The following is a 57,671-nucleotide window of genomic DNA, read 5'->3' on the forward strand; positions in this document are numbered from 1 at the left end:
GTAGTTATGACCATATTCTTAGGAATACTGTTTTTTTTACTATCAGTAAATATCGCCTAACACATCATAAACACCAGTTAGGAACCGTTATCATGGCGAGTAATTATGGTGAAGCAGATCTAGTGTCTTTATCTGGGTTCGATAAACTATGCAAATAACTCAAGACACATTTGATTATCTTTTTTTAGTAATGATATTCACGGTCATGGTAGGACTTCTATGGACGCCTACGCTCTGGTCTTTGTTGACCTTCTTTACCCCTAAAAAACTGATGGACAGCTATTTTAAAGAACCGTACTTCACGCAAACCGAACTCATTTTTATGAGTCGGTTTCCGGTTTCCCTGTTTAGAACCCTTGTATTTGGTTGGATTGTGGTACTGCCTTTTGTGGATAGGGTTCGGAAAATACGACGTTGCCATGAAGTCATGCCCTTTTGGTATAAATTGGCATTACAAGTTTTTATTATAAGCTCCATGCTGATGTTTATAATGATCTTAGGAATAATGTTTTTTTTACTTTCTGTTGAAAAAATATAACTTTTAAATAATCCATTAGTAGAAGTAGAAGCTCAAGCCACAGTGGCACGAAGACGTGCCACTGGGCGCTCATCAATCAAGATATGAATTAATGCTGTGATCAAAGCAATAATACAGGCTGCCCACCAAACAACATCATAAGACCCCGTTTTGTCGTATAGATAACCGCCCAACCACACACCGCTGAACGAGCCAAGTTGATGGCCTAAAAAGACGATGCCGTAAAGCAAGCCCATGTAACGTAGACCAAACATTTGCGCGACTAATCCCGATGTCGGTGGCACCGTCGCCAGCCAAAGCAAACCAGTGACTATAGAAAACACATAGACCGACATATCGGTCATCGGTAATGTCATAAACAAGGCAATCGCCAAGGCTCTTAGCGCATAAATAATGGTGAGTAATTTTTTCTTCGAGTACTTTCCTGCCCAACTGCCAGACAATAAACAGCCAAAAATATTAAACAGCCCAATCAGAGCCAAACTTGCTACAGCAATATCTGGGGAAAAACCTTGGTCAGATAAAAACGCAGGCATGTGAACTGTGATAAAGGCTAATTGAAAACCACACACAAAAAAGCCAACCACCAACAACCAGTAATGCGAATAAGCACTGGCTTCGCGCAATGCTTCTTTCATGGTTTGTGTCACTTCTTTAGTCGTAGAGCTTGTGGCCTCGCTCTCTTTTACTTGGCGAAATGGGCTCGATAATAACACCATCATCAGAGCACACACGGCCATCAACATCAAAGCATTACTCCAGCCATAGGAAGCAATAAAATCTTGCGCGATAGGTACAACCAATAACTGACCGGCAGAGCCTGCAGCGCTACCTAATCCCAAAGCAAAGGAACGTTTTTCAGGCGATACCATGCGCGCCATCGCTGGCAAGACCACCCCAAAGCCTGTCGCTGCGATACCCATGCCCATCAGTACGCCAGCGCCCATATTGAGCCCTAGCACGCCATCGGCACCCGCCGTCACATACAAACCCAATGCATATAACGCGGCACCAATGAACAAGGTTTTCAAGGTACCGTAACGATCGGCAAAGGCACCAGCAATAGGCTGAAATAATCCCCAACATAAGTTTTGTAGCGCCAGAGCAAAGGCAAACACTTCTCGCCCATAGCCAAACTCTTGGGAAATGGGCGCCATAAAAAAGCCCATTGATGAACGCAAACCAAAGTTCAACGCCAGCAAGAGGCAGATAAGACCAATAGAAACGCTGAGTAACTTCACGGGACGCGACATGAATGTTTTCCTAACTAGGTAAGATCACGATGATAGATTTATTTCATAGTATTCATGACTTATTCATAAGTCGAGCAACAAGCCACTTTTCAACTTACCTTTAATGTTAAAAAATACCCAGCAATCTCATTGCCGGGCATTTTAAAGTGTTGTTAGATTAATTATTGAGTCACTAATCTATAGGGCGATAAAAACCCGTCACCCTATCGCTGAATGTTAAAGTATCAACAAGATTTTTTAGTTTGTCTAATGTTAAACCAGAAGCCAATTCATCCATCTCATCAAGATAACGAGCATCACCATACAGGGTTTCGCTCAATTCAAGTCGGTGCACTAACGTGCCATCAAAATCCTTTTCTAAGCGATTTTGCTCCACATCGACAAACGCCTTATGAATTTCATCCACCCACTCTTCGGTGATCATCTTTGGTAATTCCGTAAGCGTTTTTTGGGTCATGTCGGCCAAATCATCTAACCGTTCCGGAGAGCTTGAATATTGGATTTTTAGCTCGGCACGATTAGTCTCTTTATTAAGATCCAAGCCGACTCTAACACTATAAACACCTTGAACCTCACTGCGTAGGCGCTGCTTTAACTGCGCTTCTAACCGCTCGCCTAAGTAAGTAAGCTGTACCGCCGCAATTGGCGACCAAGGCACAGATTGATACGCATAAAGACGATATTCGGCTTTCGGTTCTGGGTTCAATGCAACATCGACTATCGCCTGACCCGCTTGCTGTACAACAGGCGCCGTTTCATAACTCGATTGATCGTAAGAAGCAGTATCACGAGGAATATTCGCTAAATACGCAGCAGCTAAGTTTGTCACTTGTTTTTCTGGCAAGCGAGACACCATAAAATAATGAACAGGCAACACCGCTTGCTTGTAACGCGTTTGCTGTATTACTTCTAACGACAAAGGCGCTAAATTAGATAAGCTAACCGTTAACTCTCTTTTACCGAAGCGTGCCTGCGCTAGACGACGGGAAAACACCTCGATAGGACGCTCTACCTTAATGCTGGCACTTCTTTTCAAATTTCTTATTATGCTGTCGTAAACATCAGCATCAATTTGGGGGTTAACTTGGTTAATATGATAAAGCCCCAATAGCTTATCTAACTTTTCATCATCAATCGCTCCGCGATACGCAAGACTTTGTTCCTTTTGCTTAGATGACAAAAACACACTATTCTCTTTTCGCCATTGCTGGAACTCTTCATCACTCCAACCATATATCCCAGTCGCATCAGACATTTGCGCAGCGATTTGTTCTGCCCAAACAGAGCCTTTTTTTACGTTATAACCCGCAGCAGAGAGGGCCGTAAAATAAGTTTTATTATCTTCCTCGGACTTATCTATTTGATAATGCTCGGCCAACACACTGGGATCGAGCAGTGTGAGTTTATCGCCGTTTGATAAAGACCAATACGATATACCTAATTCTGGGTTTCTCGAGGAAAGCGTCATTGAACCGCTTTTAGTAACCGCAGGTAATATTTTTACCGCTACTACTTTTTCTATTTCTAAGGCTCCAAGCTGTCGAGACTTCATTTCTTTAAAAATAGCTTCAACGGATTCCGCTGTACCGATATCAACACTTTTCCCACCCACAGCTTGCGTATAAAGAATACGATCTGGCGAAGACAACCACTGCGTCAGACGAGCATTTACGTCTTCCAAAGATATCGTTTTCACAAGACTCAGAATTCGATCATTACTCAGCTGAGGATCTTGCAGAACTTTATCAGAAGTGACAGCATCCATCATTTTAACTACCCAAATAGTACCTCGACTCTTCGCTGCGTTTTTATTACGCTCTGCTGTATCAATGACTTTTTGATAAACCTGATCAAAATCTTCTTGCATAAAACCATGTTTTTCAATTCGTTCTAATTCTTGAATTAATGTATCTAATCCTAAAACATGGTAACCATCATCGACATTCACAGAAAAACCTAAGATTGCCACATTAGGTGACACGTTACCTTTGGTAGTAGATAAGGCACGAACATGCTCTGGTAACACTTCTTTTTGCCGACGAACCTGCTGGGTCAATAGGTTACGTGTCATATAGTTAATCACGCCATTACGTATTCCTTCGTCCGTATCGTCAGTCTTACTTTCAAAGCGATATAAAAATGCCACTTGATTCCATTTATTACCTGGATCTTGAAGCTGACCAATTTTAAGCTTTTCATCTAAAACAGGATCTTTGGGATGGCGTTTTGGCAACTCTCGCCTAGGTTCAGCGCTAAACATTCGCTTAACTTGATCTTCCAATTCCGCGGTATCGACTGGTGCATAAATAACCAATGCCATATTATTCGGCGCATACCAATCTTGGTAAAACGTCTGAAGTTGTTCCGCGGGCGTGTTTTTAATCGTCGCTTGTGTGCCTATTACTGGGCGTTCTGGATACAAGGATCCAACCCGTAATAAGGCTTTTTTCTCATTATTCACTCGGGAGCGGTGGCTTAACTTACCACGCCATTCCTCTTGAATAATTAAACGTTCTTTGTCCAACGACGAAGCTTTGATTTCAGCATGAAATGCCATTTGTTGATAAATATCCAACACCTTAGTCAATCGCTCAGGCGTGGTGTTTTTCAAGTTCACCATATAGCGGGTATTTTCGCTGTTGGTCATGGCATTAAAGTCACGGCCTTGCTTGAATCCCATATCAGTCAAGGCTTTACGCACACCGTTTGGAAACGTCTTACTTTCATGGAACACCATGTGTTCAACCATGTGCGCCACACCTAACTGATTGTCTTTCTCATCAATAGCACCAGAAAGCACGACCAAATTCGCTAACGTCAGCCCTTTTGGCGCATCTTTTTCTTGTCGAGAATCGAATAAATAATAGCGAAAACCATTATCCAAGGTACCGTGTACAACTCGCTTATCCCATGGTAAAGCTTTGTCATCAGCATGCACTTGGGCCGTCAGAGCAAACAAACAAATCACCCCAGCAATACTCAGAAATTTCTGTAAAAAAAGCATAAAACAGCTCACAAAGAAGTTATTTAAAAACAGCCATAAACAAATGCTGGAGAGAGCATTTGTTTACAAGAAAAGAAAGGAGATAAAAGGAACATCTGCTTAAAAGCGCATACCAACCTCTATACTGGTCGAGCGGCCTAAAGTATAAGAATAGCTTCCTGAGCTAGTAGATTTATCAATATAATCATCAAACACATTGTTTATAGAAAGTTTAAAATAACCTTCTACTTCTTTGAAGATAACAGGCTTCCATTCAAATGACGTATCTAAAGTAATTAAACTATTAAATTCGAGATCATCATAAATATCATAATTGCCGGATAGATCTGTATAATTATCTCCTGTATCCTGAGCTATTTTACCGCCAGATTCGACATTAATTCGATTAGCCCAAACTAGATTCCAATCTGGAATAGCCGTTGAAGTAGAAAATGCTATGCTAAACGGAATATTAAAGTCAGACTTAGGTAATTGTGAGTTATAAATAACATTGCCTTTATAATAAATTTGATTCGAGTTAATTTCATCCTCATAAGATACATCTGACAACGCATTTGTTTCACTTTCTTGGTAACTAATAGAAAATTCACCATCAGTCTTTGTTCCACCGAACTCAAAAGGTTTTCGAGTTGTTAACTTTAAAGAAATAGTATCGGTAGAGCTACGACCAAAATTTGAATAGTAATTCAATCCTGATGCAGTCTTAGAACGAGTTACCATGTCACGAGTTTCACGGTTCACATACTTTACAGTAACATCAACATTACCTACTTGCTGAATTACACCAAATACCAACTCATCAGAGTAAGGCGTATCAAGATCATAATCATAAAAAGAGTTATCAGAATAAGAGGTAAACCGGTTAAGTGTACCATCAGTATTATATCGATAAGTCGTACGCCAAGAGCGCAACTGGCTATTAACCTCATATTGGAAAAAATCTCGTCCGTAATAACGGTTTGCTCCAGTGATTAAACGGGTTTTATTATCACTAAATACATCCCATTGAACATTGACTCGCGGCGAGAAATTTAAATTTTCTAAAGTAGACTCATAATCCGCACGTAATCCTAAGTAATAAGTCCAATCTCCATTTTCAATAGTATCAGATAAGTAAACACCTTCTGAATGAGATGATTTTTCCAGCTTATTTGCATCAACAATGTTAAGGATACGAAGATATTCATCATCATAGTCAATAACACCATCACTATTTGTATCACCGCAGCCACTAATTATACACTGATAGTTTTCACTGACAATTTGATCTTCTACTTGATAAAACTGTTTTTTTCGGTTCAATTCAGCACCGACTTTAAAGGTGTGTTTAAAAGAGCCCACATCAAATGCTTTATGTAGCCAGTCGAATTTAAGAGTAGTCGTATTCTGTTGCTGATTTATATTTCCATAACCACCAGTATAAGGCCACCGTCCATTATAAAAATCGGTATAGTGATATATATATTCTGAATCATCGGAAGACAAAGTGTCTCTTGCCTCATCGTAAGACAATGTCGTCGTCAATGTTCCTGAGTCTGCTTTATATATCACTTCAGAGCTAATACCTGATGCTTTATGTGATTTTATAAATGCAGAGTCATATGAGGCATTAGTAACTCCATCATGGTAACGATTTGCATAAAGGATAGACACACCAATATCTAAATTTTGATTAGCTTTATAGTCAAATCTAGCCATTAAGTTATCAATAGTATCATCGTAAGAAATGCCTTGTTTTCCATAAACAGTTCTACCAATATTTCTTACATAGCTTTGATCAAAATTAGAGTTTGCACGAGAAGCAGTAAATGTCATACCAAGCTTGTCTGTAATTCCTTGCGCACCGGTTAATGTATAGGTCTGCTTTAAGTACTCTGGCGTATACTCTCCTTCTAATGAATCACCATCAGCCATATCTTCCTCTAAAGATTCATCAGCGTGCATTTCATCCCACTCATCCCTAGAGATAGCATATTTTACTGACAAATAATCTTCGCCATCATATCGCTTTAATTTTGCGGAAATAACACCACCCAGAAAGCCGCCAAATTCGACTGGAATATTAGAGTCATAAACAGTAACTGACTCCACAGCATCAGGATCAATATAATAACTTTGAGATGAACTGCCGGACAGCATGCTCAAATTACTCGGATTAATCGGATTGGAATAAGTATCTTCGGAGTTTCCAGGATTTAAATCATTATTAGCAGACATCCCGTCGATAACAAACGAGTTTTGATAATGTGACTGACCATGAATAGACACTTCATCAGGGCGCATGCTTGCGCTACTTGCTGAAGTGCTCGAAGAACGACTATAACGAACCGCACCATTCCCACGAAGTAAGTCAGTAAGATTTCCAGTCTCTCCTGCCATACTCTCGATTTCACTCGCACTTAATAGGCTCGTACCTAAGGTGGTTACAACTTTATCTTCACGAACCAACAATGGCGCCATGGTTATGCCGTCGGCACTTTTGGAGATAGAGCTAGAATCCACTAAAACAATGCTTTTATCGTCACCAATATCATAAGAAAGACCTGTGCCTGCGAGCAACAAATCCAATGCCTGTCCTGGCGTGTATTCACCGTCAAAACCGAGTGTTTTCTTGTTTTTAAGAAGCGCCCCATTACCACCTAAATACATACCCGATACAGCGGCGAAAGTATTAACGGCTTGTGATAAAGGTCCTGCAGGAATGTTGTAGTAACGCTTTTCAACAGCAGCTGATTCGGCATAAGCAAGGGATGTCATCGTCAACGCTACGCCACTGGCGAGAAGCGTATTTATAGCAAGCAGAGAAGCGGTTGTACGCTGCTTGAATCTCTGTCTTGGTAATCGGAAAAAGGCCATAGAAACTCCGTAATAATAATACTTCTTATTACTATTACCGAATGTAAGCGAAGAAAGGGACATGAAAAAAAATGTTTTTTTAAAATACTTTGAAAATAAATTCCAGTGAACGTTAAGCTGCGGAAATACTAATCCACCAAGGCAATGGATGCTTTGCACGTATAGGAAAAGATTTAGATAACATAGAAAGCACAAGATCCATATCGTGAGTAGGAAAAGTTCCCACAACACGTAAGTCCGCTACACTAGGATCAAGATTAATATGCCCATAGTGATAACGCCCTATTTCCGCCATAAAATTTGCTAGTGGCATATCTTCAACAATTAATAATCCATTACGCCAAGACTCATAAAGCAGAGAAGCTGGCTGAGTCTCGTCCATAGCGTTAGCGGTAAAAGCCACGGCTTGACCAGCGAAAAACGTCTTAGATAGCGTTGAATTCAAAGGCGTAAGAGAAACGGCCCCTTCGTAAACGGCTAAAATAGCCTGTTTATTTGATAGCTGACGCACGCAAAAGCGGGCTAAATCACGACCGGAATTAACAATGCCATGATCACAGGAAACAGACAAAACTCGGCTGTCAGAAGATGCTTGAGTTTGCACCAACATCTCGCCCGTCACGAGAGACAGACCTAGATAATTACGGCCATAGGATCGGTTCATCGCACTATTCGTATTCAGCCAGACCTTAGCGCCATCCTCTAAATCGTAAGCCTCCACTTGCCCGACTTGCGTATGGAAATCAGCCATCCATGCAGACGCCATTCTAGGCAATGGTGTTTCATTCCAACCAATCCAACCTAATGCCGCAACACCAGTAACTCCTAACACGCCTTTCATCAACTGACGACGACTCATTGAGCTACCACTTTCTAACACATAACTCGCCGACTGCTGTGCGTTACTGTCTTGAATAGAAGAGAACATTACGCCAATCGATTCCACTTGTTGCCATGCTTTACGGTGCGCTTCGTTTTCGTTTAACCACTGCTGCCAAGCACGTCGATCGGCTTCTGAAATCGGCTTATCAGATAACACAGCAAACCATTCTGAAGCGGCTTCCAGATGAACATAGTTAGATGGTTTAGAAGATGACATAAGATTAAAGAGACTGATTGGATTTGAATAAAAGACATTGCAGCATGGCTTGCGCCATATAGCGCTTTATCATACGTTCGGAAACAGACAAGCGTTCAGCTATTTCTCGGTAGGTCAAACCATGAAGCTGAGATAAAATAAGCGTATTTGCTACCTTTTTAGGTAGCTTAGCAATCATCGCATCTAGCTCACAAAGCAACTCAATCATAGCTGCTGAATGTTCTGCCGATGGCACAAATTCTTCTTCACAATGCGCCAAGGATTCTAACCAAGCTTGCTCGACTTGCTTACGACGCCAATGATCAATATACAGTCCTTTAGCAATCGTACTTAAAAAGGCTCGAGCTTCGCCCATATTAGAAAAATATTTCGGCTTTTTAAGTAATCGTACAAAAGTATCTTGTGCAATATCTGCTGCCAATTCATGACAACCTAGGCGATTTCGAATCCATCCTGTTAACCATCGGCTATGTTCAACATAAAGCTCACCAACATTTTGGGACGCTTGACACTCAGGACTCATTGATCCGCTCAACCTCATTAAAATGGAAACATTGCAAAGAGAGTGCAAAATACACTTAATGAGAACGAATATCAATAAATAGAGTAAAACTTAAACATCAAACCAAAGATAATCCTAGCAACCACTCTGGCTTGGCATAACAATATTGAGATAAAAACATCTAAAAAAACACACTACAAAGTAGTAAAAGCACCGCCTTTTGCTAACGCTTGTTGGTAAGCTGGCACAGCTTCTACTTGCTTGATAAAACGAGCAATATTGGGATACTTGGTCAAATCCATGCGCGTGCTCGACGCTTGCAATGGAAAACTCATCTGAATGTCTGCAGCGGTTAATTCCTCACCGGTAAACCACTTATGCTCACCCAGAGTTTTTTCAATAAACTGCATCTGCGGCGTAATACGAGGCATGATGAATTTGTCTTGGACTTTACCCGAAATCGCCTTGGCGATCGGTTTTACAAAAAACGGCATAGGGCTTTGTGGAATTTTCATCATCACAAGCTTCATTACCAACAAAGGCATCAGAGAACCTTCCGCAAAGTGTAACCAATAACGGTAATCCAATAATGCCTTGCCATGCGTCGGTCTCAAGCGTTTTTCCGTGTCGTATTGGTCTAACAAATACTCAATAATCGCCCCAGACTCAGCCACGGTTAAATCACCATCAGTAATAACCGGCGACTTACCCAATGGATGGACTTTCTTCAAAGACTCAGGGGCAGAAGCCGTCTCAGGATCACGCTTGTATTCCACAATCTCATACTCAAGCCCTAACTCCTCCAACAACCATAAAATACGCTGGGAACGAGAATTCTCTAAATGATGAACCGTAATCATATAATCTCCTTATTGTTTTATCGGGAACGAATATTGTTAATTTTTACACTACAAACTATACGCAATAAAACAAAAAAGAGATGACTGATTCGTACAAAAAGGCGACAACAAATGGTTATTCGCTCAAATAACGCTAAGCCATACTATCCAATCGTTATTTCACCGCTTTCCAGTTTGGCCTCACTTGAGTTAACAAGCGCCAGAACCGACCACTGTGGTTATGTTCGGCAATATGGCAAAGCTCGTGCAAAAATACAGTCTTTTGGTGCTTTCTTGAGGTGAGGATTAGGCCAGCATGAGACGAAATAAACTCGTAACCTAAATTGCTTAACAGCGTCAGCGAGGGAATCTTCGAGCTCTGTTCCTCATTGAAGTTAGCCAATGATGCGTTCATTTAGGCACCTTGTGTCAAAGATTTAATCGCAGAAGGAAAAGACGCAATCTGCCCTGCTTCGTATTCTGTGGTTTCTAACTCAATCAGAGCAACTATTTTTGTAGAATCTTCTGTTTTATCAATATCTTCTCTAACTTCCGCCATACGCTGGCGACGCTGATTTTTAAGATAAGGATGGTTTAGATTCAGCAGATTAATCGTATACTTTGCTTTCTCTTGCTCTGCGTCATCGAGATGTGGTGATGGAACAATTTCACCGCTTGCTTCTAGAAACGCAAAGAAACGCTCACAATCTGGGTCAGTAGGAGAAATGAACTTTTCCTCATCATAGAAATTTTCTTTTGCGTGCCCACCAAAATATGCCCTATGACTATCATCATCTTCGATAGTCCGGCCTATAAACCGATCTTGTGCAAATAAAGGTTCATCTCGAACATCTAAGATACTAAGCAAAAGATTGGTATAATCAAATGTCTCTTGCGGATAAATACTTTTCGGTCTTATATGCTCTATATGACACCCATTACTTAGTGCATCTAAATTCGCAGCAGACTTAAAATGCTCTAAGTTAAACTCAGTATATCCACACAAGCCTTGTTGCTCGATTTTAAGTTTATTTCTCACGGTAGATTTTTTGCTATTAAAGGACTGCCAACGCTGCTTAGCTTCTTCGGCTGTTTGTGGTCTACCAACTCTCGTGTTTTGCCTATCTAATACATTACTGCCTAATTCCGTTTTAGCAATCACTCTCATTGTGCCAGCAATCCCTTACGTCGAATTTTACGATCTGCTTTCTGTAACTCATGATGATCTACACCAAGCATTCCCTCTAGTTTGACGCGGAGCGCTTTACCTTCATCTGTGTCATGTTGCCCTAAGTCAATCATGTTTAAATAGCGCTCGACTTCTACCACCTGTTCAATACGAGGTTTAGGATTAACATGCATCACTTCCGTTAAAATATCATTACTGGCTTCGCCATAAGTTTCACCAAAGATAGGCTGAACGGCGCCTGTTTTACCCAACACTATGATGGATTCTTTTTTAACGGTTGAGAGCACTTGAGGGCTGTGGGTCGTGACAATAAATTGTATATTCGGAAAGGCTTCTTCCAAATTCTGTAGCACTAATTGTTGCCATTCAGGGTGCAAATGCATGTCTATTTCATCGATTAACACAGTGCCAAATGTACTATTCACTGCGTTGCCCTCTAAATGTGGGTTCAAACGCACACAGCGATAGGCAATATCCGCCACCAAGCCAACCATATTCCGTACACCATCACTCAACAAAGAAATAGGAATATCACCCTGCTTAGGATGTGTTGCAATAATTTGTTTTGAACTTGCACCATAACGTACATTTTTCCAACCAGAAGGTGCAAGCACGGTATTAATCGCATTACCAATAGCACTCAATAAGCGCCCACGAACCGTTTTTCCTTTGCTTAACGCGCCCTCAAGACCTGACTGCTCAAGTATCTCCATACGACGCTCGTAATCAGCAATGCTTTCATTACGAAGCCAGCGAGCAAAAGCGTTGTAGCTGGACTCTGGGTCCATGCAATCGCGGTAACCTTCTAAACGGCTTGCCTTGCTGAGCGATTCTTCTTTGACAGAGGAAAGTGATTTCTGCTTCCAGAGACGTCCCGTTCCATAGTAAGCCAAAATAGGCAAGGTGACAGCCTCGCCATTTTGCACCGCTTTTTCTAAGCGCTTGGCAGAATTTTTTAGAGGAGCCACCTGAGTAGTGCGACTTTTTTCGGAATTAAGGTTGCGAGTCCAAGAGAGAGGAAAGTCCGGAATAGACGATGCTTCGTAAGCCTTACAAGTCACAGTAACAGGAAACTGGTATTCCATTTGAACCGTTTCCCCATGCGCTGATTGAGTAACAGCAAGGTGAATATCATCTTTATGAACACCACGATCCACGCCTGTTCCAAAAGCACTAAGATATTGTCCATAAGCCACAGAAATCGCATCTAACACAGAGGTTTTACCAAAGCCGTTTTGCCCGACAATCACATTCAATCCTTGGTTAAAACCACATTCAAACGTGGTAAAACCACGAAAGTTCGAAAGTGTTAGCGTCTTTAATTTCATTATCCTTCCTCCGCAAAGAGCGGCTTTTATGTCACCCATTATAGAATGTCGTTCTTTAGACAGTCTTTCAGGCTAAAACGCTAAAAGTTTGCTATATAGCGAACAATACAACGTCAGCACGAAAAGTTTACTATATAGCGAACAATACAACGTCAGCACGAAAAGTTTACTATATAGCAAATAAAACAAGAACTTTAGCGCTTCTTTTGATAAGCAGAGAAATCAATGACATTGTCTTTTTGCTTAACGCCTTNAAATAAAACAAGAACTTTAGCGCTTCTTTTGATAAGCAGAGAAATCAATGACATTGTCTTTTTGCTTAACGCCTTGTTTTTTTCCAGAACTGGAGTTGGTGTTTTTTGGCTTGGCATTTTTTTGACTCAATGAGCCTTCACCCAAATGCGCCACGCCAGCTGGCAAGGATTTGAGCAATTCGTCGAGCGCAGCTTCAGCGGTTTTGTCATCCGAATCGTCTTCTGACAGACCGTCTAGTGAGAAGTGTTGGAAATAGCTTTTTGCTTCCAGCAAATTCGGTGTGATGATTTTTTCTGGGTCAGAAGAATACGCGTTGAGCCATTGCAGTAAAAAGGCCTGAACCGGATAGAAGTGACCTTTTTGGCCTTTCACGCTACGTATTATTCTACCAGTAAAGAGGTTAAAATCGAGTAAGTCTTCTTCCTCTTCGAGTATAAAGTCTTCGTAGCAATGGCGCTGCAAATGCCAAGACACGTCATTGATATGAGCTTGCGCACTGCGATCGCTACGTTGGTAAAACACCGCACTGTTGCCGAGTTCATGGCACGCTTCTAAGGATTCGGCGATGTCTTTTACAACCATATTATGCGGCGCAGTAATGCCCATAATATTCAGATACAAATGCCCTTCAAAATCGTTTAAAAAACTAGCGACATCACCTTTTTTCGGAGCCAACATGGTCATGCAATAACGCGTATTGTAGTCCATCACCAGCAAGTATTTTTGGCGTTTCACCGAAATACAATGCACCAACCAATGCCAATCCGTATCGTACACATCGGTTAGTCCTAAACGATTAGGAAACACTACACCATCTCTTGCCTGTTCGATGGCTTCGGTAATGGTTTTGTGTGGCGGCGTTTCCACACAAGTACGTTTTTCACCTTTTACCTTAGTGGTAAATAATTCCACTGCGGCTTTCGTACAGTTAAACACCCACATGGATTCCTCTCAGCTGCTTAGTTTTTACTTTTCGACTTTCAACACAACGCGACGTTTGCCCGTTAGCAATTTCTGCATTAAGGCTTTTTTTATTTTCTCTAATGCGCCAGTTAAGATTGTAAAGCATCGATACTTCAGACGCATCGACAAACTGATTGGTGCACGCCCATAATATACTTTAAAAACAAAAAGGCTTCTCAGTGGAAGCCTTTTTGTCGATAAAACACAGCGTTTTAGATAGCTTAATAACGCTTAGCCATTACGATAAATATAGCTATAACCATTAATAGCAGGAACACCGCCAAGATGAGCGTAAAGCACTTTTGAGCCTTCTGGGAAGAAGCCTTTTTTAGACAAGTCGATCAAGCCTTGCATGGATTTCCCCTCATAAACGGGATCTGTCATCATGCCTTCTAAACGCGCGACCAAGCGAATCGCGTCATTTGTTTCATTAGATGGGACACCATAAGCTGGGTAAGCGTAATCTTCATTGATAACAATGTCGTCAGCGGTCATTTCACGACCAAGTTCAACCAACTCTGCAGTTTTTTGTGCGATAGAAAGCACTTGCGCACGGGTTTGCTCTGGCGTACCAGACGCATCAATACCAATAACATTTTTTGAACGTCCATCTGCCGCGAAACCCACAGCCATACCAGCATGAGTAGAACCCGTTACGGTACACACTACGATGTAGTCGAATTTGAATCCTAGCTCTTTCTCTTGCTCACGCACTTCTTCAGCAAAGCCCACATAACCCAAGCCACCAAATTTATGCACAGACGCACCTGCTGGAATTGGGTACGGAATCCCGCCTTTGGCTTTTACATCTTCAATGGCGTTTTTCCAGCTTTCACGAATACCAATGTCAAAACCATCATTCACAAGATCGATTTCTGCGCCCATCACACGGCTCATCAAAATGTTACCAACGCGGTCATAAACCGCATCTTCAAATGGCACCCAGCTTTCTTGTACCAAGCGACATTTCATGCCAATTTTAGCGGCTGTCGCGGTAACCAAACGAGTATGATTAGATTGCACACCACCAATACTCACCAAGGTATCCGCACCGGATGCAATGGCATCTGGCACTATGTATTCCAGTTTACGAAGTTTGTTACCACCTAAGGCTAAACCTGAGTTGCAGTCTTCACGTTTCGCGTAAACTTCAATATTGCCTAAGTGATCAGATAGACGTTGTAGCTTTTCAATTGGCGTTGGTCCAAATGTAAGTGGGTAACGTTCAAATTTTTTCAGGTTCATAGCCGTCGTTCCTTATCAGTTTAAAGTTTGTCGATTTAAGCTCTTCGTTGTAAGCAGTTCGTTTTAACTTATAAACAGACTACCGAACAAACCATGAAAGGTGCTTTCTAATATCAATTATTTTAGAAAGATAAAAAAATAAAAACCATAAAAATGATAAAGAAACAGTCAAAAAAACCATAAATACGAAATATAATTTCATCTGCAAAAACACGTTATTCTCTCCTATAAAGCACCAATCTAGCGAAGATATTGAACGAGAAAAAAGCGTAATTTAGAGCAAAAAAAGACCGCTTTTACATACTGAAAAAGCAGTCTAAGGGAGGTATGAAGAAGTTAGTAAGAGATAGAAGGAAAAAGTAAAAAGTTAAGTAACAGCAAGGGACCAAACTGGATCTGGAATCATCATAATGGCTTCCACTTGCATCTTGGCATCCATTGGCAATGCACTTACCGAGACAACTGCTCTTGCAGGAAGTGGCGAACTAAGGTGATTAATCATTTCCTTATTGAATTCAGCTAGATTCGCCATATCTTTAAGATAAATAGTCAGCTTCACCACATGTTCAAGTGAACCACCAGAGGCCGTTGCTATAGCACTCAAGTTATGAAAAACCTGAGCGGTTTGTTCGGCAATCGAGCCTTGCAACAATGCATTAGTTTCAGCTATGAGAGGAATCTGTCCAGATAAAAACGCCCAGTTTCCAGACTTTATTGCTTGTGAACAAACATCAGATTCAGATGGTGCTAATTCGGTTTCAATTGGGTGAAGCATAGCGCTCTCCTTATAGAAGCCTTTATGGCAAAAGCAATACACTTTTCGCTACAGCTTGAGTACGAGGAACAAAGGTATCCAGCAAACAAAGCTCGCCTTCGGTGTGCATTTTCGCGCCCACAGGCCCAGTTCCACACAAAGTCGGAACTCCCATCGACGAAGTAAAACCGGCATCCGAACACCCGCCGGTAAATTCCCCTTCAACGGAAAACCCTAGCGACTCGGCCTGCGTTTGATAATGCGCCAATAACGCATCACTCATGCTTGATTCAAACGGATGAAACGCCGATATCAATCGCACCGAAGCCGTCACACCATGCAATCTAGGCATATCAATAATGGCCTGAATGGCGTCCATTGCATCGACCATTTGCTCTTTGGTAATGTAACGTAAATCCAAACGGGCCTTGGCTTCTGCCGCAACTGTGTTAGAAGACATACCACCGCTAATTAAACCAACATTGGTCGTAACACCGCTTTCGTAATCGGTCAACGCATGCAGTTCAGTGATGATTAAGGCCAAGCCACCAATAGCGCTGGCACCATCGGCGTGATTTACGCCAGAGTGCGCCGCTTTACCTTTGACAACAATCTCAAAGCTCGCACCGCCTTTTCGAGCCGATACCACATTGCCACTGATACGACCAGGTTCGGCATTAAATACCGCTTTCGCGCCCTTCACCATTTGCTGAATAACATGGCGACCTTCTGGCGAACCAATTTCTTCATCGCCAGTAAATAAGCCAACAACGGGGTGAGGCAATGCATCGATATCAGAGTTATTCAACAAATGCTGCAAACCTCTTAACACAAAACAATTCAGCACCAAGCCAGATTTCATGTCCGCCACGCCTGGCCCAAACGCCGTCATGCCGTCACGCGTAAAACCTCGTGTTACAACAGTGCCTTTAGGGAAAACCGTGTCTCTGTGTCCCATCAGAAAGATGGCCGGCTGAGAATCTTTTTTATCAAATCCAGAGCCAATACGTGCTTCCAATACATCACCAGAACTATCTGATTTATGCCAATGACATTCGATACCGTCGGCTTCTAACCAAGACGCCATTAACTTTCCAGCCGCATCAACGCCTTCTTTGTCATAGCTGTTTGAGTCGGTATCAACTAATTCTTGCAGACACTGAATCATCTCGTCCTCTTGAGTGGCTAGCCAATCACAAAGTAAATCCGCATAGGGCGCAAGCCCGCTATTGCTTACCTTTTTTACTGTCGCTAATGTCATGTCGTTCTCCTTAACGTTTTGCCTGAATCGATGAACCTTGTTCTGATAAATCCCAAAAAAGCCCCGTCATAATCTGCAACGCCTCACGACACACTGGCGCTAATACGTGTTCATTTGGCGCATGTTGACTACAAGCTGGATAAGAGTGAGGCACCCAAACGGTGGGTAAATTGAGAATATTGGCAAACACATCATTTGGTAATGAGCCGCCTAGATTAGGCAATAACACTGGTTTCTTTCCCGTTGTTTGCGCAAGAGAACCCAAGGCCCACTCCACCCAAGGGTCCTCTGGATCAAGGCGTGTCGCCTCCATCGTATGGCCGCTATCAGTGACTTCAACATCACCAAAACCATGTTGATCCAAATGATCTCGAATGTGTTTTAAGAAGTTTTGACTATCGCTTTCGACCACAAAACGCAGCTGACAATGGGCGCTGGCGTAACCGGGAATAGCATTTACAGGCATCTCTGGATTGCCGGTTTTACAGGCCAACATTTCTAAAGTGTTCCACGCAAAAACCCGCTCTGCTGGGGTTAAATCGGGCTCACCCCAATTAGGATCAATGGCTGGGCTGTTTACTCCTTCTCCCACGGGAATGTCTTTTAAAGCAACACGTACAGATTCTGGCAAACGCGCAGGTAATAAGCCTTTAACGAGAATCTTGCCTTTGGCATCCACCATAGACGCCCAAGCATGGGCCAAGCGCGTACCAGCGTTGCTCAATAAACCGCCCCAATTACCAGAATGATGAGCGCCATCGCGCAACAACACTTTCATATCAAAATTAAAACCACCTCGCGATCCAAGGAAAATGGTCGGATGCTCAGCACTTAATCGTGGGCCGTCAGAGGCAATAAACAAATCCGCCGCAAGCTCCTCTTTATGAAGCTCACAAAGCTCTGCTAACCCTGGTGATCCAGCTTCTTCACCCATTTCTAGAATCACTTTGACGTTGAATCCTAGCTTGCCATCTTTCGCATCAATCACCTGTTTTAATGCTGCAAAGTTAATCGTGTGCTGACCTTTGTTATCCGCTGTTCCTCGGCCATACCAACGGTCGCCATCCACCACTACTTTCCAAGGTGACAATCCAGCTTTCCATTGATCATCATAACCGCGTACCACGTCGCCATGACCATAAGTCAGCAGCGTTAGTTGAACAGGATCCTCGATTCGTTCCGCAATCAAAAATGGCCAAGAACCCGGTTGATTTGCTTCGGTAACTGGATTGGCAACAATGCGTGATTGAAAGCCCAAAGAAGCAAGCTCGGGCATAATAATGTCTTGCAAATAAGCGTGTAACTGATCAAAATCCTCGTGATTTTGGCTCTCACTATGAACGCTAACACGCTGTTCTAACGCCGAAAAAAAAGCACCGGAATCAAAATAAAACTCCGCACCTTGAATGGTCGATTGACGACTCATGTTGTCTCCTTAAAAAAATAAAAGCTAGGCAAAAAGGTAAAATCAAACCGATTAAGAAGCACGATCCCACGCGCTAGAATCCAACACCTCAGGCAAGCCCAAAGCAGGTTCAGGTGTTAAAACAGAAGACAACAAGGCTTGGGTATAAGGGTGTTGAGCATTTTGAAAGATCTCTTCCCGTGTACCCTGCTCGACAATTTTGCCGCGATACATCACCGCCACTCGATCCACCAAATGTTCCACCACGCCAAGGTTATGGCTGATAAATAAATACGTTAGTCCTAGCTCTTTTTTCAAATCCATCAATAGGTTAAGAATTTGCGCCTGCACAGACACATCCAGCGCCGAAGTCGGCTCATCACACACCAAGATGTTAGGTTTTAGAATCAAGGCACGAGCAATAGCAACCCGCTGACGTTGACCACCTGATAATTGTCCTGGATAATTTTTTAACAAGCGCTCAGGCAAACCTACCAAATCACTGATGTCTTGCACGGCTTTTTGCTGACTTTTAGCGTCGCCAATTTTATGCAACTGCAAGGGCAAACGGATAATTTGTTCGATGGTTTTTCGTGGATTCAAAGACGAATAAGGATCCTGAAAAATCGGTTGTAGCTGACGAGACATCGACAAACGAGAGCTTGCCCCTCGCATCTTGTCATTAATCAACACATCACCATCGGTCGGTTCTAATAAACCTAGAATCATTTTCGCCAAGGTGCTTTTCCCGCAGCCAGATTCGCCAACCAAACCCAAGGTTTCACCGGGACGAATGCGTAATGAAATACCGTCCACCGCTTTTAGCAATGTAGGTTCTTTAAATGCGCCATTTTTAAGATAAAAATGACGGGACAAATTCGATAGTTCCAAAGCGTATTCAGCCATTACACCGCCTCCTGAAATGACGTCGTCGCAACAGGACAACGTACTTGATGGGCCTCTGAACCTAAATGATTTTCCAAACTAGGCGAACGGTAACAACACTCGCCAATCGAGGCACTGCAACGGTTTTCAAACGCACAACCTTTAAGCTCGCCAATCAAGCTCGGCACCACGCCCGGAATTGATTCCAAATGACTACCTGGTAAGGTTTTGCCTGGAATTGGAATGCAGTTGAGTAAGCCCTTGGTATAAGGATGTTGTGGATCGGCAAACAAATCTTGCGCGGAAGCGGTTTCCACTACTTGTCCGGCGTACATCACCGCCACACGATCGGCAATACGCGCTACCACACCAAGGTCATGAGTAATAAAAATAACGGCGGTGCCGAACTCTTGCTGAAGCTCACGAATCAATCGCAATATTTGCGCTTGAATCGTCACGTCTAATGCCGTAGTTGGCTCATCCGCGATAATCAAGTCTGGTTCACACATCAACGCCATGGCGATCATCACCCGTTGACGCAAACCTCCCGATAATTGATGCGGATACTGATCTAAGCGCTTTTCTGGATACGGCACACCAGCACGCTCCAATAAATACACTGCGCGTTTTTTGGCTTCGTCTTTGCTTACTTTTTTGTGTTTGATAATGCCTTCGCAAAGCTGATTACCCAAGGTATAAGAAGGATTCAGCGAAGTCATTGGCTCTTGAAAAATCATCGACATGCGCATGCCGCGCACTTGATTGCGTTCTTTTTTCGATAAGGATAATAAATCCATACCATCGAAGTACATTGTCTCAGCGGTCACTTCTGCACGCTTCGGCAACAAGCCCATCAACGCCATAGACGTCATGGATTTACCACACCCAGATTCCCCTACGATGCAGAGCATTTCGCCTTTATTCACATGCAAATCAATACCACGTACCGCACGTAAATTGCCATTTGGCGTTGGCAGACTGACTTGTAAATTTTTTACGTCGAGTATTCGTTTCATGATGTCTCCTCTGGCCTCAATTCCGGCCTTCTGGCGCGTTCATATCACGCAAACCGTCGCCAACTAAGTTAATCGCCAATACCAACACCATCAATGCAATGCCAGGAATCGCAATAACCCAAGTTTTGAAAAACATGTACGCCTTGCCTTCCGAAATCATTAATCCCCAAGAGGGCATTGGCGGCTGAACGCCCAAGCCTAAAAAGGACAAGGTCGCTTCCAGCAAGATGGCATGAGCCATTTCCAAGGTCATCACTACAATCAGCGCACTTAAAATATTGGGCAATAATTCCCGCACTAAAATATAAGTAGTTGATGCACCTAATACTTTTGCCGAAGCTATGAATTCAGCATCCCGCAATTGCTGAGTCGTGGAGCGCGCCACCACTGCGAAGCGATCCCATAACAGCAAGCCCAATAAGATGATTACCATTTGTAAGGAGCCGCCGACTAAAGCCGACATCGCCAAGGCCACAAGAACAACCGGCATGGCCAAACGCGTGGTAATGATGTAACTGATCACCGCATCGACTCGACCACCGAAATAACCCGCCAGCACACCCAATGTCGTGCCAATCAGCCCAGAAATAAGCGCGGCGGATAAACCAATTGTCAGCGAAATTCGCGCCCCGTAAAGCAAGCGACTTAGGTAATCTCGCCCCAATTTATCAGTGCCAAAAACATGTTCCCACGAGCCTTTTTCGTGCCAAACGGGTGGAATCATGCGCTGTGAAATATTTTGTAGATAAGGATCATGAGGCGCCAACCAAGGTGCTAAAATCGCCAGTACCACGATCAGTCCCAGAATAATCGACCCCATTAACAAACCACGGTGACCCAAGAAGCGATTCATCATGCGGCGCCACTCGGGAACCTCTGGTAAAAAAGTGCTGGCGCTCGCAGCCGTTGAAACAGTAGAAGTAGAATCAGACATAGTAGACACCTCAGCGGACACGCAAACGTGGATCAAGCATGGCGTTGATCACATCCGCTAGAAAAGTTAACAGGATATAAAACACCGCAATAATCAACACCACGGCTTGCACCACTGGATAGTCATTACGGGTAATCGCATCCCACGCGAGCTGGCCCAAACCTTTTAAAGAAAACACCGACTCGATGACCACCGAACCGCCTAACATAAAACCCAGTTCAACCGCCGCTAAAGCCACCACAGGAATCACCGCATTGCGCAGTGCATGTTTAAAAATGACAGACGATTCATTCAAACCTTTAGAGCGAGCAGTACGAATGTAATCGGAATTCAAAACTTCCAGCATGCCAGTACGCGTTAAACGCATCATGGCTGGCATGGCGTAATAACCCAGCGCAATAGCAGGTAAAACAAAATGCTGCCATGTCTCATTACCGCCCGCAGGTAACCAATGCAAATTCACCGCGAAAATTACGATTAAGGTTAAACCGAACCAAAAACTTGGCATGGCTTGACCAATAACCGCGATGGTTAACGCCAAACGATCAATCCAAGTATCTTGTTTTATAGCAGCAATCACGCCAAGAGGAATGGCAATCACAGTTGCCAATGCTAATGCCAAACCGCCCAAAGTCAGTGTCACCGGCAAACGATCACTAATCAGTGACATCACGGTATCTTGAAAATAATAAGAACGACCAAAATCCAATTGAACTGCCGACCACAGCCAATCAAAGTATTGATAGACCATGGGTTTATCCAAGCCAAAATCGATACGAATTTGCTCTACCTGTTCTGCAGTAGATTCTGGACCCGCTATAGAAATGGCCAAATCGCCTGACAAATGCAGCAACATAAAACTCACGATAGATACAGTAATCGCCACACTAAACGCCACCAGTAATCGACGAAATATAAATACCAACATAACCTCTCCCCAAAAACGCCTAGATGCCTTTGAACATTAGGCACCTAAGCGCAAACTAGGACACTTACGCACAGCAGTAAGCGTCTTACTCATTACTTCCAGCTTGATTCTACAAAGCGAGGTAATTCATCAGGATAAGCGGTGAAATTCAGCTCCTTACTGAAGGCGTAGTTACTTGAATAAGAAAACATGGGTGCCCAATAAGCCGCTTCTGTGATTTTCTTAATCGCTTCACTGTAGTTTTTCTTACGAATTTCAGGATCAACATTGGTATCCGCAGCATCCAATAAAGCCATCACTTCTTTGTCATGATTGATATCGTCTGCCCCCCCATTAAAATAAACACTGGTCATGGCTGATGCGTCGTTTACAGAGTAAGAACCCCATGTTTGGAACGCCAAAGGCACGTTTCCTGATCGCTGCTCTTTACGCAATGCCGCATAGGTCAACATGTGCATTTTAGAAGTGATACCAACCGCGCGAAGATCACCTAAAACAGCCTCGGCTAAATCCATGTCTCGATAAGCATAAAAATCGGTTTGAAAACCATTTGGATAACCAGCCTCGGCAAGCAAAGCCTTCGCTTTTGTAGGGTCGTACTCGAATTTTTTCCCAGCAGACACGTCGCAACCAAACTGAGAAGGGAAACATGGTGTATAAATCGCACGGCTACCGCCACGTACCAATTCGTTCGCTAGCGCGTCACGATTAATCGCATAATTCACTGCTTCACGTACCAACTTATTACGAAATGGCGAATCCTTTAAGGCCTCGCTGCTGGTATCCATTGCTAAATAGCCCACTCGCATAGTTTCGGAGCTAATCACTTCTAGGTTTGGCATCATTTTCATTTCATCTGCCTGATCAGACGGCACTCGCCAAGTCCAATCAACGCCGCCTGTCATCAGCTGAGCAAGACGAGCATCTGGGTCAGGAATGACTCTAAATTGGATCTTACCGATGGCTGGCTTTTTAATTGGACCACCTTCAAAATAGCCTTCATACCGCTCTAAATTCGCCCCTTCACCACTTAGCACCTCGGTGATTTTATAAGGGCCAGTACCAATTGGCGCTTTGGCATAGCCTTCAATGCCAACGGATTTAAAATATTTTTCAGGGAAAATAGGCGTTGGACCAGATAAATATTCCAATGCCGCTGGGAAAGGCTGTTTCAGCACCAAGCGCACTGTGTACTCGTCAACTTGTTCCGCATGATCAATCCAATCGACGTTTTGGCGGGTGACGATTTTAGACTCAGGTGACGTTACATAATTAAAGGTGAAAGCCACATCCGCTGCACTAAAAGCATCGCCGTTTTGAAAAGTGACGCCTTTACGCAAAGTGAAAAGCAAATGAGTCGGATCTTCCCACTTCCAGCTGGTTGCCAACAAAGGCTGATACTCGCCTGTTTCCATGTCTCGATAAATCAAAGTATCCCAAGCAAGATGCGACAAAATAATCCCTTCCCGCACATTGTTGTGATAAGGACTGACGTTTTCTGGCTCAAGTCCCACGGCATACACCAAGGTATCATTCGCTTTATTAGCAAGTGCTGGCGCAGCCGCACCCACTAAAGAACATGCAATAAGAGCGCTGACAAAAGTTCTACGTGAAGCGCGGTCTAATACTGATAATAGAGCAAACTTATTCTGACTGAGTTTTTTCATCGTTTCGTTCCTTTTAAGCCCTTTAAATTTGATATTCATGTAATGCAACTTTCATTCACACTATGCAAAAACAACCATTGCCACAATTAAAAAAAATGCAAAGAATCGTTGCCAAAAAGGCATGACTGTGGCGAAATATCAAAATACTAAAAACGCTATAAAAGCTGCTAATATTCATAAAAGTGCAGGAAAAACACGATGAAAGCCGCATTACGTTTACAAGACACCGCGTTACGCTACTTTTTAGAGGTCGCAAGATATGGATCGATAAGCGAAGCTTCCTTGCACCTAAATGTAGCAGCGAGCGCTATAAGTAGGCAGATAAATAGCCTAGAAGATATTCTTGGTACAACCCTGTTTGAACGCCGCCCTCGCGGCATGGAATTGAGTGCAGCGGGTGAAATGTTAGCCGTGTATGCACGTAAGAACGCACTAGAATCGGACAGAGTTGTGTCCGAAATTGCCGCTTTGGAAGGTCTAAATCGAGGTCATGTAAACATCTCGTGTTCGGAAGGTTTTGCGATGGAATTCTTACCACGTAACATTGCAAATTTTCGAAAAAAACATGAAGGTATTCATTTTCATATCAATGTCAGCTCACCTGCGGAAGTATCGCGGCGTGTTAGTCATGGCGATGCTGACATAGGCGTTACTTTAAATTTGTCTCCTGCCAAAGATATCCAAGTCGCCTATCGACAGCCCTCACCCGTCGTTGCTGTTGTCCATCCAAACCACCCATTGGCCAACAAAAAAACCGTCACTCTCGCGCAATTACAACCCTATCCGATTGCCTTACCAGAAGAAAACACCACAGTAAGACAGCTGTTTGATATCTGTTGCAGTCGTTTAAATCTGTTATTCGATCCCGTTTTGGTATCCAACAACATGGCGACATTAAATCGCTTTACGACCTATGAAGGCGGCGTGCATCTTGCGGGAGAAATATCTATGCGCCACCAACTGGCTGCCAACGAGCTAGTTGCCATCCCGATTCGAGACCGAGGCATGGACATTCGCAATATTGAAGTACAAACCCTATCTGGCCGCACCTTACCTGCAGCAGTGAGAGTATTTTTAGATTACATGATCGAAAAAATGCAGCATGAAGAGAACATTGAGGATATAAACTTGGCACTGTCGTAAAAGCACCGCTGCGCCGCTATTAAAGAGAAAAAAATAGAGGGGAAGAAAAGAGCCAAAGCATTACTTTTGGCTCTTTCATTAAGACAAATGTACTTTAAGACAACAAGACTTTAAGACAGCAAGGCTTGGCCTTTTTCATAATAAGCTTTTCTTTCTTCTTCCGGCACCATGTCGCCACCGGTTGCCCAGATGATATGTGTTGCTTGCAACATTTTATCGCCAAGCTGGTGAGCCGTTAGGTAATCACCGCCCTCAGTTAACACTCGCAGTACGCCACTTACACCCGCGGCGCCAGACGGTTCCACTGGAATACTTTCTGCATCCACCAGCATGGCCAAATGACGATACATATTATCATCAGAAACCGTATAAATACCGCTGAGCAGCGAATCCATCATAGGGCCAACAAAAGCAGAAGGTCGGCCAACTGCCAAGCCATCAGCACAGGTTTGATTATCAATGCCCAGCTCTTGCACTGAGATGCCATTATGCAAACCCGTTTCCATACCTAATACCATGCAAGGAGAATGCGTAGGCTCAGCAAAGAAACAATGCACATGATCAGAAAATACTTGTTTTAAGCCAAAAGTAATACCGCCAGGTGCGCCACCAACACCGCAAGGCAAGTAGACAAACAAGGGATGGTCCTTATCGACAACAATGCCCTGCTCGACTAGCTGTTTTTGGAGTCGTAACGCCGCTACGCTGTAGCCTAAAAATAATGACTTGGAATCTTCATCATCGATAAAATACGCCGTGTCTTTTTGCATGGCTTCCTGTCGCCCTTGCTCCACCGCCACACCATAATCGGCAGTATGTTCAACAACATTGACACCTTTACTTCTCAGCAAGGCTTTTTTCCATTCACGAGCATCAGACGACATATGAACCGTGACATCAAAGCCCAGTTTGGCGCTCATAATGCCGATACTCAGGCCTAGATTTCCAGTTGAGCCAACGACGATCTGATGCTTGGCAAACAGCGCTCGAAAAAGCTCAGAACCCAATACCCGATAATCGTCGCTAGTTTTTAATAAGCCATTTGCTAGCGCCAAACGCTCAGCATGCAACAAGACTTCATAAATACCACCACGAGCCTTAATGGAACCCGCAATCGGCAATTGATTGTCGCACTTCATCAATAAACGACCGAGGACTTCTAGATTCATCGAATCCGACAAGGCATGCTGCATAGCAGGAATGGCCTTTAATTCAGATTCAATAATGCCGTTAGTGACAGCTGTTTCTGGAAACACTTGAGCAAGATAAGGCGCAAAACGCGAGAGTCGATCTGAGGCATCTAGCATGTCTGACATTTGCAGAGACAGCTTGGATTGAACCTCATCAAAACGCACTTTTTTCGGATTGACCCAAGTAATTTCCTGCAATGCAATGAGCGACTGCACAACAGGGGTAGAAATATAGTCAGTCACTTAAATACTCCATGAAAGCTTTCGATAAATTAGAATCCCATAAAACCGTCTGTATTTTTCAATGCAGGCAAACCAGACAACATAGCAATATCGACTCTTGGGCGCGCTAGATCGGGCGTTTTTTCTAACAAGGCTTCTAACGCTTTAGCAAACGCCAAGGTAGATAAATCATCACCGCGTCGGCCAATAATCTGTAAACCAAACGGCATGTTGTTTTTGTCTCGCCCAACAGGCAAAGTCACAGACGGATGACCCGTTAAGGTCGATGCATAGGCCATAGAAAGCCAGTGATAATAACTTTGTGTCGGCTTGCCATCAATCTGCTCTGGGTAAAGTTCATGCCAATCTCGTGGGCTAATGGTCGTGGTTGGCGCAAGGATAAAGTCATATTCTTCGAAAAACATCTGCCACGCTCGATACATGACGGTTTGTTTGTTCAGCGCACTCACCACATCTAATGCGCTGTATGACTCGCCTTCTTCAATATTCATCAGAATATTTGGCCCCATTTGATCAGGGTATTTGCGAGACAAATCACGATGATGTCCCGAAAAATTAAGCGCTCTTAGAACGGCAAAAATATGATCAGCGTTCTCACAGCTAGGATGGGCGTTGTCACATTGGGCGAATACAGCGCCAAACTTGTCGATTTTTTCTTGGAAGGATTCTTTAATCAGTTTTTCCGTCATGGCAAAACCAAAGTCGTTGGTAAACGCCACTTTCGCACTGCTCAAATCAAAGTCTGGCAAATGACGATAAGCATCGGCGTTATGTTGCCCAACGCCTTCCACTATAGAAACCCAAGGGTCTCGACGATCAGGGCGAATCATCTGCGATAACATCAAACCAACATCTTCGACAGAACGCGCCATTGGTCCATTGGTTGATATAGGAATTAAGCCAATTGGCCGACTGTGTCCCGGCACCACGCCCGGTGACGGACGAAAGCCAACCACGCCACAAAAGGCCGCAGGATTACGCAAGCTACCACCAGTATCCGATCCGGTTGCTAATGGCGTCATGCCACAAGCCAAAGCCACCGCCGAGCCGCCAGACGAACCAGCTGCCGAGCGCGTCACATCAAATGGGTTCGCCGTTGCACCATAAACCGCATTGCGTGTATTACCGCCCGCACTCCATTCTGGATTATTGGCTTTGCCTAATGACAAGGCACCAGCTTGGCGTAACTGCGCGACCATTGGGTCATCGGATGTAGCCATATTATCTTTGTAAATTGTGCTACCGAATGTTGTTGGGAACCCCTTAAGGTCAACCATGTCTTTTACGCTCAGAGGCAAACCATGTAACGCACCCAGCGGCTCGCCTTTATCAATGGCTTTTTGAGCTTGCTTTGCTTGAATCATCAAATCGTCTGGATCACAAGCAACAATGGCATTCACCGCATGATTCACCGCATTCATTCGTGCAATACAACTTTGCGCCAACTCCATAACAGACAATGACTTTTGCGCCATCAAACGGCGCGCTTCAGCTGCGTTTAGATCACATGCTTCCATCCATACCTTCTTAGTGAGTTCTTCACATTGTCATTAGAATGGAACGATGTTAAGCCGCAAAAAGGCATCGAAAAAGCGGAATAATTCGAAGGTATCCATGCATTTTAGGCAAAGCAAAATCAAGAGCTAACCTTAGGATCAGAAAAGCAGCCCTACCTTTTCAACAAAATATAACGATATTTTTATATCACATTGCCATCCAGTGCTTAATTTCCAAGAGTTTTCTTAAGAATCCTTAAGAAAACTCTGTTTTTGAAGAGATCAACACATCTTAAAAAGACTAAAAATCAAACATAACCCAATGAAAATAAATGCTTTTTTCTTGATAAATGAACGGTGAAATTAATTTGTCAATATTAATAAATTAATGATTAGGCATAAGGTTTTCTTAATCCTAGGCCTTTAATCTGAAGCTATACAAATTGAGGGGGTTTCCATTATGCAGCATTCAGATTCAGTACATACCGACACCATGCGAACCAAAGTCGCTACCCCAACTATGCCCTATGAGTTTGTTGCTGCAAATGCAGACGGTTGCGCTAGACGGGATTTAGAAATCTTTGTTAAAGACGGGTTTGCAAAAAAATATCAAGCCGATGTAAACACTTTCATGCCGATTCTTCTTGGCATTAAAGCGCAAGGGTTAAGAGCAGTGATGGGCGTTCGTCGCGGCACTCAGCCACTATTTGTCGAACAGTATTTGCCTATGTCTATTACCGAGAGCTTACAAGAACACGGCATCTGGACAGAACGCGCCAGTGTTGCAGAGTTAGGCAATCTTTATAGCCAAAACCAACGCTTTACCTTGCCGTTATTAATGACAGTCGTAATGGGTTTGTATCTATCTGATGTGAATTATTTGGTTTTTGCCGGAACAGATAAAGTTCGCCAACTACTTGGCAAGCTGAAATTGCCACTGACCTTTTTAGCAGATGCAAATCCAAACCTACTAAAAAATGACGAAACACAATGGGGAAGCTATTACGACAACAACCCTAAAGTAATGTTTTTGGATGTAAAAAAAGCAGTCGCACTAGCGCTGCAACAACCTGAACTTGAAGCCTTAATGGATCTTGTACAAGCGAATTTTCAACACTTATTGCAGCAGCTAAGGAACGCATGATGTGGTATTTCTCTTCTCCAGAATGGGCCAATAAAGTCGCCCTAATACAACAAGACAAACAGCTCACTTATCAAGCATTAGCCGATGCCGTAACTGCTCGTAAAAACTGGTTAATGGAGCAACAAGTGTCTCGTGTCGCCATCGTCATGGACAACACCATTGAGTGGGTTTTATTTGATCTAGCCTGCCAAGCAGCAGAGCTTTGTTGTGTGCCAGTGCCGAGCTTTTTTAGCCCGCAACAAACCACACACTTGTTAAATGAAAGCGGCATCGAATTGATGCTGACACAAGACAACAATAGTCCCAGTAACAGCTCAGCTAACCATGACGCAACAGACAGCCCATTTGAAGGGGTTTATGTTACTCGTTTAACAGTACAACACGCACCACGAATTCCAACGGGCACCAACAAGATCACCTTTACATCTGGCACAACAGGCAGCCCGAAAGGCGTTTGTTTGAGCAACGAATCCCAGCTAAATGTCGCCCATTCCATTGCTGATGCCGTGGCATTACAAGATGTTCGTCACTTGTGTTTATTGCCTTTGGCGACCTTGTTAGAAAATATTACAGGGATTTATTCGCCTCTTTTGGTCGGCGGAGCCATCATTCTGGCAAGCCAAGAAGAGCGCGGCTTTAGTGGTAGCCGTTTGACTCAGCCACAGCAGTTACTGACATTAATCAGCCAGCAGCAGCCAACCAGTTTAATTTTAGTGCCAGAGTTACTTTCTTTGTTTGTTGGCGCCTGCCAACAAGGTTGGAAGCCGCCTAAATCTTTGCAGTTTATCGCGGTTGGCGGCGGTAAAGTTGCGGCTGGTTTGGTACAAAAAGCGCATGCTCTTGGTTTGCCTGTTTACCAAGGTTACGGCTTATCTGAATGCGCGTCTGTGGTGTCATTAAATACACCTGCGCAACAGGACCAAGCTTCCGCTGGTGCCGTGTTGCCTCACAATCAACTACACATTAAGCAAGGTGAATTGGTGATCACTGGCAACCTATTCCTTGGTTACCTCAATCAACCCGACAGTTTTTATCCACAAGAAGTACGCACTGGCGATTTGGTCAGTCTAACCAATGGTTTTCTGAATATTGATGGTCGCCAGAAGAACATCATCATTAACTCTTTTGGTCGCAACTTATCACCAGAATGGGTAGAAGCTGAACTTATGGCGACAGGGTATTTCCGCGAAGCATTAGTGTTTGGTGAAGCAAAACCTTATTGCGGGGCATTACTCAGCCCTGCAGCAGCAAACATCACCGAAGAACAAATTCAACAGGTGGTTTCCATGGTGAATCAACAGTTGCCAGATTACGCCCGCATTAGTACTTGGCTCCCTCTAGCGCAGCCATTGATGACAATTCCTGGCATGGTCACCGCTACTGGAAAACCGATTCGCGACAAAATTCTGGCGCACTTTACAGACCAAATTGAACTTTTATACCAAGACAAGTTTTCACAATTAAATACCGTATATGGAGAATCCCTATGACACTTTACCAACGCCTACAACAAGAAACCCTAGCTGAAAGACAATACTTGGTGACATCACCTATTATCCAACGTTGTTTTCATGGCCAAATTACCTTAGAAAACTACGTCGACTTTTTGACTCAGGCTTATCACCACGTCAAACACACAGTGCCATTATTGATGGCGGTGGGTAGTCGTTTACCAGAAGAAAAAGAATGGCTACGTGAAGCCGTTGGCGAATACATTGAAGAAGAAATGGGTCATCAAGAATGGATCCTAAACGACATCGCTGCCTGCGGTGCAGATAAAGAAGCGGTACGCAAAAGCCAACCCGCATCAGCAACGGAATTGATGGTGGCGTACGCCTATGATGCGGTCAATCGCATTAATCCATTGCGTTTTTTCGGTATGGTTTTCGTACTGGAAGGCACCAGCATTGCCTTGGCAGATAACGCCGCAGAGCAAATCAAAAACAAACTCGACCTGCCAGCGAATGCCTTTAGCTACTTACGTTCGCATGGTTCATTGGATCAAGAACACATCGTCTTCTTTGAAAATCTGATGAATAAAATCACCGATAAAAACGAGCAAGATCAGATCATTCATAGTGCGAAAATGTTTTTCAAATTGTACGCCAACATTTTCCGTGAGCTAGATGGCGCAGCTCAAGCCGACGCGGCATAGGAGAAGCATGATGCAATGGCAACAACAAACCTGTTTATTAACTGGCGCGACGGGTGGCATAGGCCAAGCCATCGCGAAAGCCTTAGCTAACAAAGGCGTAAGCTTGATTCTGCAAGGTCGAAGTGAATCGCGTCTGCAAGAGCTTAGCAACTCTTTGAGTGGCGAACACAAGATACTCGTCGCAGACATCAGCACACTGCAGGGCCGTGAAAAAACCTGCCTCGTAGCTGAATTGAATGCCATCAGTATGCTGATTAATAACGCAGGTGTTGGGCAGTTCTCCTTGTTGGAAGACACAGAAGAAACCGTCATTGTAGACACCTTAGAAACCAATTTATTAGCACCGATTCTACTCACTCAAGAATTGCTACCTTTATTACAAAAAGCCGGTTTACAGCAACCAGCACCGTCCTACTTGGTCAATGTAGGATCGACCTTTGGCAGCATAGGTTTCGCCGGACAATCGATTTATTGTGCTAGCAAATTTGGCCTACGCGGTTTTACCGAAGCCTTGTACCGTGAATTAGCAGATACCAATGTTCATGTTAGTTACTTTGCACCACGAGCAACCGCTACCAGCATTAACAGCGATCAAGCCATGGCGATGAACAAAGCCTTGGGCAATAACGTAGATTCACCAGAAAGCGTTGCCAATGCGCTAATTCAGCAACTTGAAACAGGTCACGCCAGACAGTTTGTCGGTTTTCCTGAAAAGCTCTTTGTCAAAATCAACGGTGCTTTCCCACACATTGTGGACAAGGCGTTGTTTAAAAAACTTCCTATTATTAAACGTTTTCTACGTCGTGAAAAAGACGTCGAACAAACCGCACAAGAGGCATTATCATGAAATCATTTATCACTGCTAGCCTACTCACTCTAGGATTAGTTTCCTCTACTTGGGCCGCTGACACCTCTAGCTTGTTAGAGATTCAACAGCGTTGGGCACAAATTAATTACCAAATAGAAGGCGACGACGCCAAAGAAGCGGCCTTTAACGATCTTGCGATCAAGGCGCAAGAATTAGTTAATGCTGATCCTAAAAACCCAGATGATCTAATTTGGCTTGGTATTATTCAATCGAGCACAGCGGGTGCAAAAGGCGGATTGGGTGCGTTATCTTTAGCAAAAGCGGCGAAGAAGTCCTTCGAAGACGCAATTACCATTAACCCTAGCGCGTTATCTGGTTCCGCTATGACAAGTTTAGGCGTGCTTTATCATAAAGTACCAGGCTGGCCGATTGGCTTTGGTAGCGACAAAAAAGCCAAAGAACTGCTAGTGCAATCATACAAAATGAACCCAACCAGCATCGACTCTAACTACTTCCTTGCTGAGTTTTTATACGACGACGGTGACTATGAAGGCGCGAAACAACACCTAGACATCGCAAAAAAAGCAGCGCCTAGACCAAACCGTCCGATTGCTGATATGGGCCGTCACAAAGAAGTGGACGCCTTGATGGAAAAGGTAAATCAGAAGCTATAACAGATATTCTTACCAACCAATAAATTGACAGTAAAACCATCACAGCCAATATTCAATCTCTCACTGGAATATTGGCTGTTTTGTTTTTGTCTTGCCCCACTTATGCCGTTAGCGCGGCATAAGGCGGCGTGGTTTCCCGATGTTGGAACGACAGAATCAGCGGATTCTTAATAACGCCTTCATCTATGTTTATCGCACGGCGAATGGTTTCGTTTTGCAACCAATGCTCGCGACCTTCCAAAACGTTTTCTAAGTAGACAATCAAGGCCGCAGAAATAGAGCGAGTGGCGCTTTCCCATAAATAGCTTGGCGTGTGATCGACGGCATAATAGTCGATAGTGTTGTACTGAAACATTGGCTCTTGGAAGCTGGTCGGCTTGGCAAAGAAAAATCCCATACCTTCATCACAGCTAACATCGATGATCAAACAATTCGGCTTCAACGACGCCGCTTCGGATTCGATAATAAAGTTGGTTGGGTGATCCGTTTCTTGAAAAGTGCCATTCACGATAATATCCGTTTCACTGATCAATTCCGTCAAAGGACGAATCGTACCATCGTGTTCAACCACCACCATGCGAGCTTCGTCTTGTTGACCTTCGCGCACTTTCACATAATGGCAATCAAGTACTTCTTCTCTCACTTCATGATCGGGGCGCTGAATACAAATGGTAATATCACGAAATCCGTGGGCTTTAAGGGCGTAAATCGCGCCGCGACTCACCGCGCCGAAACTAAAAATAATGACCTTACGTTGATTACCATAATGTCCGTCGATGCCTTTTAACTGCAAGGCATGAATCACCGCGCAGTAACCAGCCATCTCGTTATTTTTATAAAATGTATGGCGGCCAACTTGTCCCGTTGGCGACCAAACAAACATGTCTTCAAAAGCAATCAAGGTGAGTTTTCGATCCAGCGCGGCTTGGGTAATCTCACGCTGCTGAACACAATGAACGTAACCCCACAAAATACCACCTTCACGTAACTCTTCTAAATCAGCCAAGACAGGTTTAGCAATAATCACTGCACCAATGTCGACAAGAATTTCGTGCCGCGTAGCAATACCGCCCGTTTGTGCCGCGATCTCGTCATCTGAAATATTAAACGCTGCGCCGTAACCTTCTTCAAAAATTAAGCGATGGCGAAGGTACTCTGGAATACGTCCTAAATGCTCCGGATGGATGGGATAACGTCGCTCATCTGTTTTTCTAGACGTACCGATCACGCCAAAAGTTAGTTGACTCATACTGTTTCCTTTAAAAAATAAAACCTGTTTGAGTTCATAAACGCGCGATCAAAACGCCGACAAACTGATGTTTAAAATGATAGTGAAATGCTTACGTCACCTATTGATGGATAAAAGATATGAAGTGGTCTGAAAGAAATTCTTAGCGGTAAACGCTAGTCGGTCATGACGGGCATGGATCAATGCAGAGACAAGCCACTATAGCATTAATATGAGGGAAATCGGTTTTATACTGACAACAACTGACAGAGGCTAGCGATAAGGTTACTCTTTCAGCCATCACTCAGGAAGATAGGCATATGACAGAACCTTTTAAAAACCTCTTCAATATCAGCGTTATCGGCAATATGGCGGAGCACTTTCAACGCCATTGGCAAGACTTCGATCAACAAGGGTTTATTGATGCCGCTTCTTATCAGCTTGAAACACTGGAACTAAAAGCTCGCTCACAACAAATCACTGCTGCTATGAGCCGTTATTTACCTGACAATTTCGAACAAGCAGGACATATCCTACTTGCTTCTTTAGCTCCAGAATCAAAAGAAGCAGCGCCTGAGCTTCAGCAAGAAGTATCAATTGGAAGTAACGGAATTTCAGGCTGGGCTGTTATGCCCATTGGGGATTATGTGGGGCTTCACGGTCTTGCACATCATGATCTTTCCATGAGCTTGCTGAACGCCATGACACGGCGCTTTACATCTGAGTTTAGCATTCGCTTTTTCTTATTGGCTTCTCCTGAAGAAACACTCAACGCTCTCAAAAGCTGGCTTAAAGACGATAACAAACATGTGCGACGTTTGATTTCCGAAGGCACTCGACCACGCTTACCTTGGGCGATGCAGTTACCGAGTTTTATTCAGGATCCTGCACCGGTGATTGAATTGCTTGAAGCTCTAAAAGACGATCAAGAAGAATACGTACGCCGCTCCGTAGCAAATAACCTCAATGATATTGCCAAAGATCACCCCGATCTTGTGGCAGATATCGCAGAAAAATGGATGCAAGACGCAGATGCAAATCGCCAAAAGCTGATTCGCCATGCTTGTCGTACCTTGTTAAAACAAGGCAACCGTAAGGCTCTTGACGTATTTGGTTATGCCCAGTCAAAGTTAGACAATATTAAGCTAGAAATACATGATGAACAGGTAAGGTTGAATAATCATCTAGAGTTTTCATTGTTGTTTGAATCCACCAGCAAGGAAGATCAAACCTTAATGATTGACTATGTAATTCATCATCAGAAGAAAAACGGCAAAACAACACCCAAGGTGTTTAAGTGGAAAAAAGCGACGTTGGCCGCTGGTAAGCAAGTCTCTATGAGCAAGAAACACCCTTTCAAAACCATCACTACACGAGTCTACTACGCTGGGTTACATGAAGTAGAGATTCTCGTAAACGGTCAATCCATTGCCAAAAGTGGCTTTTTTTTATCAACCAACTAGCCGGCTATAACACAATTACGTCCAGCGCCTTTGGCTTCATAAAGCAAAACATCGGCACGTTTGACAATACGAACTTGATCATCAAAATCTTGATAATCAGTCACGCCCAAACTAATGCTGAATGGCGGCATGCCGCTTTCATCCAGAGCTGCAACTTTCTTGCGTAACTGCTCTGCAAGTATTTTGGCGTCTTCAAGATTGGTATCTCTTAGTAATATGGCAAATTCTTCACCACCAATTCTGAATAGTATGTCAGTTTCACGCAGGCGTTTTCGTAATGTGTTAACCAACAATTTGAGTACATTATCGCCTACATCATGACCGTGGGAGTCGTTAATTTTTTTGAAATAATCAACATCTAACAAGATCAAGCTGAAATGATGACCGCGGTTAGCGAGCGCGATTTCATCTTTAATTTGTTCATCCCATTTATGGCGATTAAATACACCTGTCAGTTTATCCCTGGTCGCCAATTCTAGAAGTTGGGTTTCAACTTCATCGCGGTTATCTTGCTCCAACGAGAAGCGCGCCATCAAAATTTTTAAATCTCGTCCCAACTCGTCCAGTTCATCAGAGCCTTTATTACGCAAAGCATTACGGCTTTCATCAGGAGAAATGGAACGATGTAGAGAGTCTATTTGGCCTCGCAGCGAACCCACTTTCCGACGAAAAGACAAAATTGTATGGAGCGTTAAATAACCACCAATAGCAAAGGCTGAAAAGCCTAATATGGCGTTTACTATCATAAAATCACGTTCTTGCTTTTCTACCGTGGAGGCAACTTTTGTTGTAAGTTGTTCAATATTTACTAGTAATATATCAGCTTGATCAGCTAATTCACTGTCTTGCTGCTCCAGTAAAGGCCAAGCAGTTGAAAAGCCTTGTTGATCTTGTGCTAGAAACTCGTCCACAAGGCGATCAAAATTCATTCGATGTTGATGCAGCAGGTTGATCTGTTGAATCAATGCCTTATGATCCATCAATTTGATTCTCACGCTGCCAAACCCAAGCCCTGTTCGAAGTATTTCCATAGACTTATCAAGCTGGGCCGCAAGTTGTGAGCTAAATTCATCAAAGCCTTTTATGCTTTTCTCTTGCATCGACTTATTAGCAAAGAAGGCATCTCCCTGCTGACGAATACCTTCCATTAATAAGTGTTGTTTAAGCTGCAACATGTCCATGTCAGCCATAACTTCAAAAAGCGGCACATCAATTTTTGCCACTTCATGCATTTCTTTATAGATCTTCTGTGTTTGATACGCAGAATAAAGAATCACCACGAAAAGAAACGACAAAAGAACAAATGAAAGACTACTGATTTTTCTGGTCATAGAGACATTCAACCAATTAAACATAAAGATTCTTGATAGGTATTAGATAAATAGCTAAAGGCTAGCCTGCCATAACGCAATTGCGTCCTGCATCTTTAGCTTCATAAAGTAAAACATCTGCACGTTTTACGATGCTACTCTGATCATCGACGTCTTGATAATCAGTTACTCCCAAACTAATGGTGAATGATGGAATACCGTTTTCATTCAAAGTTTCGACTCTTTTACGTAACTGCTCTGCAAGCACTCTAGCATCGTCAAGATTGGTATCTCTAAGTAATATGGCAAACTCTTCACCACCGATTCTGAATAGTATGTCAGTTTCACGCAGACGTTTTCTCAGGGTACTAACCAGCAGTTTGAGCACATTATCCCCCACGTCATGGCCGCGAGAATCGTTAATTTTTTTGAAATGATCAACATCCAATAAGATCAAGCTAAAGTGATGTCCGCGATTGGCTAACGCGATTTCATCCTTAATCTGTTCATCCCATTTATGTCGATTAAACACTCCCGTCAGTTTATCTTTTGTCGCAAGCTCCATTAGTTGGGTTTCGACTTCATCGCGGTTATCTTGTTCCAACGAGAAGCGCGCCACCAGAATTTTTAAATCCTTTTCTAACTGATCCAATTCATCCGTGCCTTTGCTTCGCAATGTATTGCTGCTCTCATCAGAAGAAATAGAACGATGTAGCGATTCTATCTGGCCACGCAAGGAACCTACTTTCCGACGAAAAGACAAAATCGTAAATAGGGTTAAGTAACCACCAATGGCAAAGGCTGAAAAACCTAATATGGCGTTTACGATCATAAAGTCACGCTCTTGCTTTTCTACTGTCGCAGCGACTTTAGTTGTGAGTTGTTCAATATTTATAAGTAACTTTTCGGATTGCGCATCCAGTAAACCACTCTGCTTTTCTAGCCTCTCCCAAGAATCTAAATCATGCTTTTCTCTTTTACCTAAAAAGCGTGAAAATGAATTTTCAAAACCGATTCTATGACTGTGCAGGGCATTAATTTGTTGGATCAAAGATTGGTGGTCGGCCACGTTGATGCGAATAGTGCCGAATTTCATACCTGAGTGAAGTATGTTAATACTTTTATCAAGCTGTAAGGATAGTTGCAGACTAAACTCTTCAAAGCCTTTGACGCTTTTTTTCTGTAATACCTCATCAGCAAAGAAAGCATCCCCTTGCAGGCGAATACTCTCCATCAATAAATGCTGCTTAAGCTGTAGTATTTCGATATCCGCGATGACTTCGGTGAGAGGAATATCAATCTCAGCAACTTCTTGCATTTCTTTGTAGATTTTTTGTGTTTGATACGTCGAATAAAGAATCACCACAAAAAGGAACGACAAAAGAATAAATGAAAGACTACTGACTTTCCGTGTCATAGAGACATTAAACCAATTAAACATAGAAGGATCTTATTAAGTCACACTAAAGACATACAAAATTCAGGCGTAATATCAGCTACCTGTTTCATGCACCTTAACACATATGAACTTAATATCTTTATCAAGATAGGATAACGAACCATATTCATCATCCTAAATAATAAACAAAAAAGAACATTTACTCTGCGGATTTTTTAATCCGTTTTAATAGCGTCAAAATCACTGCTAAAGCACAAAAACCTAGTAAAGCACCAGTAAAACCAACACTACCTAAGCCGACAAGTTGTATGACCTGACCACCAATTAAAGCCCCAGCACCAATCCCCAAATTTATAATGCCTGAATACAAAGACATAATAATATCAGCGGCTGTATCGTCTACTTTCAGCACTCGTATCTGCATGCTCAAACCAATAATCATCAGCGACGCACCCCATAAAAGAATACTAGTAATCAGCATGGACACAGTGGGGGCTACAAAATACAAAACACTCATGCATAAGGATGCAATAATGACGCTTGAAATCAACATCAGGGCATTCGCTCTTTCACCAAAATAGCTAAACAGCAAACTACCAAAAATCCCAGCCATACCAAATAACAATAGTACTAATGTGGTGAAGTGCCCACTGGCTGCGCCAATTTCTTTTAAGAAAGGCTCTATGTAGCTGTAAGCCGTGTAATGAGCTGAGAAAATTACGAAGATAAACAAATACATACCTAACAATACTTTATTACGAAGTACTTCTGGTACCTTGCTAAGAGACCCCGAAAACAAGCTAGGCAAACTAGGCAATAAACGGTACATGGCTAACATGATGATTAATGCCACAATCGCGATAAAAGCAAACGTCGTACGCCAGCCAAACAACTGACCGATGATACGACCGACAGGTACACCAAGCACCATAGCTAAACCGGTTCCTGTTGCCAGCACACTCAATGCAAAAGTATGTTTTCCTTGCGGCGCAACACGAATGGCAATAGACGCCGTAATCGACCAGAACACTGCATGGGCAAAGGCAATGCCGATTCGGCTGATCAATAGGACAGTGAAATCCCACGCCACCACAGACAAGATATGACTCGCGATAAACAAAGCAAATAGACCTAGCAGTAATGTTTTACGCTCTAACTTACGCGTCAATAACATCATTGGCAGCGACATAAGCGCCACAATCCAAGCATAAACAGTCAACATCCAACCGACATGAGCTGGTGAAACCGAAAAGCCTTGCGCGATGTCCGTCAATAATCCGACCGGAACAAACTCCGTGGTGTTAAAAATAAAGGCGCTAAAGCCCAGCACAAAAACGCGCAAGTATTGAACACGACGAGAAGCCGTATCCTCAGAAGAGGGGATTGATATCATGATGACCTGCAGGAATGTGAGCGATAAGAAAGACCGCTATTGTCCACTTTTTTGAGCGTAACGGAATAGCGAAATATGAATGTTTATTGACAGTTATCTTATTACTGACTCTGATCCATTCAGAAAACCTAAACATGCCCGCTCCCATACTAAATAATCTTTCTTTCATAAGAATTGCTTTGATTTTTCATGAAAAATGCCATACAAACTACGCACTAAAACGATGCAAAAAATCGCACTAATATAACGCAAAATAATCACTAAACGTTGAAGGAACCGACATGAACAACCTATCCGTCAAGGCAAAATTTATTACCCTCATTTTATCCATCATCATTATATTTTTGATGGCACTGAGTTTAATAAAAGCAAAAAGTACAGAATTAGCAAATCGCTTTGACCGATTCTATGAAGAAAACCATAACGTCTCACTTAATTTGGAACGAGTGAAAGAAGCACAAGTCAATATAGTGCTCAATGTGCGAGGTTTGCAGATTGCCTATCTACTATCACTCGATAAGCAAATCCCCGATTACTTACAAGCCATTTCAGAGAGTTACAACACCACACCGTCTCTAATTAATGAGCTTAATAAAGGCCTTTCAAAGCAGTCTGACGAATCGAGAAAGCTTATAACGCTCATCAACGACTTCCAAAGCAAGACCAAAACCTTCGTAAGCGCAATGGAAAACTCAACGGACAACAAAGCACCCTTTCCAGTATTCTCTGCCTTCATCGGTTCATACAATGACTTAATGAAATACTTCGCTGCTCTCACCGACAAAACAAACAGAGAAGTGATAGAGGCAAAACAACAAACAGAAAGTCTTATTGCAGAAATTGAAATTGGTTTCTGGCTCTCTATTTTAATCGCGATTGTTATCTCCATCACACTCAGCTATTTGATATCGAATAACATAGTCCGAGGTATTTTGGCGGTTCGTAACGCAGCACAAAATATGGCACAAGGTCATCTCAACAAACCCGTTAAAGTATCAGGAACTGATGAAATTGCCGAACTTGGCAATGCCATCAATAAGTCTGCTGAAAACCTACGTTCAGTCATTGCGGGCGTACTTAGTTCGGTAGAGAAGGTTAATGAAAACAGCCAAGAGGTATTAAAAGTAAACCAAGAAGTCGGCGAATACTCTGTCCATATTATGGACAACACCACACAAGTAGTTGTGGCACTTGATCAAATGTCAGCGAATAACCGTACTATTGCTGACAATACTCAACAATCAGCAGATGCTGCCAGCGACATTCGCACTGTCGCGCAAAATAGTTTAACCACAGCAAATGGCACCCTAGACGCAATAAATCAGCTGGTTAACTCCTTAAAAGAAACAGGAACTGTTGTTACTCAACTACGCCAAGAAACAACCAATATAGAAACCATCTTAGATGTTATTCGTAGTATCGCAGAGCAAACCAATCTACTGGCTCTTAACGCCGCAATAGAGGCCGCTCGTGCAGGGGAACAAGGCCGAGGATTCGCCGTTGTTGCCGACGAAGTTCGAACGCTAGCACAGCGCTCACAAGACAGCGTAAATGAGATTGAAACACTTTTGGCTCAACTTAGTACGGCCAGTGGCCAAGCGGTCAACCGTATGGAAGTCAGCTTAAAATTAGTGGAATCATCAAAAGACCAAGTCGAAAAAACTAACGAGTTAACCAGTAATATTTTAATTGGCATTGAGCGAGTGTCAGAGCAAGCCCAACACATTGCTCAATCAATAGAAGAGCAAACCGAGGTGTCCGAAGACATCACCAAGAAAATGCACTCTGTGCAAAGCTTAACAAAACAAAGTGCAGAAATGGCAAAACACTCGGGGCTTAACATGGCTCAAAGCAGTGTCGACGTGCAGCAGCAATTAAGCTTTTTTAAACTTTAATCTTGATAATAGAAAGCCTTCTTGCGCCGATTTATTAATCAAATAATTGAGCGTGAGAGGCTGTTTTATTTACCCTGTTCCCAGCATGAAAAAACAACATGGAACACACATAGCTTATTAAAATTCCTACACTTTTTTACACAACTACCTTTCCAGCTGTGAGACGATATTGACTAATAAACAAACGATCATGGATACTAATGATTCCTTCTATTTTATATTTTTCTCCATTGTTAGCATCATGGAAAACGCAATTAGATACACAGCTATCAACTTATGGAAAAACTATCGAATGGCGAGCTGTACAAGATATTGATCAGTCTCCGGCGCTATCAACAATATTACTTGCAGAAAACGATATAGCAGTATCAGATTGGCCTCTTCTAGCATCTAGAAAAGCTATTATCATTGTCGACGAATGGAGCTTAGAAAGCAGCATAAAATGGATACAAAGAGGCGCTGAAAATTGCTTTGCTCGTGATGACGAACACCTTACAGCATGGCTAATATCTGAACTGTCAAAATTTGCTTTGAATCGCTTCCATCGAACGGAAGATGACATCTTACAAGTCATTATAGATGCTATTCCAGCACCTATTTTTTTCAAAGATCACCTACACATCTATCGAGGGTGTAACACTGCATTTTGCCAGTTTATAGGACATTCTCGAGAAGAGGTGATTGGGCATTCAGTCTACGATATCGCCCCCAAACACCTTGCAGACAAATATTATGAAGCCGATTGCCAATTATTAGCCCAAGGCGGTACTCAACGCTATGAGGCAGAAGTACTACTTTGCGATGGCTCTCTTCATGAGATCGAATTCAATAAAGCGGTCTTCACCGGATCAAAGCAACAACCCCTTGGTCAAGTAGGCGTCATGCTAGACGTTACTGAACGCAACCAACTTATTCGTCAGTTAGATAAAGCTACTCGCACAGACCCCTTAACAGGCACGTCAAATCGTAGAGAATTTAATCTCATCATTCATGATGAATTCAGCAAACGAAAACATTCAGAGAAAAAACTCAGCTTAATGACCCTAGACGTGGATTTTTTCAAAAAAATTAACGACAAATTTGGCCATAGCGGAGGCGATCAAGCACTGCAATTAATCACCAACTGGTTACAAAGCCAATTACGCTCCTCAGATACTTTGTTTCGTGTTGGTGGCGAAGAGTTTTATATTTTAATGCGAGATACTGATATACAGAACGCATTCAAAATTGCCGAGCAACTATGCAAAGACATGGCGACCCATACCTTCTTAATCAATCAACAATCCGTTCACATCACACTGTCTGCAGGTGTTATTGAATTAGATCCTATAGCAGATCTAGAAGACACCCTCGACATGGTAGATAAAGCATTATATGAAGCAAAATCAAACGGTCGAAACTGCGTGTGTCCGGTATACCTGTAAATAACAAACACTTTAAAGAAATAGTAAACTGGAACGATTTTCATTATTTTCTGTCTATAATAAAAGTTATTCATGAACCAAATGAATTTTATCTCATAGAAAGGTACTCGAAATGAAACGTTCAACAATAAAAACGTCACTCTTCACCTTAGCTGGTGCTACTTCAATACTCGCTTTTAGTAGCACATCTGTTCACGCCAGTGGCGAGGTCAATGTCTACTCCGCTCGCAGCGAAGCACTCATCGCACCTCTGCTCGATCTTTATTCAAAAGCGAATAACGTCAAGGTCAACCTAATTACAGGCAGCGCTGACGCTTTATTGAGTCGCCTACAATCAGAAGGTGACGCCAGCCCAGCGGATGTATTTATCACTGTAGATGCAGGACGTTTATATCGAGCAAAAGAAGCTGGTGTACTTCAGCCGTTTGAAACTAGCAACCTAAACGATGTTATACCTGAGCATCTAAAAGATCGCGATGGATACTGGTATGGTTTGTCTCAACGTGCTCGCGTTATATTTTATAATCCTGAAACCGTGTCTGCTGCTGACTTGTCAACCTACGAAGATCTAGCCGATCCAAAATGGAAAGGAAAAATTTGCATTCGCTCTTCTAGCAATCTATACAACCAATCCATGGTTGCTTCCATGATTGATGCAGACGGAGAAGAGCAAACCCTAGAATGGATTAAAGGCTTGGTTGCTAACTTTGCTCGTCCACCAGCGGGCGGCGACACGGATCAGCTAAAAGCCGCAGCAGCAGGCGTTTGTGACATCGCTGTAGCAAATACCTATTACTTTGGTCGTTTAGGTTTGAGTAACAAGCCTGATGAGCGCGCTGTCTTTGACAAGCTAAAATTGTTCTGGCCAAACCAAGCCAACAACCAACGCGGCGCGCATATAAATGTCAGCGGTATCGGCATTACGAAATCTTCTAAAAACACAGACAACGCCAAACAATTAGTCGACTTCCTAACTAACAAGCAAAGCCAACAATGGTACGCCAACGTGAACAACGAATACGCGGTTATTGAAGGCGTCGCACCGCCAGAAAGCTTAGCGACTTTTGGTGAGTTCAAAGCCGACCAAGTGTCTTTGAGTGTGCTAGGTGAAAACAACCGTCAAGCGGTTAAATTAATGGACCAAGGTGGCTGGAAGTAAATTAAGCTTTCCACCTCACACAGCAAAAAAGAGAAGAGGCGCTACGGCGCCTCTTCTTCCATCAAATTCCAAAAGGCTTCAACCAGTGGGTTCTTCAAGCTTTTTTTCAATGTAAACAAACCAATATCATATGGTTCCAACTCAGGTTGCACGTCTAGCACCTTTATACGGTCCACCAACGGGCTGTTATCCAAGACGATTTTTGGCACTACACCAATTCCAAAACCCAAACTCACCATACTCACAATCGCCTCGTTACCTGTGACTTGGGCATAAATACGTGGTGCAATGTCATGCTGACGAAACCATTCATCAATACGCGTTCGAGACACTCCGCTTTCAGAAAGAATCATTGGGATATTTGCCCACTCTTCAGGCGAGGTTGGCGTATTGGTCGGAACATTCGGCACTTGCTGCTCAAGGGGCGCAATAAACAACAATGGCGAGATGGCGATAGGTTTAAAGGCTAATCCACGAGGCAAGTTAGTTGGACGTGCAGCAAGACTAATGTCTTCTTTACCATCAAGAACATGGGCAATAGCATGTTCTGGATCACCCGTGCGTAGTTTGATTTCAATCCCAGGATAGGCAATACGAAAACGACGCAATAACTCATACAAGAAACTGTAACTCGCCGTGACCGATCCATAAAGACTGATTTCACCACTAAGCTGATCAGAATTATCCGTTAGTTCATGGCGAATCAAGTTCCATTGCTGGCTGGTATCACGGGCATATTTAAGAAATTTTTGCCCTTCTTGTGTTAGCGCCACAGTACGGTTATCACGATTGAACAGAGCGACGCCAAGCTCTTCTTCCAAATGTCGAATATTACGCGACATGGCAGAAATACTAATATGACATTCATCACTGGCACGGCCAAAATTCAGCGTTTCAGCCAAGGCGAGAAATTGCTTGAGTGTCTTTATGTTCATGATAAGACCTTAGTTACCGAGTGTTCGAATAGGATAAATCATGTTTGCAAAAAATGGGACACTATATTGCGAATATATCAATTTACGAAAAGGTTTCATTAAGATAGATTAGCTTTACTCGCAGGACGCTAGGCAAAATATGACTTAGCAACTGTGTAATCCATTTTTAATATCGGCGTGCTTTCATCGCAGATACATTAATTTAATAAGGTATGTTTAACATGGCTAACTACTTCAATACTTTGCCGCTACGCGAGCAACTAGCTCAATTAGCAAAATGTCGCTTCATGGACAGCTCTGAATTTGCAGATGGCGTAGAAGCGCTTAAAGGCAAAAAAATGGTTGTTATCGGTTGTGGTGCACAAGGTCTTAACCAAGGCTTGAACCTACGTGATTCTGGTCTAGACGTTTCTTACGCTTTGCGTCCTGAAGCCATTGCACAAAAACGTCAATCTTGGAAAAACGCGACTGAAAACGGTTTTGTTGTTGGCACTTACGAAGATTTGATACCAACGGCTGATGTTGTTTTGAACCTTACTCCTGACAAGCAACACACGCCTGTTGTTAAAGCAGTTATGCCTCTTATGAAAGAAGGCGCTTGCCTATCTTACTCTCACGGTTTCAATATCGTAGAAGAAGGCATGCAAATCCGCGAAGATCTAACAGTAATTATGGTTGCTCCTAAGTGCCCAGGTTCTGAAGTTCGCGCTGAATACGTTCGTGGTTTCGGTGTTCCTACTTTGATCGCTGTTCACGAAGACAACGATCCTAAAGGTGAAGGTCTTGCGCTAGCAAAAGCTTACGCAGTTGGTACTGGCGGTCACAAAGCAGGCGTATTGATGTCTTCTTTCATCGCAGAAGTAAAATCTGACCTTATGGGCGAGCAAACTATCCTTTGTGGTATGTTGCAAACAGGTTCAATCCTTTGCTTCGACAAAATGGTTGAAGAAGGCATCGACGCAGGCTACGCATCTCGCTTGATCCAATTCGGTTGGGAAACCATCACTGAAGCATTGAAATACGGCGGCGTGACCAACATGCTAGATCGTCTTTCTAACCCAGCTAAGATCAAAGCATTCGATCTTTCTGAAGAGCTAAAAGTGATCATGCGTCCTTTGTACAACAAGCACCAAGACGACATCATCAGCGGTCACTTCTCTCAAACTATGATGGAAGATTGGGCGAACGATGACAAAAATCTTCTTCAATGGCGTGCAGACACAGCAGAAACTAACTTCGAGAAAACACCTGCTGGCGATGTAGAAATTTCTGAACAAGAATTCTTCGACAACGGTATCTTGATGGTTGCAATGGTTAAAGCTGGCGTTGAGCTTGCTTTCGAAACTATGACTGCAGCTGGCATCATTGCTGAATCGGCTTACTACGAGTCTCTACACGAAACTCCACTAATCGCGAACACAATCGCTCGTAAGAAATTGTACGAAATGAACGCGACAATCTCTGACACAGCAGAATACGGTTGCTACCTATACAACCACGCATGTGTTCCACTATTGGCTGACTTCATGAAAGACATCAAAACCGACGTTATCGGTAAAGGTCTTTCTGTAGAAGACAACGGCGTAGACAATGCTCGCTTGATCGAAGTTAATACAGCGCTTCGTTCACACCCAGTAGAAGCAGTTGGCGCGGTATTGCGTGGTCACATGGCGGATATGAAAAAAATCGTTTAATACGATTAGACTAATGCGCGCTCGCTCATAACAGCGTACTTTAAATTCAAAAAGCCGAGATTATTCCTGTTTAATAAGAGGAAAAATAATCTCGGCTTTTTTGTCTCTTCTTGTTCTCAATAAAACATTAGGAAATACCATGGACAGCATCCGCTTAGACAACATCCTCCTCAACAAAGTAACAGTGAACTTTGATGATCGCTTTACCCTAAGCGAGATCGACTGGACCATAGAGCCCAACCAGCATTGGGTCATCACTGGTACCAACGGTTCTGGAAAATCAGCTTTAGCAGCAGTGCTTGCAGGTGTTGGCGATATTGAAAACGGCACAGTAACTGGTCTTCCAAAAAATGTGGGATTGGTGTCTTTTGAAGCCCAAGCCGAACTGATTGCCAAAGAGCTGAAAAAAGACGACGCAGATATCATGGACGTCATTTCTCTTGGCACGCCCGTGCGGGAAATGATCTTCGATCAATGCGCCGATCCAAACCTAGCAGCAAAGTTAGTGGAAAAGTTTGGTATTTATCCACTGCTGGATCGCGCCTTTCGTAAACTTTCCACAGGCGAAACCCGCAAAGTCATGCTGATTCGCGCTTTGTCTAGCAAACCCGATTTATTAATACTCGACGAACCGTTCGACGGTTTAGACGTCGACACTCTAGCCATGTTACAAACTCATCTTGCTTCCATCATAGACACCACGCCTATGATCTTAGTGCTCAACCGATTTGATGAAATGCCGACCTTCATCACTCATGTCGCCTATGTAGACAAAGGTAAACTGACGCTCACAATCGACAAAAAAGACGAAAGTGCCTTTAACGAGCTATATCAGTTACTGCATTTGAAAACCACAGACCTACAAGTACCTGAAGCTGATCCAGCCAACACCTTGCCAGTACTCGACCCAAGTCAGCCATTGGTCAGACTCAAGCAAGCCACGATTAAATACGGCGATACGATCATTGTTGATAAGCTGGACTGGACCATTGAACGCGGCCAACATTGGCAACTCAGCGGCCCCAACGGCAGTGGCAAAACCTGTGTATTGTCCTTAATCACAGGCGATCATCCACAATGCTACACCAACGATATTTTCGTCTTTGGATTTCAGCGTGGCAACGGCGAAAGCATTTGGCAGATCAAACAATTTATCGGCTACGTTTCGACATCGTTGCAATGGGAATATCGCGTCAGCACCAGCTGTAAAAACGTCATTATTTCCGGCTTCTACGACAGCATCGGCATGTACAGCAAATCCACCGATAACCAAAAGAAAATCGCCGACCAATGGCTTGCAATGGGAATATCGCGTCAGCACCAGCTGTAAAAACGTCATTATTTCCGGCTTCTACGACAGCATCGGCATGTACAGCAAATCCACCGATAACCAAAAGAAAATCGCCGACCAATGGCTTGCAATGGGAATATCGCGTCAGCACCAGCTGTAAAAACGTCATTATTTCCGGCTTCTACGACAGCATCGGCATGTACAGCAAATCCACCGATAACCAAAAGAAAATCGCCGACCAATGGCTTGCACTGCTAGGCATGGCAGACCGCGCCGACCAACCATTTAACAAGCTTTCCTACGGCGACCAGCGTTTATTACTCATCGCCCGTGCCATGGTGAAACACCCGCCACTATTGATCCTAGACGAGCCCTGCCTTGGCCTAGACGACATGAACCGCCAACTCGTCCTCGCTCTTATCGAGAAAATTTGTGAAGGCAAAGAAACCACAGTGCTCTACGTCAACCACCACGCGGAAGACCAAATCAAAGGGATAGAGAACTACTTTGGGTTGAAGAAGAATAACTAAGCTTTTAGCAGGCTCTTTGCCTCAGACAGAAAACCGTGTGACGCTTCATACTCGAAACTGACGCCTACCTCACATGAAGCGTCACACTTGTTTTCCAACACTCTCAGCGTTGCAAAATTGGCTAAAAAACGTCATAAATAGATATGAACAAACAAAGATGGCAAAAATGAAAAGACTAGATCCGATATTTAGATGGGAATACATACCAGTTCTTTCTTTAGGACTGTTTATTGGGCTAGGAATAGCAACTAGTTGGGAACTAAAAGTGGATTGGGAGCCATCTATCACTTTTGATTGGAAACTTAGCAGAGATATATGGGATGTACTGAGCACAATCACCTCAATTTTTATTCTAATACTGGCTTTTTGCACTAAAACGTCATGGATTAAACAAAATAAACACAATCAAGCTTTGCAACTCGTAATTGCTGAACTGCAAAGATTCAGACAAATTCAAGTTGGGCTTTCAGATTTTTACCGCTTCAATTGCAGTTTACCAATTATAAAAAAATCGGAATCAGATAACGGGGCAGAATCAAAAAGTAATCATTTCAATAGTATTATAGAAACCTCTACTATTGTAAAAGATATGAAGTCTGAAATTTATAAACTGCAAACATCTCTTCAAACAGTGATATTCTCAGGTATATTTCATTCGAATATTACCACCCAACAAGATAGCGTATTAGAACACCTCAATAATTTAAACGATATTATTAAAGATATTATTAACGATATTATTAACGATATCATAAAAGAAGATAAACTAATGGAATCAACGAACGACAAAATAATCCAAAAAATACGTAAAATTGATGAAATATCGAACAATAATTATCCAGAATGGATTAGAGAAGTACTGAAATAAGCGTTAATTTTTTTTCTAAATTGCATTTTTATTCGAAATGCGACGTCTTTTGATCTTGTAGAAGTTGTCTGCCCTTGGAAGCAGGAACATGTGGATGGTCTAAACGCTCGATCAGCTTCTTTTTGAATTGCTGCTGTAAAGTGGCTCCAAGTTTTTGCCATTCTTTCAGAGCGCTCTTTTTGAATTCGAGTTTATAAGTCAGCGATGCTGACTGAGATGCTTTCTTCATTGGCGCGTTCCTTCGCGAGTGCTATCAGTTCCATATCTTCCAATTTATCCATTAAGGCTTCAGCTGGAACACAGTAAAACGCAGGTTCATTGCGATTTAATACAGCAACTGCTTTACCATGTGCGCTGGCGGCAACTTTCATTGGGTTGGCTTTAAATTCCGTAATGCTTGCGGCCACATCGGAAAGGATTCTATAAGTCATTTAAAAGCACCTTTAATCGACCTATTAAAAAATCATATTAATTTCCATTTGACCATTTATCAAGCAAACAGATGCTGAATATGCCTTGACTGTCATTCTGATCAAAGGTAAAAATAGAGCGATGAAAAATGCATCTCTTACTCAGCAACGAATTATTATCATCATTCCTAGGAGTGGTGGGTTCGTTGTTGAGTAAATAAAGCAAACCCGCCCAAGAGGCGGGTTTCTTTTTTCTGCTTCTTGGGTTTTAACAGGAAGCCGATATGAGTACTCAAGACTCCCCTTCGCATTTAGCCCCCGAGGCTTACAATCCCTCTACATCCGAGCGTTTTTCGTTCGTTGATGCTGAACATGCTGTGCTGACATTTTGGCAGGACAAACAGATTTTTAAGCGTTCTCTTGTCGCTTCGAAACATAAGCCTGACTATGTGTTTTACGATGGGCCACCGTTTGCAACGGGGTTGCCCCATCATGGTCATCTGGTGGCATCAACCATCAAAGACATCATCCCGCGTTACTTTACGATGAAAGGATTCCATGTAGAACGCCGTTTTGGTTGGGATTGTCATGGTTTGCCCATCGAGCATGAAATCGATAAATCCCTTGGTATGTCCGCCAAAGAGGCGGTTGAATCTCTGGGTATCGCCCGTTACAACGCGGAATGCTGTGGCATTGTTCAGCGTTATGCCAGCGAGTGGGAAAAGACCATCACGCGCCTTGGCCGCTGGGTAGATTTTGACAACGATTATCGCACCATGGAGCCTTGGTATATGGAGTCCGTTTGGTGGGTCTTCAAACAATTGTGGGAAAAAGGACTCGTCTACCAAGGGGACAAGGTTATCGCCTACTCCACTGAGCTGGAAACCGTATTATCCAACTTTGAAGCCAGTTCTAACTACAAGGACGTTCAAGACCCTGCGGTCACTGTGTTGTTTAAACTCGTAGGAGAAGACGCCTATTTTGCCGCTTGGACAACCACACCTTGGACACTGCCTTCAAATCTTGCCCTGTGCGTTGGCCCAGACATTCCTTATGTGAAAGTACATGATGCCACTATCAACCAAACCCTTTGGCTCGCCGAGGCGCAACTGGAGTCTGCGTGCAAAGGCCATGATGTAGAGGTGCTTGATAGAGTTGTGGGAGCCGACTTGAGTGGAAAACGCTATGAACCGCTTTTCCCCTATTTTAGCCACTTAAATGAATCCGGCGCTTTCCAAGTATTTGCCGATGATTTTGTCTCGACTGGCAGTGGTACGGGCATTGTTCACATGGCACCTGCCTTTGGTGAAGACGATAACCGCGTCTGCAAAGCTAATGGTCTACATGCCTCCGTTTGCCCTTTGGACAGCCGTGGCCGCTTCACCCATGAAGTGACAGACTTCGAGAACTTGTATGTGAAAGAGGCCGATAAAGCCATCATGCAAACATTAAAAGCGCGTGATCTTTTGTACCGTCAGGAAACCATCACCCATAGTTATCCTTTTTGCCCTCGCTCCGATACGCCCATCATCTACCGTTCTGTGCCCTCTTGGTACATCAAGGTAGAGCAAATGCGTGCCGAGCTACAAGCCAACAACGAACAGATCAATTGGGTACCAGAGCATATCCAACAAGGCCGCATGGGAAAATGGCTAGAAGGGGCAATCGATTGGTCGGTATCGCGTAACCGCTATTGGGGTACTCCGCTGCCAATCTGGGTAAACGATACAACAGGAAAGCATTTGTGTCTTGGCTCTATAGAAGAGTTAAAAAACTATACCGGCGTAACCGTCGACGATTTGCATCGTGATCATGTTGATGAGCTGACTTTCTCCCTTCCAGAGGAGCCAGGCACTTATCGACGCATTGCGGAAGTATTCGACTGCTGGTTTGAGTCCGGTGCCATGCCTTATGCACAAGTGCACTATCCCTTTGAAAATAAAGAGCAATTTGAGCAAAACTTCCCAGCTGCGTTTATCGCAGAAGGGGTGGATCAAACACGAGGCTGGTTTTATACCTTACAAGTTCTCAGCCAATGTTTGTTCGGGCGGCCAGCGTTTAAAAACGTTATCGTCAATGGCATCGTGATGGCGGAAGATGGCAAGAAAATGTCCAAGCGCCTCAAAAACTACACGCCCCCTGATACTCTGATGGAACATTACGGGGCGGATGCTTTGCGTCTCTATTTGATCAACTCTGGCTTGGTAAAGGCGGAAGAGCAACGCTTTTCTGACGCGGGCGTACAAGATATGGTGCGTCAGGTGTTGTTGCCTTGGCTCAATGGTTTTCGCTTCTTCTCGACCTACGCCGAGATCGACCAATGGCAAGACTCAGGATCGGACAAATCCTCTGATAACATCTTAGACCAATGGATATTATCTCGCCTGCAAACCCTAACAACTAAGGTCAATCAGGAGATGCAAGCCTACCATCTCTACAACGTGGTGCCTGCGCTCTTTGAGTTTATCGAAGATCTCACCAATGGCTATATCCGTTTGAATCGAGCCCGCTTTTGGCAAAAAGAAATGAATGAAGACAAACAGCAGGCTTATCACACTTTGTACTCTTGTTTGGATACATTCAGCAGGTTAATGGCACCTTTTACGCCCTTCCTTGCGGAGCATTTATACCAAGAGCTGTTACCTTTTTCCGCTAACGAAAGACCAGAGTCAGTGCATTTATGCGACTACCCCACAGCAAATGCGGCGTTAAAAAACGAAAACTTAGAAGCCAGTGTCGCTCGTGTTCAGCACATCTTGGTAATGGGCCGCCAACTGCGTAACGATTTGAAAATCAAACTAAAAACACCGCTGAAATCGCTGACTGTATTGCATAAAGAGGCTCAGATACTAAACGACATCGCTCGTTTGACAGATTACATTCAAACCGAGCTGAACATCAAAGACGTACTCTTTAGCCAACAGGAAAATGACTACATCGACTTCTACGCTAAAGCGAATTTCCCGGTTTTAGGCAAACGCCTTGGCAAGCAGATGAAACACTATGCAGCACGTATTGCGCAACTCAATGCGCAAGAACTGGAGCATCTAGAAACGCACGGGCAAATCGAGGTGGATGGGCAAGTATTTAACCAAGAAGAGATTAACGTCTATCGTCAAGCCAAAGCGGGTACGCACACCACGTCCAACCGTTTTGTGTCGATCAGCATCGACCCAGAACTGACAGAGGAATTGGTGGCGGAAGGCGCCATGCGAGAAATTGTTAGCCACATACAGAAAATGCGTAAACAACAGGGCTACAAGGTATTGGATCGCATCGACATTCGTATCGAAGCGAGTGACGTACTGACTCATTGGTGCCAGCATCACCTTGATTACATCAAGACAGAAACCTTGGCTAATACGTTGAGTTTTACCAAGGTATCTGAATCGGGCTCACTCTTGAGCACCGATTTAGGCGAGGTAAACGTCGTCGTTGAGCTAAGTAGTAAATAATAAACCTAAAACATCGGTCTATTGGCTCCCTTTCTTGCCAGTAGATCGGTGAAGCCTGCTCCTTATTAAGAAGTCAGTCTATCTAAACAACCTCATTCGCAGATTCTTTCCAACCAAAACAAGTTGATAGAAAGTCGTGTTTTTTAGAGATAAGATAAGCAAACCACTAACAATGAAACCTATAGGGAACACTGTGAACCATACTCTACGCTCGATAACGATTGTGCTGACTTGTGTCGCTAGCTTGTCTGCTAACGCGGATCCAAAAACACCCGGCACTCATAAAGGCTATTCCACCATTGATATGACCACTGCGGGCATGCCAGCTGATGTGAAGATGATTTCTGTTGCGGATATTCAGAAAGAGCTGCAAGGCAAAGCGCCTTTTGCGGTTGGTTTTGATATCGATGATACGACCTTGTTTAGCACGCCAGTTTTTTATCGTGGTCAGCAAGAATTTTCACCAAATGGTTACTCTTACCTATCGAATCAAGATTTTTGGGATAAAGCAAACTGTGGCTGGGACGCATTCAGCATGCCTAAGAATATTGCTAAAGAATTGATTGCCATGCACCAAGAACGTGGTGATAGCATTTATTTCATCACTGGTCGTACCGGTTCTGACTGTAACTTCACCACGGAATATTTGAAAAAGGCGTTTGATATCAAAGATATGCACGATGTCATTTTTGCAGGATCAAGCCGTACTGAATACACAAAAACCAAGTACATCAAAGAGAATGACATCAAGTTGTATTATGGTGATGCAGATGGTGACATTATTTCTGCCCGTGACGCAGGCGCAGAAGGAATTCGTGTAATGCGCGCAGCGAACTCTAGCTACAAGCCGATTCCGAAAAATGGCATCTATGGCGAACGAGTGTTAAAAGACTCTCAGTACTAATACTAATACTAATACTCATACTCATACTCATACCACTTAGTAGAAAAGCAGAAAGCCGAAAATCATTGGATTTTCGGCTTTCTGCTTTTCTACTCTTACGCTACAGACTCTATCTCAACGCTATCTGGTTGCAGACATAATCTCTCACTGGTTGAATTGCTATCGCTTAACGGAAAACCGCCAACTGCCTGAGCAATCCATTCTGCAGCATTGGGAATGATCTCGATAAGTTGAGGAAGGTCATTAACGCATAAAAATTTAATGCTAGGATCTGTCGCTCTACTCAGTATCGCTAAAGTGTCGGCAGGAGGCTGACCTTTTCCATATCCACTTGAGATGTGAAGGTGATCATCTGACGTGTTGATCTTGGCCTCTTTGTCAATGATACAAGCGTGATTATGTAGACCCTGTGGAAAAAATTGCTCCAAGTTCCGAAATCTATACTTGATGTTATTTAGAAAGCAATCAGGAAACCGAGCAAACAACTCCGCCATTTTTGAACGTCGAAATGGATGGACAACATGAGCGGCGGAATACAACTCTGATGCTGAAAAGCCCAACATTTTAGCAGCATTCACCTGCATAAAGTAATGGAATTTCGCAGGGTCAACACGTGCTTTACTGCCGCTAATTTGATCACTAAAATCAGTCCATTTGCCTCGCAAAACAGGCGCTAGACCATCAAACACATCAGTCGGTTTTAAAGGTGCAGCCAAGAATACATCGTCGTTAAAGTAGATGAATCGCTCACTCAGCCCCTCAATTCGCCACAACATACTTTCAATGGTCAAAGAGTTGAATGTGGGTAACACATGCGTGAATCCGTCAAAAATTTCCGCATGATAGGCAAGATGTATCTTAGCTCTAATGCTTTCTGAGAGACTTGATAAATCTGGGCCTTCTTCATCGACAACTATCCAGATTTTACCTATCCACGGCGCATGGTTTTCGATCGATTGTATGCAGTATAAGATTTCATCGTTACACATCCACCTATGAGGATTCGACGCATTTTCATGTAGTGGCAGAGACTCCATTGCCATATATTTTTGTCGTTTCTGACGGTGTTTCACAGCATTTCCATCGACCCAAGTGATAACAGCATCAATTGGGTCAAGCTGGAGTTCAGTTGGATTACTTAGCATTTCAGTAGATGTCTCTTAGCTGATGGCAACGGTGACTCAAGTTCACCGTTGAATTAGTCAATTCTAGATGGGGCAGTATTCAATGAGTTTACCTCACAGTAAGCTCATCTCTTTAGTCTACAACAATTCAAAAGGTATGCAGGTCGGCCTTACGCGACTTTTACAACGAGACTTTATACTTGCTAAGAAGAGCTCGCTCTTTTTCACCCCTCATCGCTAAGCGACCTTGGTTCCAAATATTGATCAATTCTTGTCTTTTTTCGATGGGGATTTTTTTTGAAAAGATGGGCATTTCAACTAGGTTTTTCTCTAAACCTGGACGCACGACTATGAGGTCATTGCTCAAGTTCAACTGGTTTAAAACATACTGCAGGACAAGCTCGTTATCTGCATATAAATCGACGCGATTTTCTTTAATCATCTGAAAGATACGATCAACGACATCATCATAACCCGCGATGACTTCAACAAAGTTAGCGTTTTTCGGGTCATCGATATAGTTTTGATAGCTAGCACTCATCGAGCTGTAATCCCAACCAGGACCCGTTGCGATTCGTTTGCCTTTTAAAGATTGAACCCCTTGATAACGCCAAGAATCATTCTTTCGAACAACAAAAGCGGTGACGTATGAAAAAGTTGCTTCATCGGCGTAGCTAAAGCCTTTCTCTGAATTCTTCGAATAGAGATATTCTGGCAACATATCACATAACCCTTCGGCCACCATGTCCAACCCTCTTGCTAGAGGTACTTCAAAGTATTCGAGGGCATATCCTTTTGAAGAGTATATTTGCTCAACCATGTCGATGACGACACCACGCTCAGGAGCTTCTTTTGTTGGGAATATGGTCATCGGTGGCCATTGGTCGTAACACACTTTTAGTGTCTTCGCATGGCTAACACTCGACACGCCAGCTACCAAGGCAAACATAAGGAAGGATAGCATTCTTAGTTTATTACCTTTCAACACGATCTCTCCCCTTATCTTTCGCTCCGTAGAGCTTCAAATCGGCACGTTTAAACAGTTCATCAATTGACTGATCTTCAGGCTCCGATGATTCAACACCAAGGCTTACAGTATAAGTGACTGTCTTATCTTCCACTTCTAACGCAGCATCACTTATAGTTTGACGTATTTTATCAGCAAGCTGACAGGCAGCATCCAATCCGGTATCTGGAAGAAATATAGCGAACTCTTCGCCGCCCACTCTACCAAGAAGGTCTGATTTTCTTAAAAGGCCCTGAAGTGTTTGGGTAAAGTGGATGAGTACTTTGTCCCCGATAAAATGACCATAAGTATCATTGATACGCTTAAAAAAATCTAAATCCATCAGGATAAAAGACGCTGTCGATTTTTGACGCTGGGAAAGCACTAGCAACTGTTGTGCTGTTTCAAAAAAGCTTCCTCGATTTAAGACATCCGTCAAAGAATCCCTTGTTGCGAGGTATTTGAGTTTTTCATTGAGAATTTGTAGGTCTTCGGTGCGTTTTGCCACGGCATTCTCTAACCAATCTCGCTTGGCTTGCTCGTCTTCTAGCAATCGTTCTCTGTCCGAAGACATAGCGAAAAGCATATTATTCATATGTTCTTGAAGCTGACTAAGTTCGTTATTTTCAGCGTTCGATAAATGAATACGCTTACTGATACTTGTGCTTAACTGCACCTCATTCACTTGCGACATTAGCTCTCTTAAAGGTGTTGCTAAATAGCGGTCAAAGGCCCAAATAAACAGCCAGAATAAGACAGTTAACTTGATGAATGCGGTAATAGCAATCAAAGCAAAGCCGAACCAAACTCGTTCTAGCACCACACCTGAGGATGAATAAAGTACCAGCGTACCAAGAGGTATGCTTTCGCCATTTAGAGTCCAGCTTAATGCTGATGTCGAATCAAAAATAGACAGCGGAACAGAGCTAGAGTCGTAGAATCTTTTCGATATTATACTTTGCGAATTTTGGTCTAAAACATCCACACCTTCAATAATTGGCATTTGAATCAGCCCCGAGGTAAGCGAATCTAACTGGTTGCGGTTGTACTGCCACAAGCTAGTAGAAATAGGACCCCGAACCGTTGCTTCCAATTGCTGTAATTCGCTGACAATAGCATCCTGCGTTTTCAGATATTCGCTCAAAAACTGTAAACTTGTGATTAGAAGGGTAACAACCAAATAAATGGAAAAAATCACACGCATCATTTTTTGGGAGAGATTGTTTGGACGCAGGAACCTTACAAACATTAAAAATGGACCTTTCCAGTAAACTTTAAGCTAAAGTTTACCTTAGATGATTCCCGTGCTAAATGAAATCTACTTATCTACAACAAAGAAAAACCTCTGCTTACATATTTTGTATTTTTCGCAGCTATTTTATTCTTGTATTTTTCTCAAAACGAAAAAG

45 protein-coding genes and 2 pseudogenes are annotated in these 57,671 nt (G+C 43.1%); 16 read left to right on the top strand and 31 right to left on the bottom strand.

Annotation, left to right across the window (positions count from 1 at the left end; all coding sequences use genetic code 11):
- Positions 1-570: 570 nt before the first annotated feature.
- The 19 genes from KPL72_RS15005 to KPL72_RS15095 all read right to left on the bottom strand — a co-directional run bounded on the left by KPL72_RS15005 (position 571) and on the right by KPL72_RS15095 (position 23,921).
- Entirely contained in the window at positions 571-1,791 is a 1,221-nt protein-coding gene (locus KPL72_RS15005; RefSeq protein WP_219703469.1) for an MFS transporter, read from the bottom strand.
- Between the two features lie 172 nt (positions 1,792-1,963).
- Positions 1,964-4,795, bottom strand: a complete 2,832-nt coding sequence (locus tag KPL72_RS15010; protein ID WP_219703470.1) for a M16 family metallopeptidase — start codon at positions 4,793-4,795, stop codon at positions 1,964-1,966.
- 99 nt (positions 4,796-4,894) lie between these two features.
- Positions 4,895-7,651: a TonB-dependent receptor gene (locus tag KPL72_RS15015; RefSeq protein ID WP_219703471.1), complete on the bottom strand. Its 2,757-nt coding sequence runs from the start codon at positions 7,649-7,651 to the stop codon at positions 4,895-4,897.
- Between the two features lie 112 nt (positions 7,652-7,763).
- Positions 7,764-8,750, bottom strand: coding sequence for a DUF4880 domain-containing protein (locus tag KPL72_RS15020; protein WP_219703472.1), 987 nt, complete (start codon positions 8,748-8,750; stop codon positions 7,764-7,766).
- Between the two features lie 4 nt (positions 8,751-8,754).
- Positions 8,755-9,273: a sigma-70 family RNA polymerase sigma factor gene (locus tag KPL72_RS15025; RefSeq protein WP_219703473.1), complete on the bottom strand. Its 519-nt coding sequence runs from the start codon at positions 9,271-9,273 to the stop codon at positions 8,755-8,757.
- A 173-nt stretch (positions 9,274-9,446) separates the two neighbouring features.
- Positions 9,447-10,112, bottom strand: a complete 666-nt coding sequence (locus KPL72_RS15030) for a glutathione S-transferase (RefSeq protein ID WP_219703474.1) — start codon at positions 10,110-10,112, stop codon at positions 9,447-9,449.
- Positions 10,113-10,266: 154 nt separating this feature from the next.
- The gene (locus tag KPL72_RS21275; protein WP_249422280.1) at positions 10,267-10,506 is read right to left on the bottom strand and encodes a M48 metallopeptidase family protein; all 240 of its coding nucleotides are present in this window, start codon (positions 10,504-10,506) and stop codon (positions 10,267-10,269) included.
- Positions 10,507-11,259 carry a retron system putative HNH endonuclease gene (locus KPL72_RS15040; protein ID WP_219703475.1) on the bottom strand — a complete coding sequence of 251 codons (753 nt, stop codon included), beginning with the start codon at positions 11,257-11,259 and terminating at the stop codon, positions 10,507-10,509.
- The gene (locus KPL72_RS15045) at positions 11,256-12,608 is read right to left on the bottom strand and encodes an AAA family ATPase (protein WP_219703476.1); all 1,353 of its coding nucleotides are present in this window, start codon (positions 12,606-12,608) and stop codon (positions 11,256-11,258) included. Before KPL72_RS15045 ends, KPL72_RS15040 begins: the two co-directional genes overlap by 4 nt.
- 270 nt (positions 12,609-12,878) lie before the next feature.
- Entirely contained in the window at positions 12,879-13,805 is a 927-nt protein-coding gene (locus KPL72_RS15050; protein WP_219703477.1) for a DUF6933 domain-containing protein, read from the bottom strand.
- A gap of 252 nt (positions 13,806-14,057) precedes the next feature.
- Positions 14,058-15,071, bottom strand: a complete 1,014-nt coding sequence (locus tag KPL72_RS15055; RefSeq protein WP_212916507.1) for a 1-aminocyclopropane-1-carboxylate deaminase — start codon at positions 15,069-15,071, stop codon at positions 14,058-14,060.
- 367 nt (positions 15,072-15,438) lie between these two features.
- On the bottom strand, positions 15,439-15,846 hold the full coding sequence (locus tag KPL72_RS15060) for a Rid family detoxifying hydrolase (protein WP_212916508.1): 408 nt from the start codon (positions 15,844-15,846) through the stop codon (positions 15,439-15,441).
- A gap of 22 nt (positions 15,847-15,868) precedes the next feature.
- Positions 15,869-17,086 (bottom strand): M20 family metallopeptidase, encoded by a 1,218-nt coding sequence (locus tag KPL72_RS15065; protein ID WP_219703478.1) that lies wholly within the window; start codon positions 17,084-17,086, stop codon positions 15,869-15,871.
- Positions 17,087-17,096: 10 nt separating this feature from the next.
- Positions 17,097-18,512, bottom strand: coding sequence for a M20 family metallopeptidase (locus tag KPL72_RS15070; RefSeq protein WP_219703479.1), 1,416 nt, complete (start codon positions 18,510-18,512; stop codon positions 17,097-17,099).
- Positions 18,513-18,563: 51 nt separating this feature from the next.
- Positions 18,564-19,397, bottom strand: a complete 834-nt coding sequence (locus tag KPL72_RS15075; protein ID WP_212916511.1) for an ATP-binding cassette domain-containing protein — start codon at positions 19,395-19,397, stop codon at positions 18,564-18,566.
- A complete protein-coding gene (locus KPL72_RS15080; protein WP_219703480.1) occupies positions 19,397-20,392 on the bottom strand; it encodes an ABC transporter ATP-binding protein in 996 nt (331 codons plus the stop codon). Before KPL72_RS15080 ends, KPL72_RS15075 begins: the two co-directional genes overlap by 1 nt.
- Before the next feature lie 16 nt (positions 20,393-20,408).
- On the bottom strand, positions 20,409-21,326 hold the full coding sequence (locus KPL72_RS15085) for an ABC transporter permease (protein ID WP_212916513.1): 918 nt from the start codon (positions 21,324-21,326) through the stop codon (positions 20,409-20,411).
- A 10-nt stretch (positions 21,327-21,336) separates the two neighbouring features.
- Positions 21,337-22,254: an ABC transporter permease gene (locus KPL72_RS15090; protein WP_212916514.1), complete on the bottom strand. Its 918-nt coding sequence runs from the start codon at positions 22,252-22,254 to the stop codon at positions 21,337-21,339.
- A gap of 92 nt (positions 22,255-22,346) precedes the next feature.
- A complete protein-coding gene (locus tag KPL72_RS15095) occupies positions 22,347-23,921 on the bottom strand; it encodes an ABC transporter substrate-binding protein (RefSeq protein WP_219703481.1) in 1,575 nt (524 codons plus the stop codon).
- Positions 23,922-24,119: 198 nt separating this feature from the next.
- On the opposite strand from KPL72_RS15095, the gene KPL72_RS15100 reads away from it, so the two are divergent.
- Entirely contained in the window at positions 24,120-25,064 is a 945-nt protein-coding gene (locus tag KPL72_RS15100; RefSeq protein WP_219703482.1) for a LysR family transcriptional regulator, read from the top strand.
- A gap of 110 nt (positions 25,065-25,174) precedes the next feature.
- Here KPL72_RS15100 and dsdA read toward each other — a convergent pair whose 3' ends face one another.
- Both dsdA and KPL72_RS15110 read right to left on the bottom strand, forming a co-directional pair.
- Complete coding sequence (gene dsdA, locus KPL72_RS15105) at positions 25,175-26,497, bottom strand: D-serine ammonia-lyase (RefSeq protein WP_219703483.1); 1,323 nt, start codon at positions 26,495-26,497, stop codon at positions 25,175-25,177.
- Between the two features lie 29 nt (positions 26,498-26,526).
- Positions 26,527-28,014 (bottom strand): amidase, encoded by a 1,488-nt coding sequence (locus tag KPL72_RS15110; RefSeq protein ID WP_219703484.1) that lies wholly within the window; start codon positions 28,012-28,014, stop codon positions 26,527-26,529.
- A 439-nt stretch (positions 28,015-28,453) separates the two neighbouring features.
- Between KPL72_RS15110 and KPL72_RS15115 the strand changes: the two genes are divergently transcribed.
- From KPL72_RS15115 to KPL72_RS15135, 5 genes are read left to right on the top strand one after another with little or no spacing between them, the layout of a single operon-like run.
- The gene (locus tag KPL72_RS15115; protein ID WP_212916519.1) at positions 28,454-29,137 is read left to right on the top strand and encodes a thermostable hemolysin; all 684 of its coding nucleotides are present in this window, start codon (positions 28,454-28,456) and stop codon (positions 29,135-29,137) included.
- A complete protein-coding gene (locus tag KPL72_RS15120; RefSeq protein WP_249422281.1) occupies positions 29,134-30,627 on the top strand; it encodes an AMP-binding protein in 1,494 nt (497 codons plus the stop codon). Before KPL72_RS15115 ends, KPL72_RS15120 begins: the two co-directional genes overlap by 4 nt.
- On the top strand, positions 30,624-31,292 hold the full coding sequence (locus KPL72_RS15125; RefSeq protein ID WP_219703485.1) for an iron-containing redox enzyme family protein: 669 nt from the start codon (positions 30,624-30,626) through the stop codon (positions 31,290-31,292). Before KPL72_RS15120 ends, KPL72_RS15125 begins: the two co-directional genes overlap by 4 nt.
- A 7-nt stretch (positions 31,293-31,299) precedes the next feature.
- Entirely contained in the window at positions 31,300-32,139 is an 840-nt protein-coding gene (locus KPL72_RS15130; RefSeq protein ID WP_219703486.1) for an SDR family oxidoreductase, read from the top strand.
- Positions 32,136-32,774, top strand: coding sequence for a tetratricopeptide repeat protein (locus KPL72_RS15135; RefSeq protein WP_219703487.1), 639 nt, complete (start codon positions 32,136-32,138; stop codon positions 32,772-32,774). Before KPL72_RS15130 ends, KPL72_RS15135 begins: the two co-directional genes overlap by 4 nt.
- 100 nt (positions 32,775-32,874) lie before the next feature.
- On the opposite strand, the gene KPL72_RS15140 is transcribed toward KPL72_RS15135, so the two are convergent.
- Positions 32,875-34,023, bottom strand: a complete 1,149-nt coding sequence (locus KPL72_RS15140; protein WP_219703489.1) for a N(5)-(carboxyethyl)ornithine synthase — start codon at positions 34,021-34,023, stop codon at positions 32,875-32,877.
- Between the two features lie 299 nt (positions 34,024-34,322).
- Between KPL72_RS15140 and KPL72_RS15145 the strand changes: the two genes are divergently transcribed.
- The gene (locus KPL72_RS15145) at positions 34,323-35,465 is read left to right on the top strand and encodes a DNA alkylation repair protein (RefSeq protein WP_219703492.1); all 1,143 of its coding nucleotides are present in this window, start codon (positions 34,323-34,325) and stop codon (positions 35,463-35,465) included.
- Here the strand turns inward: KPL72_RS15145 and KPL72_RS15150 are convergent.
- From KPL72_RS15150 to KPL72_RS15160, 3 genes are all read right to left on the bottom strand, one after another.
- The gene (locus tag KPL72_RS15150) at positions 35,462-36,820 is read right to left on the bottom strand and encodes a GGDEF domain-containing protein (RefSeq protein WP_219703494.1); all 1,359 of its coding nucleotides are present in this window, start codon (positions 36,818-36,820) and stop codon (positions 35,462-35,464) included. The two genes, KPL72_RS15145 and KPL72_RS15150, sit on opposite strands and share 4 nt — an antisense overlap.
- Positions 36,821-36,857: 37 nt before the next feature.
- The gene (locus KPL72_RS15155; RefSeq protein WP_219703496.1) at positions 36,858-38,216 is read right to left on the bottom strand and encodes a GGDEF domain-containing protein; all 1,359 of its coding nucleotides are present in this window, start codon (positions 38,214-38,216) and stop codon (positions 36,858-36,860) included.
- Between the two features lie 157 nt (positions 38,217-38,373).
- On the bottom strand, positions 38,374-39,567 hold the full coding sequence (locus tag KPL72_RS15160) for a sugar transporter (protein WP_219703498.1): 1,194 nt from the start codon (positions 39,565-39,567) through the stop codon (positions 38,374-38,376).
- 281 nt (positions 39,568-39,848) lie between these two features.
- Here KPL72_RS15160 and KPL72_RS15165 point away from each other — a divergent pair, with 281 nt between their 5' ends.
- The 3 genes from KPL72_RS15165 (at position 39,849) to KPL72_RS15175 (ending at position 44,045) form a co-directional block, all read left to right on the top strand.
- Positions 39,849-41,462: a methyl-accepting chemotaxis protein gene (locus KPL72_RS15165; RefSeq protein ID WP_219703499.1), complete on the top strand. Its 1,614-nt coding sequence runs from the start codon at positions 39,849-39,851 to the stop codon at positions 41,460-41,462.
- Between the two features lie 200 nt (positions 41,463-41,662).
- Positions 41,663-42,886: a sensor domain-containing diguanylate cyclase gene (locus tag KPL72_RS15170; RefSeq protein WP_219703501.1), complete on the top strand. Its 1,224-nt coding sequence runs from the start codon at positions 41,663-41,665 to the stop codon at positions 42,884-42,886.
- Positions 42,887-42,998: 112 nt separating this feature from the next.
- On the top strand, positions 42,999-44,045 hold the full coding sequence (locus KPL72_RS15175) for a Fe(3+) ABC transporter substrate-binding protein (RefSeq protein ID WP_219703503.1): 1,047 nt from the start codon (positions 42,999-43,001) through the stop codon (positions 44,043-44,045).
- 41 nt (positions 44,046-44,086) lie between these two features.
- Here the strand turns inward: KPL72_RS15175 and ilvY are convergent, their stop codons facing one another.
- Positions 44,087-44,980, bottom strand: coding sequence for an HTH-type transcriptional activator IlvY (gene ilvY, locus KPL72_RS15180; protein WP_219703505.1), 894 nt, complete (start codon positions 44,978-44,980; stop codon positions 44,087-44,089).
- Positions 44,981-45,201: 221 nt separating this feature from the next.
- Here ilvY and ilvC point away from each other — a divergent pair, with 221 nt between their 5' ends.
- The 4 genes and pseudogenes from ilvC (at position 45,202) to KPL72_RS15200 (ending at position 49,363) form a co-directional block, all read left to right on the top strand.
- Positions 45,202-46,674, top strand: a complete 1,473-nt coding sequence (ilvC, locus tag KPL72_RS15185) for a ketol-acid reductoisomerase (protein WP_219703507.1) — start codon at positions 45,202-45,204, stop codon at positions 46,672-46,674.
- A gap of 139 nt (positions 46,675-46,813) precedes the next feature.
- Positions 46,814-47,977, top strand: a pseudogene (locus tag KPL72_RS15190) (ATP-binding cassette domain-containing protein); the annotation flags it as partial.
- Between the two features lie 104 nt (positions 47,978-48,081).
- A pseudogene (locus tag KPL72_RS15195) lies at positions 48,082-48,495 on the top strand (ATP-binding cassette domain-containing protein); the annotation flags it as partial.
- A 73-nt stretch (positions 48,496-48,568) separates the two neighbouring features.
- Positions 48,569-49,363 (top strand): hypothetical protein, encoded by a 795-nt coding sequence (locus KPL72_RS15200; RefSeq protein WP_219703509.1) that lies wholly within the window; start codon positions 48,569-48,571, stop codon positions 49,361-49,363.
- A gap of 28 nt (positions 49,364-49,391) precedes the next feature.
- On the opposite strand, the gene KPL72_RS21495 is transcribed toward KPL72_RS15200, so the two are convergent.
- Both KPL72_RS21495 and KPL72_RS15210 read right to left on the bottom strand, forming a co-directional pair.
- A complete protein-coding gene (locus KPL72_RS21495) occupies positions 49,392-49,592 on the bottom strand; it encodes a type II toxin-antitoxin system RelE family toxin (protein WP_430010742.1) in 201 nt (66 codons plus the stop codon).
- Entirely contained in the window at positions 49,555-49,794 is a 240-nt protein-coding gene (locus KPL72_RS15210) for a type II toxin-antitoxin system Phd/YefM family antitoxin (RefSeq protein ID WP_219703511.1), read from the bottom strand. The genes KPL72_RS21495 and KPL72_RS15210 overlap by 38 nt, the downstream gene beginning before the upstream one ends.
- Before the next feature lie 263 nt (positions 49,795-50,057).
- Between KPL72_RS15210 and ileS the strand changes: the two genes are divergently transcribed.
- Both ileS and aphA read left to right on the top strand, forming a co-directional pair.
- Positions 50,058-53,228, top strand: a complete 3,171-nt coding sequence (gene ileS / locus KPL72_RS15215) for an isoleucine--tRNA ligase (RefSeq protein WP_219703513.1) — start codon at positions 50,058-50,060, stop codon at positions 53,226-53,228.
- Positions 53,229-53,421: 193 nt separating this feature from the next.
- Positions 53,422-54,132: an acid phosphatase AphA gene (aphA, locus tag KPL72_RS15220; RefSeq protein WP_219703515.1), complete on the top strand. Its 711-nt coding sequence runs from the start codon at positions 53,422-53,424 to the stop codon at positions 54,130-54,132.
- A 95-nt stretch (positions 54,133-54,227) separates the two neighbouring features.
- Here aphA and KPL72_RS15225 read toward each other — a convergent pair whose 3' ends face one another.
- The 3 genes from KPL72_RS15225 to KPL72_RS15235 form a co-directional block, all read right to left on the bottom strand.
- On the bottom strand, positions 54,228-55,277 hold the full coding sequence (locus tag KPL72_RS15225; protein WP_219703517.1) for a Stealth CR1 domain-containing protein: 1,050 nt from the start codon (positions 55,275-55,277) through the stop codon (positions 54,228-54,230).
- 160 nt (positions 55,278-55,437) lie between these two features.
- A complete protein-coding gene (locus KPL72_RS15230) occupies positions 55,438-56,244 on the bottom strand; it encodes a substrate-binding periplasmic protein (RefSeq protein ID WP_219703521.1) in 807 nt (268 codons plus the stop codon).
- Complete coding sequence (locus KPL72_RS15235) at positions 56,231-57,406, bottom strand: sensor domain-containing diguanylate cyclase (protein WP_249422283.1); 1,176 nt, start codon at positions 57,404-57,406, stop codon at positions 56,231-56,233. The genes KPL72_RS15230 and KPL72_RS15235 overlap by 14 nt, the downstream gene beginning before the upstream one ends.
- Positions 57,407-57,671 lie beyond the last annotated feature (265 nt).

This window comes from Marinomonas lutimaris (assembly GCF_019426345.1).
GTDB lineage: Bacteria > Pseudomonadota > Gammaproteobacteria > Pseudomonadales > Marinomonadaceae > Marinomonas > Marinomonas lutimaris.

What these genes read in the sequence shown, in the direction of transcription:
- KPL72_RS15005 (WP_219703469.1), bottom strand. Translation starts at nt 1,791, where the DNA reads ATGTCGCGTCCCGTGAAGTTACTCAGCGTTTCTATTGGTCTTATCTGC.
- KPL72_RS15010 (WP_219703470.1), bottom strand. Translation starts at nt 4,795, where the DNA reads ATGCTTTTTTTACAGAAATTTCTGAGTATTGCTGGGGTGATTTGTTTG.
- KPL72_RS15015 (WP_219703471.1), bottom strand. Translation starts at nt 7,651, where the DNA reads ATGGCCTTTTTCCGATTACCAAGACAGAGATTCAAGCAGCGTACAACC.
- KPL72_RS15020 (WP_219703472.1), bottom strand. Translation starts at nt 8,750, where the DNA reads ATGTCATCTTCTAAACCATCTAACTATGTTCATCTGGAAGCCGCTTCA.
- KPL72_RS15025 (WP_219703473.1), bottom strand. Translation starts at nt 9,273, where the DNA reads ATGAGTCCTGAGTGTCAAGCGTCCCAAAATGTTGGTGAGCTTTATGTT.
- KPL72_RS15030 (WP_219703474.1), bottom strand. Translation starts at nt 10,112, where the DNA reads ATGATTACGGTTCATCATTTAGAGAATTCTCGTTCCCAGCGTATTTTA.
- KPL72_RS21275 (WP_249422280.1), bottom strand. Translation starts at nt 10,506, where the DNA reads ATGAACGCATCATTGGCTAACTTCAATGAGGAACAGAGCTCGAAGATT.
- KPL72_RS15040 (WP_219703475.1), bottom strand. Translation starts at nt 11,259, where the DNA reads ATGAGAGTGATTGCTAAAACGGAATTAGGCAGTAATGTATTAGATAGG.
- KPL72_RS15045 (WP_219703476.1), bottom strand. Translation starts at nt 12,608, where the DNA reads ATGAAATTAAAGACGCTAACACTTTCGAACTTTCGTGGTTTTACCACG.
- KPL72_RS15050 (WP_219703477.1), bottom strand. Translation starts at nt 13,805, where the DNA reads ATGTGGGTGTTTAACTGTACGAAAGCCGCAGTGGAATTATTTACCACT.
- KPL72_RS15055 (WP_212916507.1), bottom strand. Translation starts at nt 15,071, where the DNA reads ATGAACCTGAAAAAATTTGAACGTTACCCACTTACATTTGGACCAACG.
- KPL72_RS15060 (WP_212916508.1), bottom strand. Translation starts at nt 15,846, where the DNA reads ATGCTTCACCCAATTGAAACCGAATTAGCACCATCTGAATCTGATGTT.
- KPL72_RS15065 (WP_219703478.1), bottom strand. Translation starts at nt 17,086, where the DNA reads ATGACATTAGCGACAGTAAAAAAGGTAAGCAATAGCGGGCTTGCGCCC.
- KPL72_RS15070 (WP_219703479.1), bottom strand. Translation starts at nt 18,512, where the DNA reads ATGAGTCGTCAATCGACCATTCAAGGTGCGGAGTTTTATTTTGATTCC.
- KPL72_RS15075 (WP_212916511.1), bottom strand. Translation starts at nt 19,397, where the DNA reads ATGGCTGAATACGCTTTGGAACTATCGAATTTGTCCCGTCATTTTTAT.
- KPL72_RS15080 (WP_219703480.1), bottom strand. Translation starts at nt 20,392, where the DNA reads ATGAAACGAATACTCGACGTAAAAAATTTACAAGTCAGTCTGCCAACG.
- KPL72_RS15085 (WP_212916513.1), bottom strand. Translation starts at nt 21,326, where the DNA reads ATGTCTGATTCTACTTCTACTGTTTCAACGGCTGCGAGCGCCAGCACT.
- KPL72_RS15090 (WP_212916514.1), bottom strand. Translation starts at nt 22,254, where the DNA reads ATGTTGGTATTTATATTTCGTCGATTACTGGTGGCGTTTAGTGTGGCG.
- KPL72_RS15095 (WP_219703481.1), bottom strand. Translation starts at nt 23,921, where the DNA reads ATGAAAAAACTCAGTCAGAATAAGTTTGCTCTATTATCAGTATTAGAC.
- KPL72_RS15100 (WP_219703482.1), top strand. Translation starts at nt 24,120, where the DNA reads ATGAAAGCCGCATTACGTTTACAAGACACCGCGTTACGCTACTTTTTA.
- KPL72_RS15110 (WP_219703484.1), bottom strand. Translation starts at nt 28,014, where the DNA reads ATGGAAGCATGTGATCTAAACGCAGCTGAAGCGCGCCGTTTGATGGCG.
- KPL72_RS15115 (WP_212916519.1), top strand. Translation starts at nt 28,454, where the DNA reads ATGCAGCATTCAGATTCAGTACATACCGACACCATGCGAACCAAAGTC.
- KPL72_RS15120 (WP_249422281.1), top strand. Translation starts at nt 29,134, where the DNA reads ATGATGTGGTATTTCTCTTCTCCAGAATGGGCCAATAAAGTCGCCCTA.
- KPL72_RS15125 (WP_219703485.1), top strand. Translation starts at nt 30,624, where the DNA reads ATGACACTTTACCAACGCCTACAACAAGAAACCCTAGCTGAAAGACAA.
- KPL72_RS15130 (WP_219703486.1), top strand. Translation starts at nt 31,300, where the DNA reads ATGATGCAATGGCAACAACAAACCTGTTTATTAACTGGCGCGACGGGT.
- KPL72_RS15135 (WP_219703487.1), top strand. Translation starts at nt 32,136, where the DNA reads ATGAAATCATTTATCACTGCTAGCCTACTCACTCTAGGATTAGTTTCC.
- KPL72_RS15140 (WP_219703489.1), bottom strand. Translation starts at nt 34,023, where the DNA reads ATGAGTCAACTAACTTTTGGCGTGATCGGTACGTCTAGAAAAACAGAT.
- KPL72_RS15145 (WP_219703492.1), top strand. Translation starts at nt 34,323, where the DNA reads ATGACAGAACCTTTTAAAAACCTCTTCAATATCAGCGTTATCGGCAAT.
- KPL72_RS15150 (WP_219703494.1), bottom strand. Translation starts at nt 36,820, where the DNA reads ATGTTTAATTGGTTGAATGTCTCTATGACCAGAAAAATCAGTAGTCTT.
- KPL72_RS15155 (WP_219703496.1), bottom strand. Translation starts at nt 38,216, where the DNA reads ATGTTTAATTGGTTTAATGTCTCTATGACACGGAAAGTCAGTAGTCTT.
- KPL72_RS15160 (WP_219703498.1), bottom strand. Translation starts at nt 39,567, where the DNA reads ATGATATCAATCCCCTCTTCTGAGGATACGGCTTCTCGTCGTGTTCAA.
- KPL72_RS15165 (WP_219703499.1), top strand. Translation starts at nt 39,849, where the DNA reads ATGAACAACCTATCCGTCAAGGCAAAATTTATTACCCTCATTTTATCC.
- KPL72_RS15170 (WP_219703501.1), top strand. Translation starts at nt 41,663, where the DNA reads ATGATTCCTTCTATTTTATATTTTTCTCCATTGTTAGCATCATGGAAA.
- KPL72_RS15175 (WP_219703503.1), top strand. Translation starts at nt 42,999, where the DNA reads ATGAAACGTTCAACAATAAAAACGTCACTCTTCACCTTAGCTGGTGCT.
- ilvY (WP_219703505.1), bottom strand. Translation starts at nt 44,980, where the DNA reads ATGAACATAAAGACACTCAAGCAATTTCTCGCCTTGGCTGAAACGCTG.
- ilvC (WP_219703507.1), top strand. Translation starts at nt 45,202, where the DNA reads ATGGCTAACTACTTCAATACTTTGCCGCTACGCGAGCAACTAGCTCAA.
- KPL72_RS15200 (WP_219703509.1), top strand. Translation starts at nt 48,569, where the DNA reads ATGAAGCGTCACACTTGTTTTCCAACACTCTCAGCGTTGCAAAATTGG.
- KPL72_RS21495 (WP_430010742.1), bottom strand. Translation starts at nt 49,592, where the DNA reads ATGAAGAAAGCATCTCAGTCAGCATCGCTGACTTATAAACTCGAATTC.
- KPL72_RS15210 (WP_219703511.1), bottom strand. Translation starts at nt 49,794, where the DNA reads ATGACTTATAGAATCCTTTCCGATGTGGCCGCAAGCATTACGGAATTT.
- ileS (WP_219703513.1), top strand. Translation starts at nt 50,058, where the DNA reads ATGAGTACTCAAGACTCCCCTTCGCATTTAGCCCCCGAGGCTTACAAT.
- KPL72_RS15225 (WP_219703517.1), bottom strand. Translation starts at nt 55,277, where the DNA reads ATGCTAAGTAATCCAACTGAACTCCAGCTTGACCCAATTGATGCTGTT.